Origin of the sequence: Alteromonas sp. MmMcT2-2 (assembly GCF_022348305.1) — a bacterium.
Classification (GTDB): Bacteria; Pseudomonadota; Gammaproteobacteria; order Enterobacterales; family Alteromonadaceae; genus Alteromonas; species Alteromonas macleodii.
This window is the reverse complement of sequence record NZ_JAKRFA010000026.1, coordinates 1-56,323: the sequence shown is the minus strand read 5'-3', so window position 1 is coordinate 56,323 and position 56,323 is coordinate 1. Positions and strand designations below refer to the sequence as shown.

Annotated in this window: 50 protein-coding genes and 1 pseudogene; 30 read left to right on the top strand and 21 right to left on the bottom strand. The window is 44.6% G+C overall.

What is annotated here, in order from left to right:
- The first annotated feature begins 1,338 nt into the window (after positions 1–1,338).
- Both MHM99_RS14755 and glgC read left to right on the top strand, forming a co-directional pair.
- On the top strand, positions 1,339–1,836 hold the full coding sequence (locus MHM99_RS14755; RefSeq protein WP_197044392.1) for an Hsp20/alpha crystallin family protein: 498 nt from the start codon (positions 1,339–1,341) through the stop codon (positions 1,834–1,836).
- Positions 1,837–1,876: 40 nt separating this feature from the next.
- On the top strand, positions 1,877–3,250 hold the full coding sequence (glgC, locus tag MHM99_RS14750; RefSeq protein WP_239220001.1) for a glucose-1-phosphate adenylyltransferase: 1,374 nt from the start codon (positions 1,877–1,879) through the stop codon (positions 3,248–3,250).
- An 86-nt stretch (positions 3,251–3,336) separates the two neighbouring features.
- Here the strand turns inward: glgC and MHM99_RS14745 are convergent, their stop codons facing one another.
- Positions 3,337–3,990 carry a GNAT family N-acetyltransferase gene (locus MHM99_RS14745; protein WP_044556927.1) on the bottom strand — a complete coding sequence of 218 codons (654 nt, stop codon included), beginning with the start codon at positions 3,988–3,990 and terminating at the stop codon, positions 3,337–3,339.
- 221 nt (positions 3,991–4,211) lie between these two features.
- Positions 4,212–4,577, bottom strand: coding sequence for a DUF3192 domain-containing protein (locus MHM99_RS14740; RefSeq protein WP_014997556.1), 366 nt, complete (start codon positions 4,575–4,577; stop codon positions 4,212–4,214).
- A gap of 301 nt (positions 4,578–4,878) precedes the next feature.
- Here MHM99_RS14740 and MHM99_RS14735 point away from each other — a divergent pair, with 301 nt between their 5' ends.
- The gene (locus tag MHM99_RS14735) at positions 4,879–5,190 is read left to right on the top strand and encodes a hypothetical protein (RefSeq protein WP_049585976.1); all 312 of its coding nucleotides are present in this window, start codon (positions 4,879–4,881) and stop codon (positions 5,188–5,190) included.
- Positions 5,191–5,250: 60 nt separating this feature from the next.
- On the opposite strand, the gene syd is transcribed toward MHM99_RS14735, so the two are convergent.
- Entirely contained in the window at positions 5,251–5,793 is a 543-nt protein-coding gene (gene syd / locus MHM99_RS14730) for a SecY-interacting protein (protein ID WP_239220000.1), read from the bottom strand.
- Positions 5,794–5,939: 146 nt separating this feature from the next.
- Between syd and queF the strand changes: the two genes are divergently transcribed.
- The 7 genes from queF to MHM99_RS14695 all read left to right on the top strand — a co-directional run bounded on the left by queF (position 5,940) and on the right by MHM99_RS14695 (position 13,885).
- Entirely contained in the window at positions 5,940–6,800 is an 861-nt protein-coding gene (queF, locus tag MHM99_RS14725; RefSeq protein WP_049585974.1) for an NADPH-dependent 7-cyano-7-deazaguanine reductase QueF, read from the top strand.
- Positions 6,801–6,873: 73 nt separating this feature from the next.
- Entirely contained in the window at positions 6,874–8,430 is a 1,557-nt protein-coding gene (locus tag MHM99_RS14720) for a GGDEF domain-containing protein (RefSeq protein ID WP_168462598.1), read from the top strand.
- A 10-nt stretch (positions 8,431–8,440) separates the two neighbouring features.
- Positions 8,441–9,805 carry a nucleotide 5'-monophosphate nucleosidase PpnN gene (ppnN, locus tag MHM99_RS14715; RefSeq protein ID WP_049585972.1) on the top strand — a complete coding sequence of 455 codons (1,365 nt, stop codon included), beginning with the start codon at positions 8,441–8,443 and terminating at the stop codon, positions 9,803–9,805.
- A 199-nt stretch (positions 9,806–10,004) separates the two neighbouring features.
- A complete protein-coding gene (locus tag MHM99_RS14710; RefSeq protein ID WP_014948536.1) occupies positions 10,005–10,379 on the top strand; it encodes a DUF3192 domain-containing protein in 375 nt (124 codons plus the stop codon).
- Positions 10,380–10,390: 11 nt separating this feature from the next.
- Positions 10,391–12,001: a histidine kinase gene (locus MHM99_RS14705; RefSeq protein ID WP_239219999.1), complete on the top strand. Its 1,611-nt coding sequence runs from the start codon at positions 10,391–10,393 to the stop codon at positions 11,999–12,001.
- 230 nt (positions 12,002–12,231) lie between these two features.
- Complete coding sequence (locus tag MHM99_RS14700) at positions 12,232–13,239, top strand: isocitrate dehydrogenase (RefSeq protein ID WP_014948534.1); 1,008 nt, start codon at positions 12,232–12,234, stop codon at positions 13,237–13,239.
- A gap of 331 nt (positions 13,240–13,570) precedes the next feature.
- Positions 13,571–13,885: a ComEA family DNA-binding protein gene (locus tag MHM99_RS14695; RefSeq protein ID WP_049585970.1), complete on the top strand. Its 315-nt coding sequence runs from the start codon at positions 13,571–13,573 to the stop codon at positions 13,883–13,885.
- Between the two features lie 145 nt (positions 13,886–14,030).
- On the opposite strand, the gene galU is transcribed toward MHM99_RS14695, so the two are convergent.
- The 4 genes from galU to wecA form a co-directional block, all read right to left on the bottom strand.
- Positions 14,031–14,924: a UTP--glucose-1-phosphate uridylyltransferase GalU gene (galU, locus tag MHM99_RS14690; RefSeq protein WP_014975843.1), complete on the bottom strand. Its 894-nt coding sequence runs from the start codon at positions 14,922–14,924 to the stop codon at positions 14,031–14,033.
- 261 nt (positions 14,925–15,185) lie between these two features.
- Entirely contained in the window at positions 15,186–16,082 is an 897-nt protein-coding gene (locus MHM99_RS14685; protein WP_239219998.1) for a glycosyltransferase family 2 protein, read from the bottom strand.
- Positions 16,079–16,966: a glycosyltransferase gene (locus MHM99_RS14680; protein ID WP_239219997.1), complete on the bottom strand. Its 888-nt coding sequence runs from the start codon at positions 16,964–16,966 to the stop codon at positions 16,079–16,081. The genes MHM99_RS14685 and MHM99_RS14680 overlap by 4 nt, the downstream gene beginning before the upstream one ends.
- Positions 16,967–17,080: 114 nt before the next feature.
- Positions 17,081–18,142 carry a UDP-N-acetylglucosamine--undecaprenyl-phosphate N-acetylglucosaminephosphotransferase gene (wecA, locus tag MHM99_RS14675; protein ID WP_014948529.1) on the bottom strand — a complete coding sequence of 354 codons (1,062 nt, stop codon included), beginning with the start codon at positions 18,140–18,142 and terminating at the stop codon, positions 17,081–17,083.
- Between the two features lie 562 nt (positions 18,143–18,704).
- Here wecA and MHM99_RS14670 point away from each other — a divergent pair.
- The 8 genes from MHM99_RS14670 to galE all read left to right on the top strand — a co-directional run bounded on the left by MHM99_RS14670 (position 18,705) and on the right by galE (position 26,684).
- On the top strand, positions 18,705–19,103 hold the full coding sequence (locus tag MHM99_RS14670) for a hypothetical protein (RefSeq protein ID WP_014948528.1): 399 nt from the start codon (positions 18,705–18,707) through the stop codon (positions 19,101–19,103).
- 4 nt (positions 19,104–19,107) lie between these two features.
- The gene (locus MHM99_RS14665) at positions 19,108–20,940 is read left to right on the top strand and encodes a polysaccharide biosynthesis/export family protein (protein ID WP_014948527.1); all 1,833 of its coding nucleotides are present in this window, start codon (positions 19,108–19,110) and stop codon (positions 20,938–20,940) included.
- Positions 20,941–20,942: 2 nt separating this feature from the next.
- On the top strand, positions 20,943–21,722 hold the full coding sequence (locus MHM99_RS14660) for an ABC transporter permease (RefSeq protein WP_014978534.1): 780 nt from the start codon (positions 20,943–20,945) through the stop codon (positions 21,720–21,722).
- Entirely contained in the window at positions 21,719–22,393 is a 675-nt protein-coding gene (locus tag MHM99_RS14655; protein WP_239219996.1) for an ABC transporter ATP-binding protein, read from the top strand. Before MHM99_RS14660 ends, MHM99_RS14655 begins: the two co-directional genes overlap by 4 nt.
- Positions 22,394–22,405: 12 nt before the next feature.
- Positions 22,406–23,524, top strand: coding sequence for a capsule biosynthesis protein (locus MHM99_RS14650; protein WP_239219995.1), 1,119 nt, complete (start codon positions 22,406–22,408; stop codon positions 23,522–23,524).
- 217 nt (positions 23,525–23,741) lie between these two features.
- Positions 23,742–25,262, top strand: coding sequence for a peptide MFS transporter (locus tag MHM99_RS14645; RefSeq protein ID WP_239219986.1), 1,521 nt, complete (start codon positions 23,742–23,744; stop codon positions 25,260–25,262).
- Positions 25,263–25,362: 100 nt separating this feature from the next.
- A complete protein-coding gene (locus MHM99_RS14640) occupies positions 25,363–25,665 on the top strand; it encodes a DUF6170 family protein (protein ID WP_014975838.1) in 303 nt (100 codons plus the stop codon).
- A complete protein-coding gene (galE, locus tag MHM99_RS14635) occupies positions 25,662–26,684 on the top strand; it encodes a UDP-glucose 4-epimerase GalE (protein WP_239219984.1) in 1,023 nt (340 codons plus the stop codon). Before MHM99_RS14640 ends, galE begins: the two co-directional genes overlap by 4 nt.
- 185 nt (positions 26,685–26,869) lie before the next feature.
- On the opposite strand, the gene MHM99_RS14630 is transcribed toward galE, so the two are convergent.
- The 10 genes from MHM99_RS14630 to ccmA form a co-directional block, all read right to left on the bottom strand.
- Positions 26,870–27,814 carry a phospholipid-binding lipoprotein MlaA gene (locus tag MHM99_RS14630; protein WP_014975836.1) on the bottom strand — a complete coding sequence of 315 codons (945 nt, stop codon included), beginning with the start codon at positions 27,812–27,814 and terminating at the stop codon, positions 26,870–26,872.
- 2 nt (positions 27,815–27,816) lie between these two features.
- The gene (gene ccmI / locus MHM99_RS14625) at positions 27,817–29,148 is read right to left on the bottom strand and encodes a c-type cytochrome biogenesis protein CcmI (protein WP_239219982.1); all 1,332 of its coding nucleotides are present in this window, start codon (positions 29,146–29,148) and stop codon (positions 27,817–27,819) included.
- A complete protein-coding gene (locus MHM99_RS14620) occupies positions 29,145–29,642 on the bottom strand; it encodes a cytochrome c-type biogenesis protein (protein WP_239219980.1) in 498 nt (165 codons plus the stop codon). The genes ccmI and MHM99_RS14620 overlap by 4 nt, the downstream gene beginning before the upstream one ends.
- Positions 29,639–30,340 (bottom strand): redoxin family protein, encoded by a 702-nt coding sequence (locus MHM99_RS14615; RefSeq protein WP_239219978.1) that lies wholly within the window; start codon positions 30,338–30,340, stop codon positions 29,639–29,641. Before MHM99_RS14615 ends, MHM99_RS14620 begins: the two co-directional genes overlap by 4 nt.
- Positions 30,340–32,397, bottom strand: a complete 2,058-nt coding sequence (locus MHM99_RS14610) for a heme lyase CcmF/NrfE family subunit (protein WP_239219976.1) — start codon at positions 32,395–32,397, stop codon at positions 30,340–30,342. Before MHM99_RS14610 ends, MHM99_RS14615 begins: the two co-directional genes overlap by 1 nt.
- Positions 32,398–32,400: 3 nt before the next feature.
- A complete protein-coding gene (ccmE, locus tag MHM99_RS14605; protein ID WP_075176084.1) occupies positions 32,401–32,895 on the bottom strand; it encodes a cytochrome c maturation protein CcmE in 495 nt (164 codons plus the stop codon).
- Positions 32,896–32,970: 75 nt separating this feature from the next.
- Entirely contained in the window at positions 32,971–33,180 is a 210-nt protein-coding gene (gene ccmD, locus MHM99_RS14600; RefSeq protein ID WP_014975830.1) for a heme exporter protein CcmD, read from the bottom strand.
- 1 nt (position 33,181) lies between these two features.
- Positions 33,182–33,973 (bottom strand): heme ABC transporter permease, encoded by a 792-nt coding sequence (locus MHM99_RS14595; RefSeq protein ID WP_049585960.1) that lies wholly within the window; start codon positions 33,971–33,973, stop codon positions 33,182–33,184.
- Entirely contained in the window at positions 33,973–34,638 is a 666-nt protein-coding gene (ccmB, locus tag MHM99_RS14590; RefSeq protein ID WP_049585959.1) for a heme exporter protein CcmB, read from the bottom strand. Before ccmB ends, MHM99_RS14595 begins: the two co-directional genes overlap by 1 nt.
- The gene (gene ccmA, locus MHM99_RS14585; RefSeq protein WP_049585958.1) at positions 34,638–35,261 is read right to left on the bottom strand and encodes a cytochrome c biogenesis heme-transporting ATPase CcmA; all 624 of its coding nucleotides are present in this window, start codon (positions 35,259–35,261) and stop codon (positions 34,638–34,640) included. The genes ccmB and ccmA overlap by 1 nt, the downstream gene beginning before the upstream one ends.
- Before the next feature lie 280 nt (positions 35,262–35,541).
- Between ccmA and MHM99_RS14580 the strand changes: the two genes are divergently transcribed.
- A complete protein-coding gene (locus tag MHM99_RS14580; RefSeq protein ID WP_239219974.1) occupies positions 35,542–38,139 on the top strand; it encodes a flagellar hook-length control protein FliK in 2,598 nt (865 codons plus the stop codon).
- Between the two features lie 11 nt (positions 38,140–38,150).
- The gene (locus MHM99_RS14575) at positions 38,151–38,468 is read left to right on the top strand and encodes an EscU/YscU/HrcU family type III secretion system export apparatus switch protein (RefSeq protein WP_239219973.1); all 318 of its coding nucleotides are present in this window, start codon (positions 38,151–38,153) and stop codon (positions 38,466–38,468) included.
- Between the two features lie 151 nt (positions 38,469–38,619).
- Here MHM99_RS14575 and MHM99_RS14570 read toward each other — a convergent pair whose 3' ends face one another.
- The 4 genes from MHM99_RS14570 to MHM99_RS14555 all read right to left on the bottom strand — a co-directional run bounded on the left by MHM99_RS14570 (position 38,620) and on the right by MHM99_RS14555 (position 42,644).
- The gene (locus tag MHM99_RS14570; RefSeq protein ID WP_014997519.1) at positions 38,620–39,816 is read right to left on the bottom strand and encodes an ABC transporter permease; all 1,197 of its coding nucleotides are present in this window, start codon (positions 39,814–39,816) and stop codon (positions 38,620–38,622) included.
- Positions 39,800–40,621, bottom strand: coding sequence for an ATP-binding cassette domain-containing protein (locus MHM99_RS14565; RefSeq protein ID WP_239219971.1), 822 nt, complete (start codon positions 40,619–40,621; stop codon positions 39,800–39,802). Before MHM99_RS14565 ends, MHM99_RS14570 begins: the two co-directional genes overlap by 17 nt.
- Positions 40,622–40,937: 316 nt before the next feature.
- Positions 40,938–41,984, bottom strand: a complete 1,047-nt coding sequence (recA, locus tag MHM99_RS14560; protein ID WP_039223325.1) for a recombinase RecA — start codon at positions 41,982–41,984, stop codon at positions 40,938–40,940.
- A gap of 120 nt (positions 41,985–42,104) precedes the next feature.
- Complete coding sequence (locus MHM99_RS14555; protein WP_039224731.1) at positions 42,105–42,644, bottom strand: CinA family protein; 540 nt, start codon at positions 42,642–42,644, stop codon at positions 42,105–42,107.
- A gap of 143 nt (positions 42,645–42,787) precedes the next feature.
- On the opposite strand from MHM99_RS14555, the gene mutS reads away from it, so the two are divergent.
- The 10 genes and pseudogenes from mutS to MHM99_RS14505 all read left to right on the top strand — a co-directional run.
- Positions 42,788–45,409 (top strand): DNA mismatch repair protein MutS, encoded by a 2,622-nt coding sequence (gene mutS, locus MHM99_RS14550; RefSeq protein WP_239220002.1) that lies wholly within the window; start codon positions 42,788–42,790, stop codon positions 45,407–45,409.
- A 156-nt stretch (positions 45,410–45,565) separates the two neighbouring features.
- A complete protein-coding gene (locus MHM99_RS14545) occupies positions 45,566–47,197 on the top strand; it encodes a CTP synthase (RefSeq protein ID WP_239219969.1) in 1,632 nt (543 codons plus the stop codon).
- A gap of 59 nt (positions 47,198–47,256) precedes the next feature.
- Entirely contained in the window at positions 47,257–48,549 is a 1,293-nt protein-coding gene (eno, locus tag MHM99_RS14540; protein WP_168532556.1) for a phosphopyruvate hydratase, read from the top strand.
- Positions 48,550–48,694: 145 nt separating this feature from the next.
- Positions 48,695–49,429, top strand: coding sequence for a hypothetical protein (locus MHM99_RS14535; RefSeq protein ID WP_168532558.1), 735 nt, complete (start codon positions 48,695–48,697; stop codon positions 49,427–49,429).
- A gap of 451 nt (positions 49,430–49,880) precedes the next feature.
- Positions 49,881–51,440, top strand: a complete 1,560-nt coding sequence (gene leuA, locus MHM99_RS14530) for a 2-isopropylmalate synthase (protein ID WP_075176065.1) — start codon at positions 49,881–49,883, stop codon at positions 51,438–51,440.
- On the top strand, positions 51,441–52,538 hold the full coding sequence (gene leuB, locus MHM99_RS14525; RefSeq protein WP_014997513.1) for a 3-isopropylmalate dehydrogenase: 1,098 nt from the start codon (positions 51,441–51,443) through the stop codon (positions 52,536–52,538).
- A gap of 9 nt (positions 52,539–52,547) precedes the next feature.
- Positions 52,548–53,948, top strand: a complete 1,401-nt coding sequence (gene leuC / locus MHM99_RS14520) for a 3-isopropylmalate dehydratase large subunit (RefSeq protein ID WP_239219967.1) — start codon at positions 52,548–52,550, stop codon at positions 53,946–53,948.
- 3 nt (positions 53,949–53,951) lie between these two features.
- Positions 53,952–54,557: a 3-isopropylmalate dehydratase small subunit gene (gene leuD, locus MHM99_RS14515; RefSeq protein ID WP_014948483.1), complete on the top strand. Its 606-nt coding sequence runs from the start codon at positions 53,952–53,954 to the stop codon at positions 54,555–54,557.
- Positions 54,558–54,903: 346 nt separating this feature from the next.
- Positions 54,904–56,100 carry an HD-GYP domain-containing protein gene (locus MHM99_RS14510; protein ID WP_239219965.1) on the top strand — a complete coding sequence of 399 codons (1,197 nt, stop codon included), beginning with the start codon at positions 54,904–54,906 and terminating at the stop codon, positions 56,098–56,100.
- Positions 56,101–56,200: 100 nt separating this feature from the next.
- A pseudogene (locus tag MHM99_RS14505) lies at positions 56,201–56,323 on the top strand (IS3 family transposase); the annotation flags it as partial.

Here is a 56,323-nt window from a genome sequence, read left to right as displayed (position 1 = left end):
AGCTTCAAGCTCTTTCTTATTCATGTTCATCTGCCTATCCTTAACTCTCTATAGAGTAAATTGAGATAGGCAGTTACACAAAATTAGTTACAGTCTCTAATAACAACGCAAAAAAAAGGGGAACCTAGCGGCTCCCCTTTTTCCTGGAATTTTGAGTATCCTTCTCCGCGATCCTTTGCGACTAAAATCTTCCCGATTAAAATCCGTATACGCCCCTTTCCATCTACTCTCGCGCCTTCCTGTGCGAGCTACACTTCCATGCGTAGGTCCCTTTCCTTTTTTCCTAAATTACTGCACATCCTACATGCAGTGTTCCTCATCCTGAGGCTGTCCTTGTCAGGCTCCGCTGACGATCCCTTCCTTCGTTCCATTTTTCGCTGCACATCCTGCTACAGCTTTGCTAATCCTTTAGCATGTCCTTCTTTCATCCTTGGTTTGCTCGTCCATGCAAACTAGAAATTCCTTGATGGCTCTCCTGCCGTTGGCTCCTTGCCTCTAGCTCCTTGCTAGCTTTAGTCCCTTTATCCCTGCAACGTCCTGTTTGTGATGTCCTATCACGTTTCTCGTCCTTGAATTCCTTTATTCCCTATCAAATCCGTTTTCAACGTCCGTTTAATGCAGCATCCTATCTGCTTTCCCTTCCCTTTACTCACTGCCTTGTGAGAGTCTCATCCTTAAGTTGTCCTAACTTATTCCGTTGATGATTCCTTACTCAATCCGTGACTCGTCGTGTTTCCTTGTGACATGTTCATAGTATCCCTTCCAATTATTACCGCCATATTGAATTACAGGGATTTAAGAAAGTTTTTTGTACGACTTTCGACTACTTTTAAAAATATGCAATAGAATCAAAGACTTTATACTTTAGTATAATTTTTTCTTTCAGAATTTAGGTAAGATCACTCACAGCGTTTGTAGGAAATGTCTTACAAGCGAATGAGGCAAAAATGCATTTTTGTAAATATGCTAGGAAACGAGAGGACAACCAAGAAAGCGTTAACAAAGTTTACCTACATCTTGAGTTACTTTGAAAGCTAAGCTTGTGACTACAAGTTTAATGGACGGTACTTTTCCTCAATGGCATAGCAATGCAGACGACATATTAGTTATAAGCATATAAGAGCGAATATCTAATCGTGCTCCGTTTACGCTTGTCTAAAGCGCGGTGAAAATTTGCAATACCTTTTCCACTATCGATTAAAAAATAAACTATTCTTATATTGACTGGGATCAATATCATTAGCGATTAAATCTTGTTAACTATTAGCAGCTGATAAGTCAAAGCTTAGGTAGTTCGGCTCACCATAATCTACTTATTATTGCGATAGGAGACTTATTATGAGTAATTTACCCATAACTAATCGTTCCAGTGACAGTAAATCAAACAGCTTCTTGTCTAGCTTCTTTGGACAAAAGGCCCTTGATAACTTCTTTCAAGATTTTTCTAGTCATTTTCCCTTTTCAAAAGAGTTCTCCGGTCTTATAGACACCAAACTAGATTTCGTTACGCCCAAGGTCGATATTGTTGAGCGTAAAAAAAGCTATGAATTGACTGCGGAATTACCGGGGTTAGAGAGTAAGGACATAAAACTATCGCTGTCAGACGACATTCTCACTATAAGCGGGGAGAAGAAGTATGAAAGCGATGAAGATAAAGAAGACAACATACACGTGATGGAACGTAGTTACGGCAGTTTTCAGCGTAGTTTCAGGTTACCTGTGAGCGTAGAGCAAGATGCTATTAACGCAAATTTTAAGAAAGGAGTACTCAAGATACTTCTTCCTAAATCGGCTAAAGCACAGGAATTACAGCGTAAGATTGAGATAACAGACTAGATACAAATAGCGCCAGGGACGGCTGAATTCGGAGCCTGATATGAATGCTGAAACAGATATTTACCAGATAATGAAAGATACCTTAGTTTTAGTCTTGGCCGGTGGCCAGGGCTCAAGGTTGAAAGAATTAACCAAAATGCGCGCTAAGCCTGTACTAGAGTTTGGGAGCCACTGTCGTATTATAGATTTTCCATTATCGAACTGTGTTAATTCAGGTCTAAAGCAAATTGCCGTGCTGACTCAGTATAAGTCACAGTGTTTAATTCGCCATTTGATGCAGCATTGGAGCCCGTTGAACAACAGCTTTGGCGGTCGATTGGATATTTTAGCGGCATCACAACAACGGTCTGAAAGCTGGTATCAGGGAACGGCAGACGCGTGCTATCAGAACATGGGTTATATTAAGTCGGTGGCTCCGAAATACGTTTTGATTCTTTCAGGAGATCATGTCTATAACATGGACTACCGTAAACTCTTAACTACCCATGTGAAGAGTAATGCTGAAATGACAGTGTCATGCATCGAAGTGCCTACTGAGTTAGCCGCGAATCAGTTGGGGGTGTTAAAGGTTGATTGCAATAGTCAAATTACCGCATTTGATGAGAAGCCCCGCGTTCCCCATGCACTGGTCGATGCTCCTGACTATTGTTTGGCTTCCATGGGTAATTATGTAGTTAACGCTGATGTATTGTTCAAATTACTCACCGAAGATGCTGGCTCGCTTAACTCTGAGCATGATTTCGGCAAAGACGTCATCCCTTCAATTATTGCTCAGCATCGAGTTTTCGCTCATCGCTTTCGTAGCCCCAATGGTGCGCAAATTCCCTATTGGCGAGATGTGGGCACCTTGGACAGCTATTGGCAAGCTAATATGGACTTGCTGAATAACTCAAGTTTATTAAACCTATCCGATCCCACGTGGCCTATTTGGGGAAGCTCTTTTTCACGGGCGCCCACCGAAATTACTAATGGTAGCCACTCGACCTGTTGTGAACTTAAACAAGTATTAGTGGGTTCAGGCTGTAAGTTAAACAGTTGCTCTGTGAGTCAGTCAGTTTTGTCATCAAATGTTAGTATTGGCACAGGGTCAATAATAGATAAAAGCGTGTTGCTACCCGAGGTAAATGTAGGCAGTGAAGCCAGGTTAGCTAATGTAATTGTTGATAAAGGGGTAAACATCCCGCCTAACTTCGTAATTGCTGATACCGCTATAGCAAAACAACAAGGCTTCACAGTTACCCGAGAAGGTGTCATTTTAGTCACTCAAAAAGTTATCGATCGAATCAACGGCTCGTTAGCGGATATCGATAATATACAAAGATTTATGAAATCGAGTTATACCGGCCCTTTACCGGCGAGAATTGTAACTCCGAAAAGTCACGAGTTCCGCGATTACGTACTGTCCGAAAGGTAAACAGTGTTTTGTTTAATGCGTTCAATTCTGAACGCATTAAATTAGAACCCATTTTAGAACCTCAGTATAGGTGTCCTGGCAATATACTAGTTTTGTTTTTTCCTAAACATTATATCGCCGTCTATATGTGACAAATGAAGTTGACTAACGATTTGATAATTGTCGTCGTTAAAGAAGTGACGATGGGAAGGCACGGTGACAAAAACCGCGATGCCTTCGCTTTTGGCGTCTTCTTCTACAACGCTGTCAATTGCACCTAATAAAATATGTCCAAGACCATGGTGCTGATAATCAGGATGTACTGCGATAAAGCTCAACATATGGAAATTGTCGGCGGGTACTAAGGCGCGTACTTTTTCTTCTTTTTCTAACATTTGCTTAGTACCAAATAATCCGGCCGTCAAAAGCATTCGCAATCTCCAATGCCAGTAACGTCCTGAACCAAATGCCGCATCGGGTGCGGTTAAACACGCCACAGCGATAAGCCTGTCGTCATCAAACAGACCTATCATGGGTTGTTCTGCAACCCAGAATGCGTTGAGTTCTTCGCGAATCGCGGAACGAAGGCGGCTTTCATAGCCTTCTTTCTCTGCTTGAAAAATGTCGATGAAAAGGGGGTCGTCTACGTATGCATTGTAAAGAATGGAGGCAGCAACTTTCAGGTCATCAACAGATAAGTAGATAGCTTTAACCGTATCTTGCAAGGGGGCTATTGCGTTATTAATCGCATCGGTATTCATCAGGGGCTCCTTGTACGCAAAGTTGTTAGTTGCAAATGCCCATTCAAATAAGATGGGCAAGGTGGATAAAAATGCGGCCGCATTTAACATTGCGCCAACCACCTCACAAGCTGTTCAAACTTTAGCCTACTCGAAAACCCCTCACATGTTAACTTTTTATTAACATTTAAAAGTAAAGATAAATTCTGCTTTTATATTTAGTCACTAAAATTGAAGCGTGTTTAGTGCATCAAGCTATAGGCGCTGTCACCCCAACCTACCAAATTGCCGTTTCTGAAAACTAATGGGGTGCACTCGTCTTTTGTAGTTATACCGTCGCCCATTGTTTTTTGAGTACGGTAGTAAAGTACGCGATAAGTGCCGTCTTGCTTTTCGAACAATTCGTTAAAGTCAGCAACACCCATTTTTCTCAGCACAGTTTCGTAGCTTGTCCCTGTCTCAAGATTCGCAATGTGTTTGCGATTATTAAACTCTCTATCTTCCCAATCGGCACCATAGTGACTATCTGACCCTCCACCTACAGATACCACACAGCCTGAAAGTAAAACTGAAGATGCTAAAGCTAAAGAAAGAAGAACCGTTTTCATGTGTATTCCTTAAATTATGTGTGTTGTTTTTATTTGATACTACGTCTACTTTGTGAACCGACACTGAATAGACATAAATACGCGAGAAAAGTAACCATTGTATGCACAAGTGATAACGTAATTTAGGACTGAATAAACAAGAATAAGGCCAAAATATAAGATACTGATATTTATATAAATTATAGTTTCACCAGTATTGAACTCTTAAAAAAAAGTAGTGAGATAAGTAACTTATTAGTGAAATTGACTATACACACAAGCTACACTGCTAACTTTGACGACATTGAATCATTTTCGAATTATGAGTAATTCTAATTTACAGCAGCTCCATATTTTATGCCTTCAAATGCATAAAGAAGGTAAAACACCGTCGGTGGGGATTTTACGTGCTAGGGCTCCTTTTAAAGTATCGGTAACCGAAGCCATTGAGGCAATTAAGCGATTTAACGCGCATAAACCTAAATTAGATGTGCCAAGCGAAAAAGAAGACTCGCAACAAAATTCAACTAATAGCGCGGGGCAAGTTAGTAGTCTGCAAGCACGAGTAGAGACGTTAGAAAAAGAAGTGGCAGAACTAAAACGTGTGCTAAATGAGGTAATTAGCGCAAAGTAGTAATGACTTTTGCCGGCAGGCTACTTTATACCTGCCAGACAATGTAATTAAATAAACAGCTTACATAGTGGGCGTAAGTTGCTCCAAAAATGCCGCAAGAGACGGAGCAAGAATTTGAGAAGGCTCTTTACCTACCTGCTCGAGTGCAACTTCACCGCTTTCATTGACAACCGTTAAGATAAAATCTTCTTCATCAGTCAACCCAAAGAACAACGTTGGCGCTTGCCCCAGCCCCTGCTTCATTAGCAAATGGCCAATCAAGTTCTGTTGTAGTCGCTCAAAGTCTTCGCTATTGAAAACTTGTAGAAGCTCGCAGCGACCTTGAGGGGCGGCAGCCCTTAAATTATCGCTGTAGTAACGAGTGAAGTATTCACAGTATTCTGGATTTAGCTTTAGCGATAGCGCCTCTTCAACGTTATTGAAAGACTGCGGGGGCGACTGCAGTGTTGGTGTCCATCTAACAAACTCCCCATCTTGCGCCGTCTTTTCATAGCACGGCGAGGGCCACTCGCTATCATATACGATCTTTAACCCTTCTCCCTTGGTGTGTTCGACATAAGATGATACAAATTTATCTAATTGTGCGGAAATTGTTAGAGCCATTATGACGTTACCTGCGTATTTTTGGGGTACACTATACAACTAAACAGTTAAGTCAATACTGGGGTTGTTTCGACTATACTGCACGACATTAGTTCGCCACTGCGGTTCTCTTATTCAAACCCCACGTAGATGGATAAAAGGTTCACATGTCGACTGACAATTCACCTCAAAAAATTACTATCACTGCACCTGATGACCTCTCTTTGGGTAAACAGGTTGACTACGAATTTGAATATAACCCCGGCTTGTTGCAAGGCGTCCCGCGCAGTTTAAGCCGCGACACATTGGATCTCGCTAACTCTAGTCTACCTTTCGACGGTATAGATACCTGGACTGGATACGAACTTTCTTGGCTTAATTTAAAAGGTAAGCCCAATGTTGCTATTTTAGAATGCCATGTCCCTATCACCTCAGAAAACTTAATTGAATCAAAATCATTTAAGCTCTATTTAAATAGCTTCAATCAGACAAAGTTTGCCTCGGCAGAGGACGTACGACAGGTGCTACAGGCTGATTTATCAGCATGTGCAGGCGAGACTGTTGAGGTAAAGCTAATTCTTCCCGAGCAGTTTACCTCTTTGCAATTTAAAGAATTTGAAGGGACATTGTTAGATAGTCTTGATGTAGAAATCGAACAATACTCCCCCAACACCCAGTTTTTAGCTCTGGCTAAGAGTGGTGCAGAAGTAAAAGAGACGCTTATTTCCCACTTACTTAAATCTAATTGTTTAATCACAAGTCAGCCAGATTGGGCTAGTATTCAAATTAGGTATGAAGGAAAAGCTATTGAACATGAAGGGCTTTTGAAATATCTGATTAGCTTTAGGCAACACAATGAGTTCCATGAGCAGTGTGTTGAGCGCATCTACAACGACATAATGCAACATTGTCAGCCAGATAAGTTAACGGTGTGCGCTCGTTATACACGAAGAGGCGGTTTAGACATCAACCCCTTCCGTTCGAATTATGAAGCGCCTTATGCCAATCATCGTCAAGCACGTCAGTAATATTACGGTGAAGTACACCCCTAAAGCTAACACAGCCGCGGCGGTAACAGTGAATTAGAACTAAGACGAGATTATGGAAGCAAAACAACTACAAACTTTAAAACAAAATAATGCGCTTCTTTGCCAGTTTATTGTGAAGCTCTCAGCATTTTACGAGGGCTTCTCCGATAAAATAGATACTGAACTCAAGGTATTGCGTGGCCATCTATCTGGCACACCAAATTTCAGCCTAGCGGCGGTCAGTATTGAAAAGCTTAATAAATCTCTACAGCACCAAGAAATAACTCTGAGAAAATACAGCGTTGATACTGTATCTTCGCTAGAAGATGCGATGAAACAGCTGCAGAAAATTGTTTTTCAAGACAGTGAGTTGAAAGGGCTGACAACACAAGAGTTGATTAAATTGAATCAGCCTGTGGGCGATATATTTAGTATTTATAAACTATACGCAAAAGCCATTGCCCTTCACCGCATTGCACTTAACAAGAAAATGGTAGGCCTCGAACCAACCGGGTCGGTTGAGGCGCCATCGAACAAGCAAGAAAATTCGACCACTCGCTCGCTTAAAGATGACAATCCTCACTACCGCTCTATATTAGTTGAACTTAATCATTTGATTACTTCATACGCGCAGAAAAAACCGAATGATCCTCAGCTCAATGACATAAAGCAACGTCTCGATGACGGCATGGATGAAGACCAGTTACTGAAAAGCTGCGTTGTAATTTTGCGGATGATTGTGCAAGACGCCATGTCAGAGGCTAGCCTGACAGGGAAAGTCATTCAGAGCCTACACCGTTCGCTAGGTGAAGTAAGCAACGATGTAAACAATACCATTCAGGGGAGTCAAGCCCAATTCGAGCAACGCCAAGCGGGCAATGAACAGCTTAAGCGTGAGATTAGCCACATAGAAGAAGCTGTATCAGAAAGCAGCTCCTTAGAAGCCCTTAAAGAGCAGACCCAGTTTCGGGTTGAAAAGCTTGTAAGCACCTTAAGCGAGCAGCAAAGCAACGATCAGCAAGGCCAAGAAGCGCTAATGGCATTGCTGTCTTCAATGCAGTCGCGCATAGATACGCTTCAGCAACAAACCAGCGTTTATAAAAAGAAACTCGCCGAGCAAGCAATGCAGAGTCGAACCGATCCGCTAACACGCCTTCCTAATAGACAAGCATATAACGAAAAATTAGACGCAGCGTATGCTCACTTTAAATCTAGTGGGGATACTCTGGCAGTTGCCGTTGTTGATATTGATCATTTTAAATCGATCAACGATAGGTTTGGTCACGCTGCAGGAGACAAAACTCTGCAAGTGGTGAGCAAGTTTCTGAAACAAAGCCTGTCAGAAAATGATTTTGTTGCCAGATGGGGGGGAGAAGAGTTCGTTATGCTGCTGCCTAACACGCAGATGGCAGATATTGATAAAAAGCTTAATGAAGTTAGAACAAAGCTCGCTGCTATGCCGTTCAAATTTAAGCAAGAAAAAGTAAAAATTACCGCTTCTTTCGGCGCAACCTGTTTCGGTGAAAATGATACTACAGAAACGGTTTTCGAGCGCGCCGATGAATACCTTTATAAAGCGAAACGTAACGGCCGCAATCTCGTAGTCACTGATTTAAGCACTGACTTATAGGAAGTAAAGTATGAAGAAAGTGCAGCTTAACCCTGTTGGCTGGATGAGCCAACTGTCGCAAGTAGAAGTTTCTCGCCTTCAAGATGCCACTAATAGCGAGCTTTTCGCTATGTTCAGAAACTGCTGCCTTGCTGTATTGAACAGCGGCGTTGATGAAGACAATTTCGAAGCGCTATTCGCCCCCTATGAGAATTTTGAAATTAAGCTCATACGTCGTGAACGAGGCGTAAAAATTGAGCTCGTCAATCCGCCCGAGGTAGCGTTCGTAGATGAGCAACTCGTACGTGGTGTACACGAACATCTTTTCGCTGTACTGCGCGACTTGCTTTACATGGGTAATAAGTATGCATTTCTTCACCAAACCGCTCCAGCGGAAGGTAACGACATTACCGATATGGTTTTTGACATGCTACGCCATGCCAAAGCACTTGAGGGTAACGACGGCGTAAACACTATTGTTTGCTGGGGTGGCCACTCTATAAATCAGGTTGAGTATAAATACACTAAAGAAGTAGGCTATCAACTTGGCTTACGTGATATGAATATTTGTACCGGATGCGGCCCTGGGGCAATGAAAGGCCCAATGAAAGGCGCTACCATTGGTCATGCTAAGCAGCGCCATAAAACCGGGCGTTACATTGGTATATCAGAGCCGAGTATCATTGCTGCTGAGCCACCGAATGCCATAGTAAACGAGCTCATTATCATGCCGGATATCGAAAAACGCCTAGAAGCGTTCGTTAGATTGGGCCATGGTATCGTCGTGTTCCCAGGAGGTGTTGGTACAGCAGAAGAACTGCTTTACCTGCTTGGCATCTTGATGAATGAACGAAATGCACAGCAGCCCTTCCCTTTTATATTGACTGGCCCTGCTGGTAGCGAAGAGTATTTCGAGGCTATTGACGCCTTTGTCGGTGCAACGCTTGGTTCACAAGCGCAATCAAAATATCAAATTATTGTGAACGACCCGGAAGAAGTTGCCCGCACTATGAAGAAGCAGCTTGAAAAAGTGAAGCAGTTTAGAGGTGCCATGGGTGACGCTTTTAGCTTCAACTGGTCGTTAAAGATAGAGCAAGATTTTCAACAACCCTTCATTCCAACTCATGAAAGCATGGCTGCACTTCAGCTTCATTTGGATCAAAGCAAAAGTGACCTTGCCGCTAATTTGCGAAAAGCGTTTTCGGGTATTGTCGCAGGAAACGTTAAAGCAGAGGGTATTGCCCAAATTAAAAAACATGGTCCGTTTGAACTTACTGGTGACAGTGCACTGATGGAAAAAGTCGATACGCTGCTAGAATCCTTTGTAAAACAGCACCGAATGAAGCTCCCGGGGACGGCATATGAACCGTGTTACGTTGTGAAGAATGAAAAATAAGGTAATGAATAACCGATAACCGTGATAAGACGCATTTGCTTACGTTTACTACTTATGCTTGGCAGACGTTTTGCGTTACACTACTAAAGAGTATTGTTTTACGCATTAAAGCATCAAGCTTTCTCTCAACGTGATGGAAATGCGTCCCACTCGTGATTAACACTAACATTAAAGTAAAGAAAAACGAGAAGTAACGGTCATGAATACCAAGGTTATTCGTCTAATTTTAGCTGGCATCGCCCTTTATGCGGTGTTTGTTTTTATGGTTATCGCGTTCTATCCCGATAAGCCAGAAAATATGGATTGGAAAGACCGTGAAGAATATAACCGTGTGCAAATTACCAAGTTGAAGTTGGGCAGTACAAGAGAAGAGGTTTTGGCTTTGTTAGGCTCACCTGACATTACAGAAGCTAAGCGACAAGGAGCAACGGCGATACAGGTTATGTTTTTCAGGACACAACATGTGCGCGCTGACGGCTTAACCACGCAAGATGAATGTACACCGTTACTTTTTGAAAACGACAAACTTATTGCATGGGGTGAAGGGGCTTACTCCAGTTACCAAAAAAGTTAGAAGGATGGGGAGTGAGCGACATCATTTCCACGCTTAAACGCCTGGTTCAGTTAGGTAACACTGAACTTTCTGTCGAGCAGCGTATAAACCATTGGTTGAAAATCGCTAAACGGATCCTGACCTTAGTAAACGCCAATCCAGCGCTTGCTGCAGCAACGTTACACATCGATAATGACCTTCCCAAAGATACTCAACATCTTTTATTATTGGCGCTGTTTGGCAAGCTTTGCCGATTAAACGACCACTATTTACAACATGTGCTTGCGTCTTTACTCGCATCCCTCTGGCTTTCAAGTAAAGGAACACCAAGCGACCAAACGGCCAATATCATTCGCTTTTTGCGTAAACACAATCTCTCGATTTGGCTGGATATCATTAAACTTCAAAAAGCATTTCGGTCAGACAAGCCCATTAACTACGTTGCAGACATTCGGCTTAATATGGTTCAAAGGCTTTGTCTCCTAGCAAATGTTTTCGCTACTAAAACAAAAAAAGCAGATTATCGTGAGGTTTTCACTCAGATCGTTTTACGCCTTCCAGCACATCATCGTCACCTTATTGCACCACTTATCAACCTATTTAATGGTGTGCTACCTGGCGCAAAGGTTTACGCAAACGGCGTACCGGGCGCGCTAGTCGACATTCAGCAAAATCACGGCTACGTATTTATGCTTAGTCAAGACGATGAAGATGGAAAGTGGCTGCCTCTATCGTCAATACGCTCTCCCATTTCACTATCAATGCCGTTTGAGCACTTTGTTGCTCTTTACACTGATACCGCCACTGCGAGAGTAAATCATGGCGGCACACCATTTTTACCTTCTACATTCGCAATTCAGCATCCCCCTAAAGCTCTTATAACTATTATCGATGAGCTGCAAAAGCGCGATGTAGATATTGAACAACTTTGCGAAAAAATTGAAAGCGTGCCCACGTTTAATCACTTTTTGATGCACACTGCGAGTCAGGACAACCGTCTTCAGCTTCCGGTTAAAAGCATTAAACAGGCGGTTTTGACCTACGGCATTGAACGTGTGGGTGACATGCTTATTCAATTTGCTCTGTTAGAACGGCTAACGCAAAACCAATTTCCACTGATGGGCATGTGCAAGCAATTAACTTTATTGGCTTGTTCATTTGCAAGCTATTTCGCACAACTCGCCGATTCGAAGTTTTCGCCGCAATCTGCCGCATTGACTATGACCTTTGTTTGTACTCCCTTGTTCACGCTACCAGGGTTTAAAGTGTCACGAGCATTACCCGTCGACCTCAGCAAAGCTGTGTCCATTAATAGCGCGTTCAAAGTCAAATCTGACACGCCTTGGCTAGCAATCGCTTCTGAACTTGCTGAAAGTTGGCATCAAAGCTCAACGTGGCGTGCTGTTATACACCAATGCAGTAAAGTAAGCACGGACGTTCCTAAATCACTTCAAAAAGAACAAGCAATTCTGGTGTTGAGCTTCGCTCTCGCCAAAGCGTGCTTATTTAATCAGGATATTTATTCATTACTTCAGGATATCAATATCAAAACACTTTTAAATATCCTAGGTATTCGACGAGATGATGTGGTAAACGCACTAAACGCCAATGGGTCGCTTTTGTTCTGTCCGCTTGCGCAGTAACGCCATTTACTCCTAAACATCGTACTCAGCTATTTAATTAATCTTTACGAATGGCTATAACTTGCGCCAGGTATCGTATAAAATACGGCAACTTTTGCAGTGCTTAACCCTTTTTCCCTACATTTTCCATTATAATAAGTAAGCAGGCAGAAATTGGCTCATAAACGCCAAGCTACAAATTGAATAAACCTAACGATTTTGACAACAGAATTACCAGAGGATCCCTCCACATGACTCAGCAACGTATTACAGTCATTCGCGGTGACGGCATTGGCCCGGACATTATCGATGCAACCACAAAAATTTTAGATAAGGTTGGCTGTGACTTTGCCTATGACTATGCCGATGCTGGCCTAGTCGCACTGGAAGAACATGGCGAGCTTCTACCTCAAGAAACTTTAGACCTAATCGCAAAAAACAAAGTTGCGCTTAAAGGTCCTTTAACGACCCCCGTTGGTGAAGGTTTTACTTCAATCAACGTTAGTCTTCGCAAGCAGTTCAAACTGTACGCAAACCTTCGTCCTGTGATGTCATTCAAAGGCACAAAAGCACGTTACGAAGACATCGATATCATTACCGTTCGTGAAAACACGCAAGGTATGTACTCTGGTCTTGGCCAAGTTGTATCAGAAGACGGTAACGAAGCTGAAGCAATGAGTAAGATCACTCGTGACGGCGCTGAAAAAATCGTTGTTTTTGCTTATGAATTAGCGCGCCGTGAAGGTCGTAAGAAAGTAACAGCTGTTCACAAAGCTAACATCCTTAAGTCAACATCAGGTCTTTTCCTTAAAGTAGCCCGTGAAGTTGGTGAGCGTTACCCTGACATCGAGTCAGCTGAAATGATCGTTGATAACTGCTGTATGCAGCTTGTGATGAACCCGCATCAGTTTGACGTTATCGTTACGACTAACCTTTTCGGTGACATTCTATCTGACCTATGTGCTGGTCTTGTTGGTGGTCTTGGTATGGCACCAGGTGCAAACATCGGTGAAGATTGTGCAATCTTCGAAGCCGTTCACGGTTCTGCACCAGACATTGCTGGTAAGAACTTAGCTAACCCGACGTCAGTAATCTTGGCAGCAGCGCAAATGCTTGAGTACCTAAACATGGGCGATAAAGCAGAGAAAATTCGCGCAGCACTAAAAGACGTTATCGAGTCTGGCGATCGCACAACACGTGACCTTGGTGGTGAAGCAGGTACAACCGAGTTCACTCAGGCGCTTCTTGACCGCCTATAAGCGTTTGAGCTTACACCTTTCAATTATTTCAAAACGGGCTTAATAGCCCGTTTTTTTTATGCCTCTATTAATCACTCCCCTGTTTTAAACTGTACTAAAACTGGACTACCGCTTTTCTCGTTCACCTTTATTATTTCCTTTGTACACGTTGAAGTGTGCTGAGCTTTGTAACTTGGTCACAACAGAAGACAGGAAATTTTTGAAGAGGCCTGCTCCGCTTGCATCTAGGTTACAAAAGTCAGCGCGCTTTGGTACATGACTTAAACCCATTTACTTAAATATTGCGCCGATAACGCTTTATGGCGCGCTTAGCAACATACAAGGAAAGATGATGAAAAAATTAATCTCAGGTTTACTCGTACTATCTGCACTAGCCATTCAAACGCCAGCGGTTCACGCTCAACCAGCGGATAGCGAAAATTCGCAAGCTAATGAAGGTACAAGCCAACAACAACGTATCGATTTAAACTCGGCGACCGTAGAGCAATTAATTACCCTACCCGGCGTTGGACAATCTAAAGCGAAAGCTATTATTAAATATCGTGAAGAAGTAGGCCCGTTTCTTGAGGTCGCACAATTAACTCAAGTGAAAGGTATCGGTGAAAAGATGCTTAATAAAATTGAAGGCTATGTACAGGTAAGATAGAAGGACTAAAGCGAAAAGGCGGTACGCTGGCTCCACACACAAAAAATGCGCCGCAAGGGCGCATTTTTAATCGTTTAAAGCTATTTAATTGCCTTAGGCCTGCTGTTCTTTCATCTACACTAAAGATCAACAAGCCCTAGTAAGACTATTTAACAACAGAAGCTAAGTATTCTTTAAATTCGTCGCCTAACGATGGGTGACGTAACGCATATTCAACGTTAGCTTTCATGTAACCCAACTTACTACCGCAATCGTGACTCTTACCTTTCATGTAGTAAGCATCAACTTGTTCAAGTTTCATCAATGCATCAATAGCATCAGTAAGCTGAACTTCACCACCTGCGCCTGGAGGCGTGAACTCTAACAGATCCCAGATTTTTTCTGACAGAACGTATCGGCCTACAACGGCAAGGTCAGAAGGTGCTTCGTCGCGAGGCGGCTTCTCAACCATTTTGTGAATCTTCGCTGACTCACCTGGCGCAATTGCCGCGCCGTCTAGGTCTGCGATACCAAATTTAGAGATATCTTCGTCTGGTACCTGCTCAACCATGACCTGACTTACTCGACTGGTGTTAAATTTGGCAACCATGTCTGCAAGGTTATCCTTCTTAGGATTACTTGCTGCATCATCAATAATGACGTCAGGTAGTACTACCGCAAACGGCGCATCGCCAATCAGAGGTCGAGCACAAAGTACTGCGTGACCAAGTCCATTAGCAACGCCTTGGCGAATATGCATGATAGTTACATCTTTTGGACAGATTGACTGAACTTCTTCTAACAGTTGGCGTTTTACACGCTTTTCTAGCGTGGCTTCTAGCTCAAAAGAGGTATCAAAGTGGTTTTCAATGCTGTTTTTACTCGCGTGCGTTACTAGGATAATTTCTTTTAGTCCTGCAGCAACACATTCGCTTACCACGTATTGGATCAATGGCTTATCAACCACTGGCAACATCTCTTTTGGAATAGCTTTCGTTGCTGGGAGCATTCTCGTCCCAAGGCCCGCTACAGGGATTACCGCTTTTTTAACCTGACTCATAGTTAATATCCTTTTTTAAAATCCTAAATACACGCCTAAGTCGACTTTCAGCCGTTTGTTATTCCTTAAGCTGAGATATATTCACTGTTGTTCGCAAGACTAATGCAATCGATGTTCCAATTACCTTTTTAGAGCGTCTGTGTATTGAAAAAGGGCAAAACAGCTCAAAACCACCGATAAAAGCACAAAATTAGGGATAAATAATATCTAATGCACCATAATAGTGAAAGCGTTTATGATTTGTCCTTCCTTTCCTACACATCAAGTGTCGCTTTTTTTCACACTACTTTTTGGAATTAGTGCATGCTCTATGGGGCCGGTTTTGCGTTTTAATCCATCTTTGAGTCCTGCCCACATGAAAGCGCCTCGCATTTTGCCTTGCTCAAAGCAATATCTGTTTACAAGATACCTCAGAGGTATTGCACAAACATGACGAAGTTTCCAATAAAGAGGTACGTAATGGCGGCGCGCTAAAATGAGTACGTTACGAAACTGATAGTAGAGCCTTATCGGTGCGCCCTGCTTGAATGTCACACCGCAAACTTTCACTCTATCATCGCCTTGTCGATGAGGCATACATGCACTGAGCGACTGATAGATAACCATGCCCTTGGCTCGAGCACGCCAGCACCATTCGTGATCAACGCCATCGATAAAGAGCTCATTTTCTTTTTCACCCACGCGTTCAAAAGTACGTTTGGAAATTAACATGCCTGAGGCAATGATTTGCTTTACTGTTTTTAACTTTTCGGAAACCTGCTTCCCTTTTTGCAGAACACCCTGATCGACACACTCTGAAAATTGGCAATAGATCGAAGGGCCTATGGCTGCAATTGGGGAACGTTGCTCAAGGTCTTGGAATTGCCTGACTAACTCAACGGCAATATCGGGAGAGAACAAGCTATCTTGATCAAGCAAAAAGGCGTAGTCGCTTCCCTCATTAAAGAGCACTTTCAAGCCGACATTCTGAGCGTGGGCGATACCAATATTTGAGGGGTAATGAAGATAAGTAACATCAGTTGTTAAAAGAGCCTGCTGAGGACTTGGAGAATTATCAACTAAGATGACGTTCCAGTCAGGGGCACAAAACGCATCGATGAGACTACGCACGTGCTCAACATCAGGATTAAATAGTATAACAACAACGCCGACGCTCAATGTTTACTAAACCTTTCCAGTAAATGTCTATCAAGTTTATAGGCAAGTTTAACCACTTTTCCAGGCATTAACCTCAATGCTAAAACACCACAAGCGTAAAAAAAGTTATAGGGTGAAAGTTGCTTTAATTTACCTATGGCATATAAACGTGCTCTGAACTCGTTGAGCGACTTACTTAAGCCTCGACGTTTATAAAAGTTATTAACTCGTCTGAACTTCAAAAGTCGATCTTTTAAGTTCCTAAAGATATACCCCTTAGACGCTAAGGTTATCCAGAAAAAATAGTCTTGTGTGTTTAACAAGTCACTGTCGTAACGATGCCCATCATTAAATACATTGTAACGAATAACTACTGTTGGATGGTTTAGCGAGCATCGTCTCGGCAAGATACGAACGATCTGCCTGTGCGAAGCGGGCATTACTCGCGCGCCAACTTTAACACCACTTTCGTTAACTTCTGTTAGCGCTGATCCTAATACAGAAATATTGCTGTGCTTTTTAAGGTAGGTGATTTGACGTAAAAGGCGGTTTTCTTCAGAAATATCATCCGCATCCATTCTTATGAAAAACGATGGGTTAAACTGCATACCGAAGTCAGCAACTGAGTTCATGCTACTTGCTAGCCCCACATTGTGACTATTCGACGCTATTATTACCCTGTCGTCTTTACTTGCTACATCCTCTAGTACGCGAGTTATTTTTTGAGGTACAGGTCCGTCGGCGACAATAACGAAAAGAAAATCTGTGTAAGACTGCTCAGTCATGCTTTCAATGGCTTCGCGAAGCCACTTCGCATTGTCAGCTTGGTAAACCGCCATAGCAATTATCGATTCGACATGCTGTTTTTTATTGTTATTTTGAAGAATAGAGAATTGATTTATCAAGAAATTTTACCAACGTAAAAAAGTAACAGAGAAAATAAAAGCGCCTTAACTGTGCGCTTTTATTTGTTGGCATGTTACAGAGATTTTACTAAGCCTGCCACGATTTTACTCAAACTATGCGGTTAATCGCTTCACAAAGCGCAGTACACTCCAAATATGTTGGATAACAAGACTGTACACAACGAGTAGCCCAATAAAGCCCCAGAACATGACGGCTTCAGCTACCTGATAGACTTCTCCTAATATACCGATTAAGCAATAACATGCTCCGAGCAAAAGGATAGCAACAAGTGACTTTCTACTGCTAAGCCCTGCACGCATAAAGATATTGTGAAGGTGCTGACGGTCAGGTTTGAGCATTGATTGCCCCTTCCGCGCACGGCGATACATGATCGCGGCCATGTCCATTAATGGAAGGCCGACTAACCACACCGCAGTAATGGGCCTAAATGCGGCAGCTTCACCTTGAGTGTGATCAACAAGCAACCATACGATAGTGAGCCCAACGAACATACTGCCCGCATCACCCATAAATATCTTATTGCCTTTAAACCCTTTCCAACTCAAATTAAAAGCAAGAAACGGAACAATAGCTGCAACGATGATAAGCGGCTCCATGATGGAGGCTCCGTTACCAGTAAAGATCAAAAAGCCCGCAACTGTTAATAGAATAACAAGGCTCATACCGCCGGCTAATCCATCAATACCGTCTATCATGTTAAACGCATTGATGACACCGACCACACAAATGATCGTAAAGAAATACCCACCTAGGTCGAGAAATACCTCACCTGTTCCGAAGATATTACCCAAAGATGTAATATAGTTTTGCGCGCTCCATGCCATGATCGCTGCAACACCAAATTGGCACATAAGGCGGCCTTTGGCACTCAGGTCAAAACGGTCATCCAACATACCAAGCAAGACAACAAATGCTGATGCGGTGAAAAACAGAGGATTGTTTTTCATCCACACATCTGTCGCGACGCTGGCAACAAGGACGGCCATAAAAATAGCCACACCACCTGTTAGAGGTACAATTCCGGCGTGACGTTTTCGCGCTGATGGTTGGTCAACTAAGCCAAATTGATGCGCTAAAGGCGTCATGACCACCAAAAGGATAAGGGCGACGAAAAATGCAGTAAAAAGCGGGACAAACTGCAAATAAGCTAGCATAAAACACACAACCTCGCGTTACCGACAAAAACACAGCTATTTGTAGTAGTTTCTGTCAATACACATGCAAATTTTGATAAAAAACTAAATGTTGCTTCCATTTATTTACAACTTCCATTTCTTCCAGCGCGATGAGGGCATCTTGTTATGAGTATGCGGATAGAAAACTTCGATATAATATAAAACATTTGTCTAAGTAACCACCCTTCATGCATAAATAACGTATCAAAACGTGTCAAAAACTCATTTGTTGCGAGAATTACCTTAATCACCGCTAAAAAGAGAACCTGTTGTGCGTCTTCTCGCCGCCTCTCTCGAACTATCTCAGCTTCTGTTGTAACGATTGAATAACTTCTTTATTCCTTTAACCTGTTAACTTACTCGTCTATTTCCAGTCTTTGCAATGCCAAAAACATATCGAGTTACACTATTGATATGAACTTGTCTTCTATATTGCGGTCTTGGTGAAGACTCAGACAATTCAGCAACTGCGATAGCGAACATGCTTTTTTTAAAACTTATGTTATCCTAGCGCGAAATTGCTATATGGATATGAAAGCTAATGTTCAAACAATTATCTCGTCTAATTTTACCTATCGTAGTTACGGTAGGCGTAGCTGGGTGTTCTAACACTCCTACCGCCACTAAGGCTGACATTCCTTTGGTGCATTCTTCTCTTGCTTATTCCCTTGCACCGGACAAAGAGCTTGCAATAAATATTCCAAAAGCCAACATTTATCATGATACGCAGGAATCATTTTCAATACGCTTCAATGGCCATCAATACGAGTCCTTGAAGCACTATATATCCGCCACAGGCAATAAATGTATCCGATTTTCTTTACAAGACGGTGAAACAGCGTCTTCTGATATTCAGCGTAAAATGACGACATGTCAGCGAAACGGTCAATGGCGAGTTATTACTCCCTTAGTAGCTTCGGCAACAGTGCAAGGTGAATAGATAAATGCAGTCAACCAGCATCAAAAAAACTTTAAAGCGCCTGACGCTAGCGGCTTGTGCAACGTCACTTCTTTTCGCTTATGTGGGCACTGCAAGCGCGCAAAGCGTGGAACAATTGCAGCAGTTAAGAGAAAGAGCTCAGCAGAGCCAGAGTAGCGGCATTGCTAATCAGTCCGTATCGCCATTGAGTATTTCAACCCAGCGAACGCTTCCAGGCGCTAGCAGTTCTGCGAATACCATGGGACAGTTTTCAACCCAGCCTCGTAATGGCGTAAACTTACCTGGCGAGCCAACTATTGATACTGTTTTTCCTGCGCAAGCGCCTATGGAAAACCCACCTTTTGCAGCCAACTTATTTATTGGTGGATTTGAGTCAGAACGCAGCACAGGTCTTAATGATAACTATCTCGTTGCACCGGGCGATAAAATTTCAATATGGCTGTGGGGGGCGGTTAACTTTTCTGACGTAGTAACCGTTGATAATCAAGGCAATATTTTTATTCCTAACATTGGTCCTATCCGTGTTGCAAATACACCTGCTGGCAGTGTAAATCAAACCGTTACTGCAAAAATCAGACAGGTTTATACAAACGATGTAAATGTTTACGTTAACCTTCTTACATCAACGCCCGTGTCAATTTTCGTTTCTGGCCCGGTGCTAAGACCTGGTCAATATGCAGGCCTCGCCTCAGATAGCGTGCTGTATTACCTAAAACGCGCTGGTGGTATTGATTTTCAGCGCGGAAGTTTTAGGCAGATAGACGTAGTGCGCAATGGTAAAGTAGTCGCTACTGCCGATTTATATGCATTTTTCAGAAATGGTAAGTTGCCTCAGATGTCGTTTAAAGATGGCGATACCATATTAGTGCACCCAATTGGCAACACTATTGTCGTTGAAACAGGCGCTCGAAATAGCTTCACCTTTGAGTTTCTTAACGAAGAATTGAACGGCGGCGTGGTGAATTACTTTGCGCGACCAGGTGAGTTTTCCTCCCATGCTTCGGTATCTGGTATTCGAAATAACAAACAGTTTGCTCGCTACTTGAGTTTGGATGAATTTGCTTCACTTGAACTAAGTGCAGGTGACACGGTTGAATACCTTGCTGACCACGAGCCCCAAATCTATCGCATTAATGTGGCTGGCGCATTTGCTGGCGCATCTCAGATTATGGTTGATAAAGGCACACGCCTTATCGATGTACTAGATCACATCGAAGCAGATACAGCCCTTTCTGATACCCAGAATATTTATCTGTTAAGAGAAAGCGTTGCTGTAAAGCAAAAAGAAATCATCGAAGAAGGTCTTCAGCGTCTTGAGCGGAGCATGTATACCGCTCCCATTAGCTCGACGGGTGAAGGAGCCATCCGTGCCCAAGAAGCTCAGCTTGTCGCTGACTTTATCGCACGTGCTCGCCAGATTGAGCCTCAAGGCAGAGTCGTAGTTTCTGAAAATGGTGATATCGCAAATATTCTGCTAGAACCGAATGACACTATTGTCATCCCAGAGGTAACTGACTTAGTGCACGTAGGTGGTGAAGTGTTACTTCCTCAGTCAGTAGTCTTTAACCCAGAAGCCACGACTGAAGATTATGTTGCTTGGGCCGGCGGATTCACTGAACGTGCTGAAGACGAACGAATCCTTATTGTTCGTAAAAATGGTAATGTTACCTTTACTAGCATCAACAGCTCATTCCTAGCTAGCAACGATAGTAAGTTAGAACCAGGTGATCAGATCATCGTCTTGCCTGCTATCGATACCAAGCTATTGCAAGCGGTTAAAGACATTACTCAGATTGTTTATCAGATTGCTATTGCAGCCAACGTAGCTACTAACTAAACATGGTAACGTTTAAAGACCAGCTCTACGCATGGAGAGGCGTGATATTCGCGCTTTTCCTGCGCGAGCTTCAAAGTAAATTTAACGATAAATTTGGCTTAGGCTGGGCATTTTTAGAGCCTTTTGCCTTTATCTTCGCGCTGTCATACCTTCGTGGACTGATCAGCGGCGATGATATCCACTCTATTCCTCTTTTTCTGTTTATGATGATCGGTATGGTCGGGCTGCAGTCTTTGACTACATGCCTCCAGTCAGTATCAACTTCTGTGCGCAGAAATAAGCCGCTCTATGCGTTCAGACAGGTTCAACCTATTTCAGCGATACTCACAGCGGGCTTCCTCGAGTTTTCAGTAAAGGTAGTGGTTGTCGCATTACTATGTCTTGCGCTTTACCTGATGGGCGAGACCTTTACGGTAAATGACCCGTTGCTGCTGATATCTCTGTTTCTTCTTTTGTGGGTATTTTCAATATCCATAGGGATGATTTTTGCTATCGCTGCCGCATTCGTGCCGGAAGTGGATAAGATAAAATCAATGCTTACCCGCCCATTAATGTTTATTTCATGCGTTTTTTTCAGTCTTCAAGATCTGCCTGAAGAGTATTGGCCTTACTTAACGTGGAATCCTCTTGTTCATTTCAATGAACTCGCCCGTTACGCTTGTTTCGAATCCTATGGAACAAAGGGCGTATCCCTTGGCTTTCTAATTGAGATTACCATTATTTTTCTCTTCCTAAGCCTTTCGATGTATCACATCACATGGAAGAAGGTGTTGTCTCGATGATAAGAATTGAGAATTTAACAAAGAGTTACCCCAGTAAAATGGGCCCTCAATATATTTTCAAAAATTTGAATTTTGATTTTCCTACGGAAAATAACGTCGCAATTTTAGGTAAAAATGGCGCCGGTAAGTCGACTCTTTTCCGGATGCTAGCCAAAAGCGAATACCCAGACAAAGGCCGAGTTTTAACGAATAAATCCATGTCGTGGCCGGTTGCCCTTCAAACAGGTGTACACCCGCAAATGACAGGGCGTGAAAATACGCGTTTTGTGGGCCGAATTAACAACGTCAAATCGCTTCCAGAATACGAAGAGCGAGTGCAAGAGTTTGCAGAGTTAGGTAAACGCTTCGACCTTCCCGTGCGCACATACTCCTCAGGTATGCGCGCCAAACTCGTATTTGCGTGCTGCATGAATATTAATTTTGATATTTACCTTATCGATGAAGCGACATCTGTAGGCGATCCGCTTTTTAGAAAAAAAGCGCGTTTATCGCTAAAAGAAAAAAGTGAACAAGCGGGCGTTATCATGGTTAGCCATGAACTAGACCAAATCCGCGAGTTCTGTACGTCTGCCGTTATCATAGATGAAGGCAAACTTACTTATTATCACGATCTCGAAGAAGGCATCGACGTTTATACGCAGGATGCAAACAATAAGAAATCACTTAAATAGGTTCAAATCACAGTGGAAAAATCTCTTACACAGCTCAATGCCCTTCTCAGCAAACACAAAATGCTGTTGCTTGTACTTCCATGGGTGCTTTACGCCCTATACCTTGTTTTATGGGCTGCACCACAATATGAAAGTAAAAGCCAACTTATTATTAAATCAAGTGACGGCGGCAGCAGCTTCGACCCCTCATCTCTCTTGATGGCAGCTGGTGTTTCTGGTGCATCCGGCGGTACGGAAAGTCAGCTTGTAGAAGCGTATATTCAGTCTGCAGATATGATTAAGTATCTCGATGAAACTATTGGCCTTCGAGATCATTACATGTCAGACAAAGCCGATTTGTTTAGCGGCCTGTCATCTTCACACAAGCAAGAGGACTTTTATCAGTTTTATCTTAACCATATTGAAGTTAGCGTGGACTCGGCATCTTCTGTCATCACTTTGCGAACCCGCGCTTTCGACGCTGAATATGCCCAAATAATAAACCAAGCTATTGTTGATAAAGCGGAAGAGTTTATTAATAACATCAATAACAACTTGGCTAAATCCAAGCTTACGTTTGCCAAGGGTGAACACGAGATTGTTGAACAAAAGCTGCAACAAGCAAAAACTGAAATTTTAGGCTTCCAATCTAAATACAACGTGCTCGACCCTACTGCTGAAGGTGCAGCGTTTCAGCAGATCGCTTTTTCATTAGAAGCGACCCTTGCCCAGAAAAAAGCTGAGCTAAGCACGATGTCTACTATGATGTCTAATGTCGCACCTGAAGTGATTAACATTAAGCGTGAAATAGCTGCACTACAAAAAGAAGTAGAAAAGCAAAAAGAGCGTATCAGTACCGCTGAAGGAGAAAGTGAAGCCCTGTCAGTCAGTGAATTAATGGCGCAATACAGTAACCTTCAGGTGCAGCTTCAATTGGCTATTCAAGCGTACTCTTCATCGCTTATTACACTAGAAAACGCGCGCGTAGAGGCATACCAAAAACTGCAACACTTGGTAACCGTAGAATCACCTACCCTTCCGGATGATAATGCTTACCCCACGGTTATCTATAACCTTGTTCTTTTTGGTGTGTCATTGCTGCTTATTTATGGAATAGTACGAATTGTAGTAGCTACTATCCGCGAGCTTTAGTGCCTCCATCTGTTTAGCAAGCCAACAGTTTAATCGACTAAGTCGCTCAAGACTTAGTCGGTTGACACCGCTTTAATGAAGTTTATCGTCCAAATCTTGTGTCTTTAAGCAAGCTCTAGTATAAGAAGCTATCCGCCTTACGGACTACTATCAAAGAGCCTATCCTATAAGTGCTCTACAATAACAACCATAAGCAATATGGAATTAAAATATAATTATGAAACCATCTAACGATACTAGCTTTTTCGGCCATCCAGGGGGCCTAAGAACGCTATTCTTTACAGAAATGTGGGAGCGCATGAGTTACTACGGTATGCGCGCGCTACTTGTTCTTTTCATGACCGCGAGCTTACAAACGCAGGGCTTGGGCTTTACTGTTGCAACCGCTGGCGCAATCTACGGCCTATACACAGGTGCGGTATATTTCCTAGGTTTACCGGGCGGGTGGTTAGCGGACCGCTTAATCGGTGGTAAAAACGCCGTATGGTATGGCGGTATTATCATCTTCGCAGGCCACGTGGTACTCGCCATAGACTTGCAAAACCTTTTCTTCGTGGGCCTTATCCTTGTTGCTTCGGGCACAGGCTTACTTAAACCCAATATTTCTGCGATGGTTGGTCAACAATATGGCGAGGATGATGGCCGTCGTGACAGTGGCTATGCGCTGTATTACATGGGTATTAACATTGGCTCTCTTATCGCCTACCTAGTGACTGGTTATTTACAGGAAAATTGGGGCTGGCACTATGCATTTGGTGCAGCTGCCGTCGGTATGGCAATCGGCCTAATTCAATATTACTTCAGCAACCGTTCGTTATCGGCGGATTCTGTTGCTCCTGCAAACCCTTATAAAGGTGCGGCCAAACAGCGCGCATGGATGGGCGTATGGGCAGTGATTGCACTTTCTGTTGTGGTAATTGTGCTTGCACACATGGGCACTATAGTTATTGAGCCAGTTGCCCTTGCTCAGCAAGTTGCCGTTGCTTTTACGGTCATCTTCTTCCTTTATTTCGGCTTTATTTATTTTAAAGGCCAACTAAGCGACAACGAAAAGAAGCGTATGTGGGCGCTGTTCTTAGTATGTGTTGCGTCAGCGTGTTTCTGGTCTGGTTTCGAACAGGCTGGCTCTTCGCTCAACCTATTCGCTCAGAACTATACCGACCGCGTACTTGAAAGCGGCTCGCTACTTACCTCTTGGTTCGGGATGGACGCTATCCCAACAGTATGGTTCCAGCTTTCGAACTCGCTATTTATAATCATCCTGTCGCCTTTCTTCGCTGCCCTTTGGATTAACCTTGCGAAACGAATGATCGACCCGTCGTACACGATTAAGTGTGCCGTAGGTATCGTTATTATGGCGTCGGGCTTCTTGGTAATGTTTATGGCGTCGCAGTACGCTGCACAAGGCCTTAAAGTTGCGCCTATGTGGTTGGTTACTACCTACTTCTTACACACTGTTGGTGAGCTGTGCCTAAGCCCAGTTGCACTAAGTGCAGTAAGTAAGCTATCACCTAAGCGTTTCGCAGGGCAAATGATGGGGGTATTCGTACTGACTTACTCTATTGGTAACATTATTGCTGGCTTACTTTCAGGTAACTTCGACCCAGAAAACGTAGAGCAAATGCCAGACCTGTACCTTCAAATTGCCCTATTTAGCATCGCCATTGCCATCGTGATTGGTTTAATGAGCTTTAAATCTCGTTTCTGGGAAAGAGCAGGTATTGAACAAAAAGCGTAATTTATTGTTAGCATGTTTTAAGTGCTGACCAATTACCCTACAATAACCGCCGCAACGTAACGTTCCGGCGGTTTTTTATTAAGGGCATTTACATAAACCTATGAAGTTTTATTTTTCTACCAGAGACATTCCTGCCTTAAAAGGTCTTCCACTGACAGAGCGCGTTAAGTTGCTTGATCAAGCCGCAAAGCGGCTATCTGTCCCTGAGAAGACTTTACTGAATGTGCTAAAGTTACTCGTCATTGTCCCCGTATTCGCATTTATTCTTCAAACCGCGTCAAATTGGACCTCGTTACTGTGGGCTTTTGTGGTATTTTTAATTTATCCATTGGTTGTAAAACCTATTCAATATTCCATCTGCGCTAAATACATTGCGCAACCGTCTAGCAAGGAGAATGCATGAAGACCATCTTAGTCACTGGTGGTGCAGGCTATATAGGTAGTCACACAGTTTTACAGTTACTTGAACAAAACTACGGTGTTGTAGTGCTGGATAACCTTGCAAACGCAAGTGCTGAATCACTTCGTCGCGTAGAAGCGTTAACAGGCAAGTCGGTTACTTTTGTTCAAGGTGACATTCGCGATACCGCCGTGTTAGATGACATATTCAGCGAGCATAACATTTATGCCGTTATTCACTTTGCCGGTTTAAAAGCCGTCGGCGAGTCTGTGCAAAAGCCACTTTCATACTATGAAAACAACGTGTACGGCACGCTAACGCTATGTAAAGCTATGCAGAAGCACAATGTAAAGAATATTGTGTTTAGCTCATCTGCAACGGTTTACGGCGATCCAGCATCGCTACCGCTACGTGAAGATATGGCCACTGGCAACCCGACAAACCCTTATGGTATGTCGAAGCTTATGGTTGAGCACATGCTTAGCGATCTTTACGTATCGGACAACGAGTGGAACATTGTATTGCTTCGCTACTTCAATCCCGTTGGCGCACACGAATCTGGCCAGATCGGTGAAGATCCGAACGGTATTCCGAACAACTTAATGCCCTATATCTCTCAGGTTGCTACCGGTAAGCTAGAGCAGCTAAGCGTGTTCGGTGACGACTACGATACCGTTGATGGCACCGGCGTTCGCGACTATATCCATGTTGTTGACCTTGCCAATGGTCACTTGAAAGCACTTGATCGTTTAAACCTTAACATGGGCTTAGACAAATACAATCTGGGTACAGGTCAGGGCTATTCAGTCATCGAAATGATCAAAGCTTTCGAAAAAGGCTCGGGTAGAACCGTATCCTATAAGATTGCACCGCGTAGAAGCGGCGATGTGGCAGCCTGTTATGCCGACCCAACAAAAGCTGCTACAGAGCTTAACTGGCATGCAGAAAAAGGCTTGGAAGACATGTGTGCCGACACATGGAACTGGCAGTCACAAAACCCGATGGGCTATCCAAAGGATTAGCTTTTCGTTTGAACGCTGCCAATAGGCTTGTTCACATACCTAGAACTAAAAAGCCATGCTGTTGAGCATGGCTTTTTTTGTGCGGGCATTTATAGCTAGAGTGACGTTGAAGTTGAGGTTAGATAACAATAACTAAACCCTGCCCCCGAACTTTATCCAACATCGTTTTAAGTATTACTCTTTCTCTATTTGCCGTCTTTCGACTTGGCGTCTTTTTCTTTTAGCTTAGCTTTCTCACTGTCATCAACTGATGTATCTTCTGAATCTGTCGACTCATCAACACCTTCTTCCGACGTTTCTTCATAGCTATCAAAGTCATTGCCTTCCAACATTGCTTCAAAATCAGCAAAGTCATCTAGCTGCTCATCATCAATGGCTTTATCGCCGCTTTTACCGTCGGTAACGCGAAACTCCAAGTTTTCAAAGTAAGCATTTTTCACAAAAGCATAGTCATCAACAGACTGCTCAAGCTGCGCTTCTTGATCAAGTAATTGAGCTCGTGTTTCAAGTACCGAAATGCCAATACGCGCTAAGTTTACAGACCCTTCGAGTAACGACATTGGAAACGCAAAACCGTCAACATAATCACCGGTGAAGCTTCGCGGATCGCTTGGGCCTAAAAAGGGCAGCATTAAGAAAGGCCCAGTATCTAATCCCCACACAGCCAGAGTTTCACCAAACTGCTCGCGTTTACGCTCAATGCCAATTTTTGACGCAACGTCAAAAGTGCCAACTAACCCTACCGTGGTGTTAATTAAAAAACGAGCCAAGCTATCTAATCCATCATCAACCTTGCCTTGAAACATATTATTCAAAAAGTTCGCAGGCTCTTGTAGGTTGTCCGTGATGTTCACCAAACCAGTTCGCGCAGGCTGAGGCATCACAGTCACGTAGGTAACGGTTATTGGGCGTAAGATGTAGGCATCCAACACATCCCAGTTAAAGTCCCAGATTTCACGGTTAACCGGCTCGAACGGGTCACGGGGGTCTGAAGTATCCACTACTGGTGCGTTCGACCCAGTGTCTTGAGAATACGCTTTAGCTTGATCTTGCGTATGGTTACTTGCACAGCCACCTAAAAGACTTGCGGCAATAATCAACCCGGTTGCGAGTGATTTAGACAGTTCCATACTTATAATTCCTTATCAATAATAACGCTTAGTGAAGATATTTCGTTGGCAGTAACGCTTGCACTCACACTGCCTTGCCATTCGCCTTTTGAAACTGCCACATTACCATCTTTGGATAGTCTTGCGGTAACCATCACATCAGAAAGTGTGGCCAGCGTGAATTGTGGCATCATTGCGTTCTCTGTGGTTAGAGTAACGGATACGGGGAAGTCATCTATCGGCAGTTTAACCACAGCAGCAGGCATTTTGTTGTCAGAGTTCGCATCTTGAGCGAACACTATCAAGAAACCATCTTTAGGCGCTTTCATGTAAGCGTCGTCAGATAAATTCACCGTAATATTAAAGCCGGTTTGTGCTTCGCTGCTATCACTTTGAGCTTCGCTACTAGTATTTTTCGCTTCGCTACTGGCATTTTGCGCTGTTGGTGTATCAGTAATTTCAGCAGCTGTATTTTGTAGCGCTGCCATTTCACTGGTATTCCCTTGTAGCTCTTTTATACGCGCAACTAAACGCTGCGCCATGTCGCTATCTGCTGGTAACTTACCTTCAACTTGCTTATAAAAACGCTGAGTATTTTCAAGATCGCCAAGCTGAGCAGAGACCACCGCCATCATCAGCGCAAGATTATCATTCGCTGGATTGTCGTTTAGCAAGCCTAATAAGATAGATTGTGCACGTTCTAAGTTGTTTACATCCCCTGTGGTCATTAAGGCTTGAGCAAGCGTAATGCGATTAGCAGAGTTAGATGGCGCCAAACTCACCGCTTTATCAATAGCTTCAATGGCCTGTACTTCTTGGCCAATACTCAGCATCAATCTGCCAAAATACATCCATCCTGTGTCGTCTTCGGGCTCTTCTCTCAAACGCTGGCGTATAGCAAGAGCAAGGCTAGCAATGCCTTGTTGAGTCAGGTTATTCGCATTACCGCTAGCAAGCTGTTTACTCAACTCGGGCAGCGCTTCAATAGCTTGGGCTGCCTGGGCAACACGACCCATTTGGTTTACCTGCGCATATACAATTACTCCGCAGGCTATCGCAAGCACGGCGCCAATCGCGAGCGGAAGTTTTGCATTACCCGTTTTATGAGATTGAAATGCGCTTTCATCTACCAGCGCTAGTTTTAGTTCGTCAACGGCTTGGCGCTTATCGTGCTCGCTAATGAGCCCTTCTTGCACTTCACGGTCGAGCTCTGCAAGGCGCTGCTTAACAATTTGCGTATTGCTTAAACTGTCTTGCTTTGCGTGATTTTTGTTACGCAGCCATGGGAAAGCGACAATTAGTAGAACAAGCGTAATTAAGCCTGAAACAATAATATAAAACTCAGACCAACTCATTCTTTCTCTCGCTCCAACATTTCATCTGCTTTAGCTAACTTAGCGGCCATATCTTCTGGTGGTGTTACCGATTTGCGGCGAATCACCACAATTAGGGCAATAAAAATAAACAAAACAGGGCCAGCCCAAAGCCACAAGGTCGCAGCTGTAACTGGCGGTTGATAATGCACAAAATCGCCATAGCGCGACTTCATAAAATCAATCACCTCCTGCTCTGTTTTGCCTTGTTTTAACAACGCGTAAACTTTTCGGCGCATGTCATGGGCAATCATGGCGTCGCTATCAGCAATATTCTGGTTTTGACACATAGGACATCGTAATTCTGCGGTAAGCTTTAAAAAGCTTTCGCGCTGAGCTGGCGTGTCGAAAGAAAACTTATCTTCAGCCGCACTTACTGAAAAAGCGCTAAACACAAACATCAGTGCGAAAACGTTAAGCGCAATGGCTCTAGCGTTTGCGAATCTGTGGATAGAGGTCGTCAACAACATAATCATTCCCCTCCCTGTGCAGTTGCGGAGCTCTGATTATTCTTTTCATTAAGCGTGTTCGACAATGTAGGCTCTGAGGCCATCACTGCATCTACATCTACCTTTTTGTCATTACCTGTTTTGCCAGACGCTTCTGCCACCAGCTTGGTATATAACGGGCCAACTTTGGAGTTCCACACCCGCTCGTTAATATCGCCTATGTGGTGCATACGAATAACGCCTTCAGCGTCGATAACAAAGTGTTCTGGCGCTCCTGTGACTCCAAGGTCGAGCGACGTATCGCGATAGACATCAAAAATATTATACGCGTAAGGGTTACCGTAACGGCTGAGCATGTCGGTAACTTCTTGCTGAACACGGCTCAGTGTTTTTGTGCCAAAGTCTGGGTCTAAGTCCTGATCAAAATACAAACCCACAATGTGAACGTTTTGTTCGTTCTTTAGCTGAGTTAGGTACGGCATCTCAACAGCGCAGGTCACGCACCATACACCCCATACATTTAATATGGTTACCTTGCCCTTTAAATCTTCAGGCGTATAGGTCACCTCTGGCTTCATCAGGTCTGGCAGAGAGAATGCAGGTAACGTCTTATCCTGAACCTGAGAATCTAACTCTCTGGGGTCAGAAAAAAGCCCTTTAAACAGAAAAATGACCAGCAAAGAAAACAACACTAACGGAATAGCAACGAGTGGTGCTTTTTTCATTATGCGCCTCCTTTCACTGACGCATTTGATGGAGTGGATACTTGACCATGAGATTGCTCAGCGTCGCTTTCACCTTTCCCACCAAATACACGTTTTATCTTTTTTACTTTAGCCATACGGTAACGTTTGTCGCTAATAGAGAAGATACCGCCTATAGCCATAACCACTGCGCCCGCCCATAGCCAGATCACAAATGGCTTAATATAAATACGGATGGCCCATGCGCCATTGTCTAAAGGCTCGCCCATAGCGATAAATAAATCTCTTATAGGATTTGAGTGAATAGCGGCTTCAGTCATCGGCATACGCTGTACGATATACAAACGCTTTTCTGGCTCTAGATGCGCGATCAATTCACCGTCTTGATAAACATCGAATACGCCTTTGTCCGCCTCAAAGTTCGGACCTTGAACTTTGACGACATCTCTAAAGCTAAAGTCATAATCGCCAAGAGAAACGGTATCGCCGATGTCCATGCGAACATCCCGCTCCATTTCGTAGTTTGAAACAAGGGTAATACCGATAATGCAGATAGCAAAACCCACATGGCCCAGCACCATTCCCCAGTGACTTGGCGTAAGCTTGCGAAGTTTAACTAGCACCGATGCATTATCACTGTTACCTGATGGCATAGCCGATAAGCGCTGCATCACCTCTTGCACCGTAGTAACGAGGATCCAAAACACTAATATCATGCCTAAAACGCCCATATAGGTTGGTTCATCATAGGCAAAGTTAACTAGTACACCGGCACATAGCGCAATACCGCCAGCGATTAATAGCTGTTTTTGTAATTCACTGGCTTTTTGCTGTTTCCAGCGCGTAAGCGGGCCAAGACCGAGCATTAGTACGAATGGCACAATCAATAACGTGAACATTTGATTGAAGAACGGAGCGCCTACCGAAATACTGCCTAGACCTAACTCTTTATGTACAAGAGGCAGTAGTGTACCCAACAATACAACCAGTGTTGCTGCGCACAAAAATACATTGTTACCCATTAACAACACTTCACGGGAAAACGCTTGATAGCGGCCTGGGCTTTTAAGTGAAGCAGCACGCATAGCATAGAGCAGTAAACCAAAGCCACTAAGTACAATCAATATTCCTAGTATAAATAAGCCTCGGGTAGGATCGCTTGCAAACGAGTGCACCGAAACAATTACCCCTGAACGTACTAAGAAGGTGCCAAGTAAACTCAAACTAAATGCGGCAATAGCAAGCAGTACGGTCCACGACTTAAACGCCTTACGCTTTTCGGTAACGGCTAACGAGTGCATTAGCGCAGTACCAACCAGCCAAGGCATAAACGAGGCGTTCTCGACTGGATCCCAGAACCACCAGCCACCCCAGCCAAGTTCGTAATACGCCCACCAGCTACCTAGCGCAATACCCACGGTAAGAAAAGCCCAGGCAGAAATGACCCAAGGCCTTGACCAGCGTGCCCAGGTTGAGTCTAGCTGCCCTGAAATTAGTGCTGAAATTGCAAAAGCAAACGCGACAGAAAAGCCAACATAACCCATGTAAAGCATAGGCGGGTGAATGATCATGCCAAAATCTTGCAGCAGCGGATTAAGATCTCGCCCATCGACCGGGAAAAATGGCAGCATGCTGTTAAACGGGTTTGAGGTAAGCAGCATGAATAAGTAAAAACCGATGCCCACCATTCCCAATACCGACAGCACCCGTGCGACCATAGCAAGAGGAATACCCTTGCTGAATATCGCCACTGCTACTGTCCATATGGAAAGCATCAACACCCACAGCAGAAATGAGCCTTCGTGGCCGCCCCACACAGCGGTAATTTTATAATAAATGGGAAGTCGACTATTTGAGTGCTGGGCAACATAGGCCACACTGAAATCGTCAGTCACAAAGGCGTAGGTTAAGCATACATAGGCAATAAGCGTGAAGGTAAATAAGCCAATTGCCAGTGGTTTGGCCGTTGCCATTAACGCTTCGTGCTGACGGTGAGCCCCCCAAAGCGGATAAACGGCCAATAATATAGAGAGCACTAGCGCAAGAGTGAGCGCAATATTTCCAATCTCTGGTACCATTATTTAATTGCCTCCGCTGCCGGTAGTCGACTCGTAGGATGGCATGTTTTCAGGTTTAACGTGCTTAATGCCCTTCATTTTTTCAGCTAGCTCAGGCGGCATGTATTCTTCATCGTGCTTAGCCAGCACTTCCTGCGCTTTAATGCTGCTTGCACCAGTGAGTACTCCTGTTGCCACAATGCCCTGACCTTCGCGGAACAAATCAGGCAGGATACCGGTATAAGTCACGGTAACCGTTGGGCCAGTATCGATAAGGTCAAAGCTCACCGCTAAGCTTTCTTGATCCCTTTTCACACTGCCAGGTACCACCATACCGCCTATACGAAGACGCTGGCCAACCTGCGGTTTCTGGCCGTTTTTACCTTCAATGATTTCGCTTGGCGTATAGAAAAGGTCAATACTGTCGTTTAGGGCGTAAAGCATCAATCCAATTGCACTTACTATTAAAAAACCGATAATTCCCACTACGGCTAGTCGCTGCTTTCGTCTCGGGTTCATGCAACTCTCACTTCGAAAAAACTAATAAACGATAAAAACGCAAATGAATGCTAAGTTCACTTTTCACATTAACACTTAGGTGTTGTCTTGCTGTTGCTGTCGCGCTTTTTTAATACGTGCTTTGCGTTCTTTTTCCACCACTACCTGCTTTAACAGGTCGCGATGTTTACTAAAACTCTGAATAGCGATAATGCCCATTGCTAAGAACGTAACGCCAAACGAAAGCCATACATAAAATGCATAGCCTCCCATATTTAAAAAATCGGCAAAGGATTCAAACTGCATCTTAACTGCCCTCTTTTAAACTAGCAGTAGCCGCATCACCAGGTTGTTGATTTAATGCTTTATTCATTGCTAGCGCTTGTACCCAAGGTCGGTGCATTTCTCTAAGCACAATCTCATTACGTAATCGTACCGTGGTCACAGCCCCAATAAAAAAAGCGAAGCCCAGCAGGTTAATTAACAACGGCCACAGCATTTCAGGGGCAATTGAAGGGTTGTCGAATTTACTAATGGTCGCGCCTTGATGTAACGTGTTCCACCATTCTACGGAGTAGTGAATAATAGGAATATTTACTACGCCCACCAGCGCCATCACGCCTGCGGCTTTACCCGCCTGTTGCTTATCTTCAAAAGCACCGTAGAGCGCAATCACGCCCATGTACAAGAAAAGCAGAATAAGTTCTGATGTTAGGCGTGCGTCCCATACCCACCAAGCGCCCCACATTGGTTTACCCCAAGCGGCGCCGGTGAACAGAGCAATAAACGTCATTACTGCGCCGATAGGCGCCATAGCAATCATGCTCATATAAGCGGTGCGCCACTGCCAAACCATACCCACCAAGGCCGCAATCGCCATGGCCACATAGGTGCCCATAGACAAAATGGCGCTAGGTACGTGGATATAGATGATTCTAAATGAATCGCCCTGCTGATAATCTTGAGGCGCAAAGGCCAGCCCCCACACGGTGCCTACGCTTAAACACGCTAGAGCGCCAGCCCAAAACCAAGGCTGTAAAGTTAAACAAAGCTGATAGGCTCGCTCTGTTTTTGCGTAGGGATGTAACCACTTCCACATTAGTTTTGACTCACTTTTAAAGAATATGCGATGGCAAACGGTGCCAATGCCGCAGCCAATAAAAGCATGGCGGCAATAATAGCAAGTTGCGCATAATAAGGTAATTGCAGTGCGGCAGAATCCACAGCCGACGTGGCAAATATCAGTAACGGAATAAAGACAGGGATAAGTAGCAATGCCAACAACACCCCACCTTTTTGCAATCCAACGGTAAGCCCTACTGCAATGGCACCAATTAAAGAAAGTAATGGCGTTCCCAGCAACAATGTTAAAACGAGCGCGATATACATATCGACCGTTAAATTTAAAAACATCGCTAGCAGTGGAGATAGCAATAATAAAGGCACGAAGCTAACCAGCCAATGGGCAGCCACTTTTACCGCACTCACCGCTGGTAATGGCATACCAGATAACATGTACTGCTCTAGCGACCCGTCTTGAAAATCATCGCGAAACAGCCTTTCCATCGCCAAGAGCGATGACAAAATTGCCGCAATCCATATTACCCCTGGTCCAATGCGTTGAAGGGTGTCGGGAGACGGACTAACGCCTAAGGGAAATAAGGTCACCACCATAAGCAAAAACATCAGAGGTTGCACTAATTCTGCTTTTTGCTTGAATGCAACCTGCATGTCGCGCTTAAAAATTCCTTGGTAAAGTGACATTAAAAACGGTACTCCAAATCGAATACACGGTGTTCCCCTGCAGTTTCTGATAGGTGTTGATGCGAAGTAGTAATGATGAGACCGCCGCGACCAACGTGCTCTTTCATACTTTTTTCAAGCATGTGAACCCCTTTTACATCAAGCGCTGTAAACGGTTCGTCCAGTATCCACACCTTTGCTGGCTTTAGCCACAGTCTCGATAGCGCGACGCGACGTTGTTGACCGGCCGATAAATACCTTACGGGCACATCTTCAAGTCCAACTAATCCCACTTTCTCTAATACATCAAAAAGCGTGTTAACAGGCACCGATACATTATGCTGAGCTAGCCAGAACGATAGATTGTCTAGGGCAGAGAGGCTGCCGTTAGTTCCGCTTTTATGGCCAAGATAAAAAAGGTCTCGGTAGTAACCTGTCTTGTCCTCTGAAATGTCCATGCCGTTGTACAATACTGCACCTGAATCAGGTGAACTCAGTCCTGTTAATATGCGCAGCAAGCTGGTTTTCCCTGCACCGTTAGGACCGCGTAAATACAGCAACTCACCGGGTTCGACAACCAGTGAAAGCCCTTCAAAAAGGGTTCTGTCTCGTTTGCTGCAGGTTAATTCGCGCGCCTCTAACACTACCTGGCTACTCCAACCTTAAAAAGAGGTTCTAAAAAATGGCGCTAGTCTACCACATGAACGCTTTTTCGCAGTCGCGAATTCCAATTAAATATGATTTACTTCAATGACAAAGGTATTTTTCCTGAGAGCCATCCGTCGTGAGTAAGTGTTATCCCTCCGCCTAAAGGATGAATTCTTTTGCTTCATCTTATCAACTGGTCAATAACGAAACTGCCAAACAGAGCTTTGCTATACTCAAATAAGTAAGGAAAAGCGCGACATTGCCGATATCTCAATTATGACAACACCACTATCATCTCTATTGGCAGCCGCTCTAAATCAAACAACTGGCCTGACGTCGCCTGTCTCGGCCGCTTTATCGTCTACAGATGCCGCTACTCAAGGCTCGAGTCGAGGAGCAACGCCTGTGATTGCCAACGCTGCGCTTTCGCAGGCTACCGTTTTAGACAATGCGGCGAAAGTGATAGTTGAACGCTTGCCTGAACGAGTGCTATCGATAACGATGACATCGAGTAATGCATCGTCAAATTTAGCGCCGTCGGTCGCCCAAGTATTGCACGTTGTCTTACCCGCAGAAGTTAGCGCTAAATTCTCCAAACACGCTATTCATAATGCGCAAATTGCTCTTCTGCCCCGAACTTCAGACCAGGTCTCAAACCCAGAAACGAAAAGTGTTCAAAATGCTCCGCAGAGTCAGTTAAGCGCTCAGTCTGCAATACTCCTTTCTACAAGTTTGTCTCAACAAGGCGCGTCATTGTCTGCGCCTGATAAAGCTGAATTACTGAAAGCCGTGGCACAAGCGCTTGCTGCAAATAACGCCGCCGTTACGCTTAAGGGTCAGCTTTCTATTTCTACAAAGAGCGAAAACTTTGGGCAACTCATTCTCACCACGGCTAAAAACGAGGGTGTTCCCCTTACAGACATAAACACTGAAAAGCTGGATAGCACGGCGAAAGCAGCGCTTCAAAAGCTGGTCGGCCAGCAGGTCGTAATAGGGCTAAGCCGAGCTAGCAACGGTGGAATCGCGCTGCAAATCTCTCAAGGTTTTTCCAATGGAAGCGCTGCCCCAAGAGCCAACCACAACAATTTCGCCACTATCACCCATAAAGATGTAAGTACCAACTTACAGCAACAGCTAATTTCCAGCGCTCTTAAGCAAGGCGGCGTTGCTGTTGAGCATAACTTGAGTAACCCGCCACAACTTAACGCGCTGTTACAAAGTTCAGGTGCAGACACCAGCGCGTTAAAAGTGCTTTCTGCGTTAACCTTAACGGGTAGCAAACTCTCAATTCGCACTACGCAACAAAGCGCGTTATTACAAATAAGTTTACCGCAGAGCAAGGCCCCTTCCCTTTCGGCTCCAACTTTGAATCTGGAGCAGGTAAATAAACTTGACCTTACACAATTACCAAAAGTGACGGCGAAAGGGCTCGATGCCGTCACGGGAAATAGCTCGCTCGAAGCCTCTTCATCCATTACAAACCTAAAAGCAGCGGCTCCCACATCGCTTAAAGGAACGGATGTACACAACGCAATTAGTACACTTTCTCGGGTATTATTGAGCCAAACAGGCAGTACGAGCCAAGCATTAAGCCAACTCGTTGCTATTGTTGAGAATGGAAAGTCACCGCCAGGCAGCGGCGCTCCTCAAGCACATGGAGCCCAGCATTTCGATAAAATTTTGCAGCACCTAAAAGGCCTTGATGCACTCAACGCGAAGCCTTCGCAAGTCAAAATATCTAATGGAGAGTTTATCGGACCGCCTAAGCCTTCCAGCGAACAACTGCTAGCAACAGCAAAAGCTATATTGACGGAAGGGAAAGAAACCGCTTCAGCAGAGAATAATGGCATGCAAGGAAAAGACGGTGGGAGTAAATCTTCTCTTGTATCACTTGCCTCTATCGCACAAGCGTTAAGCTCACAGGCAAAAGGCTTATCAAATAGCTTACTGAGCAACATCGCTGCTCAACTTGCGGCTACACAAGGTAAAGGCGCAGAGATACCACCAGTGGTTTCAGATAGTCACGTCACTATAGCGGGTTCAAAATCAAACGAGAGCGTAGCTGGCGAGAACGTAGGCGCTGTCGGCGATGTAAAAAACGGCGCGAAAAAACTAGCGCTCGATATGCACGAGCAAGGATTTTCGCAACGCTTGCAGCAGCTTATATCCTCACAGGTGCTGGTTACCACACCAATAAACTTAACCTCGCCCGTAAACACTTCCAGCTTTGTTCAAGGATTGGTTGCTTTGGTTCAATTAGCACTAGCGGGGCGTGCCATGCAGCGTCAGCCTGGCTTAAAAACGCAAATAGATGCGCCTGACTCTATCGTTTCAAAAACGTTAGCGAATATGGGGGTAACGACTCAACCAAGTCGCGTTAGCCAAGACATGAACCAGTTAGACGGCAGACAACAGCTGCTTTCTCAACTTAAAACACTGCTAAGTAGCCACCAGCAAAACAAAATTGCTAATGTAGATAGCCGTATTCAAGGGCAAGATAGTTTCTATTATATATTGCCATCACTTTCACAACATCAAAGTCCACCAGAACTCTTGATAAAACGAGAGCTGGGTGGCCAAGACAATAAGCACGCACAAGCAGGCCAACGTTCTCTTTGGAATATCACGATGAAGCTGGACATTGGTGACAGCGGACAAGTGTTGGCAAAATCTAAAATTGATAAAAGCACTATTACTTTAGATTTGTACGCTTCAAGCGATGAGGTACTTAAACGTATCGGAGACACCCTACCCTATTTACATAAACGTCTTACTTCGCTCGGCCTGGTTGTTGAAAACACCAGCTACCAGCGAGGCCACATTCCGGACACATTAAATTCGCGTCCTCATCAAATCTTTGAAACTAGGGTTTAGGTAAAGCGTTTATGACTGATTCGCAAAAGACAAAACGCGCCATCGGCCTAAAATATGACGGCGGCGATAAGAAAAACGCGCCGAAAGTGGTTGTCAAAGGCTATGGAGATTTGGCGGAAGCCATCATAGCCATGGCTGAAGAAACCGGGATATTAATTCACGAAGACCCATACTTAAGCGAAGTCCTTGCTACCCTTGATGTGGGGCAAGATATCCCTGAATCGCTGTATTATGTAATTGCCGAGTTGCTGGCCTATTCTTATGTCCTTCAAGGAAAAATCCCTCCTGGTTGGGAGGGAATTATCAAGCGTATCGACTTTGAAGTGTAGTAAACACAAAACTAAAGCGTATTGAACCTGCACTTCGAGTGTTAAATTGTCCACCTAATAAAAACCTTGCTGCCATAAAGAATAAGCCCGCTTTTAGCAGGCTTATTACAAAGATGCTAAACATCCACATGGTGCCAGGTAAGCTGTTTTGTTATCTAAACAGAACCTTTTCTTTATTAAACCAATGGATACAGAAGAAAATCAGTCCGGTTGCAATCACTGCAGTAGACGTAAATATGCCAAAGAGTGCAAAGTAGTCCATGGTACCTTTGAACAGCTCTTTCATCGCTAGGGCAACGTTAGTCAGCGGTACCCAAACCCAGCCGCCTTTAAGCTCTACACCAGGCATCATGGCGATAATTACAGGGAAAATAACCACCATAATTAACGACCCCATGTAGCTTTGCGCCTCTTTAAACGAGCGAGCATAAATTGAAAGTGATAGTAGAATAGCGGCGAAAACTGCCACCACTGGCACCAACATTAGAAAGATCAGCAGGAAGTCCACAAGACCAATCATCGACATGATCTTAACCACAAACTCAACGGCCATGCCTTGCGATAACACCAGTCCCCATATAGCCATGGAAGAAACGGTAATAAGCGCAGTAATTATCCCCGCAGTAGCAATAGTAAAGAATTTACCCAGTACCAGCTTATGACGGTCCATGGGCGATATAAGTAGTGTTTCTAATGTACCCCGCTCTTTCTCACCGGCACCTAAGTCAGCCGCTGGGGCCATAGCGCCTTGAAGGCACAAGATGAAGATGAAATATGGCAGCATACCGCCTAAGCGTTCACCCCACACTTCGCGATCGTCGGCGACATTTTGCTTTTCTATCTTGATTGGCTTTAGCAAGGCCTCTTGCTGAGTTTCATCTAGATTAAGCTGCGCAAAAGCGGTTTGTTGGAATGCATCGGTATATTCATCAATGATGTCGGATACGCGCCCCATCACCTTATTTAGACCAGCATCGTTGAGATAAAGCTCAATTTTATGCTGACCTGAACGCAAAACATCGCTATCAAAGGTTTCAGGAATAACCAAAACAAAATCTAATGTTTCGTTTTTAATGAGTTTAGCGTAGTCAGTCTCATCGCCAATCGCAACCGATTCGAATTTATCTGATGCGTCGTTAAAAGACTGAACAATTGCTGGCGCGTAAGCTTCACCCACTATCGCGTATTTCAGTACTTTATTTTCCGCTTTATCCGCCGCTGAACTCATGAAAAAGAACGCGACACCGAAAATAGCTGGGAATAATAAAAGCGGTAGACCAATCATGAATATGATGGTTTTCTTATCCCGTAATAGTTCTTTGAATTCCTTTTTAAAGATTAACCACATTACCCATCTCCTCAGAATCCATTGATAGTGTTTTTAGGAAGCTCTTATGCATTTGCCCGCCAGCCCCATCATTACCAGACAAAGCGCTAAAGGCGGCTAGCGAATCGTTAAATACCGTTTCACCTTGGTTAATCACGGTCACCTTGTCGCAAAGGGTTTGCACCTCATCAAGGTGGTGAGTAGAGAAAATAACCGGGGTACCTTTATCTTTAAGGCGCTGAATAAATTCCATCACGGTACTCGTTGCCATAATATCAAGGCCGGTAGTAGGTTCATCCAGTACCACTAGTTCAGGCTCGTGTATAACAGCACGGGCAATAGAGACTTTTTGTTTCATCCCTGATGAGAAATTCTCGGCACGTCTATCAAGGAAGGTTTGCATATCGAGTAAATCAGCTAACTCTTCAATACGCGCGTTAATCACATTTTTTGGAATACCGTGCAACGCACCGAAGTAGCTAATATTCTCTCGGCCACTCAAACGACCATAAAGGCCCGTTGAGCTAGATAAAAAGCCAATTTTTTTACGGGCAATATTAGGGTTAGAAAGCACATCCTCACCACCAATGATAACTTTTCCGCTATCAGGCTTTAGTGCTGTTGAAAGCATGCGAAGTGTGGTTGTTTTGCCAGCTCCATTTGGCCCTAACAGCCCAAGTACCTGTCCTTTTTCGCAAGTAAACGACACATCCCTTACCGACTGGAAATAGCGCCCTTTTAATCGCGGGTCCTTTTTTTCCTGTTCGCTAAGCTTTTTTGGGTTCTCCACCTCAAAACGCTTAGCAAGGCCTGATATTTCAATCATTTCCCTTCCCTCTTCTCACGTGTGAACAGTAGCACCGTTCATTATTGTTGTAGGCTTGCTTTGCTGTAGCCGCAAATTATGCCGTTCTATTTGTTTAAAATTGTTTTAGCGTACTAACCAGCTTTGGCAGTAATGGCTATTGCATCCTAGTAGTCTGTACTTACAAATATTTATTACAGCATTCCTTGTTTTTATTTGTTGTACAAGTTTCAGCCTTGCATTAAGTGTTAGTAAATATTTCTTAATATACCCTTTGATGAAGCCATAAAAAAACCCACCAAGCGGTGGGTTCTTACTATGCGGTTAAGCGCTAATTTTACTCAGGAAGCACATCGTCTTCTTGCTGAGGTATCGCTTCCTCCGCTTTCATTGTTTTAGAAAGCAGTAGCTCTTGGCGGATCTTGGTTTCAATCTCGTTTGCGATCTCAGGGTTCTCTTTCAAGAACTTCATTACGTTCGCTTTACCTTGACCAATGCGGTCGCCTTTGTAGCTATACCAAGCACCCGCTTTATCAACTAGCTTTTGCTTAACACCAAGGTCGATAAGCTCAGCTTCTTTGCTGATACCTTCGCCGTAGCGGATCATAAATTCAGCTTGCTTAAACGGAGGTGCAACTTTGTTCTTCACTACCTTAACGCGTGTTTCGTTACCAACTACCTCGTCGCCTTCTTTCACTGCACCAATACGGCGAATGTCTAGACGAACAGAAGAGTAGAACTTAAGCGCGTTACCACCGGTTGTAGTTTCTGGGTTACCAAACATTACACCAATCTTCATACGAATTTGGTTAATGAAGATACACAGTGTATTTGAACGCTTGATGTTTGCAGTAAGCTTACGCAACGCTTGCGACATTAGACGCGCCTGCAGACCAACGTGAGAATCACCCATGTCACCTTCTATTTCAGCTTTAGGTGTAAGCGCCGCTACCGAGTCAACAATAACAACATCTACCGCACCTGAACGTACAAGCATGTCGCAAATTTCTAGCGCTTGCTCACCAGTATCAGGCTGAGATACCAATAGTTCGTCGATGTTTACGCCTAGTTTTTCAGCATATACCGGGTCTAGTGCGTGTTCAGCATCAACGAAAGCACAGGTTTTACCCTTGCGCTGCGCTTCAGCAATAACTTGAAGTGTTAGCGTGGTTTTACCTGATGATTCTGGCCCGTAGATTTCAACAACACGTCCACATGGCAAACCGCCTATACCTAGAGCGATATCAATGGTAAGAGAGCCAGTAGAAATCGCTTCAATATCCATGGCTTGGTTATCGCCTAAGCGCATGATTGCGCCTTTACCAAATTGCTTTTCAATTTGGCCAACTGCGGCGGTTAAAGCTTTTGATTTGTTATCGTCCACGTATGTATCCTCTAGGATTTGCGGTTAAATTCTGTATTGGTGTTTTCCATATCTTGTATGAAATTACCAAATAATGATCACATTCTATACTGTACAAGCATACAGTTTCAACCAGTGTTTTTAATTTTCACTCAACATTTTAACTAAGTGAGTAATCGCAAAGCTAATAGCGTGTTGACGTACTTCGTCGCGATTGCCGCTAAACACCTGTTTAACTTGCGCTTCGTGTTCTCCACATAAAAAGCCGAACCATACCGTGCCCACTGGTTTTTCTTTGCTACCACCGCCAGGACCGGCAATGCCACTAACCGTTACAACAAGTTGCGCTCCGCTATTACGGCGCACGCCGTCTGCCATTTCAATTACCGTTTGCTTCGACACCGCGCCGTACTCTTTTAGCGTCTGCTCTGTTACGCCCAGTATGCTTTGCTTTGCGTCGTTTGAGTACGTCACCCAGGATTGGTTAAACCAATCAGAACTGCCAGCCACACTGGTAAAAGCAAAAGCGACTCCTCCGCCTGTACACGACTCAGCGCTTGATACAGTCCAACCTTTTTCCCTTAGTGCGTCGCCTAACACCTGAACTTGCGCAGATAATGCGCTATCAAGCGTTAAAGGGGTGGCGTTTGCTGTCGAATCAGTTGAAAATGTTGTGCTCATTTGGATATACCTAATTACACCTGTTGTGCTTTATCAGATCTTCGCTTGATCTTAGTGGGCGTGAGTTTATCATTTATTCCCCTCAACAGGCATTAAACCCAGCAACAAATTCGCAGAGGCATTTTTTGGAATCACATACTCCTATGATGCGCCAATACCTGACTATTAAGGCGCAGCATCCGAATATTTTACTGTTTTATCGCATGGGCGACTTTTATGAGTTGTTTTACGACGATGCCAAAAAAGCTGCTGAATTACTGGATATCTCATTAACAGCCAGAGGAAAATCTGGTGGTGAACCTATTCCTATGGCTGGTGTGCCTTATCATGTGGTAGAAAGCTATCTGTCACGCTTAGTGAAAATGGGCGAGTCAGTAGCCATTTGTGAACAGGTAGGCGACCCAGCCACCAGTAAAGGCCCTGTTGAACGCGCAGTACAACGCATTGTTACGCCCGGTACAGTCACCGACGAAGCGCTGTTAGAAGAACGTCGCGACAATATTCTGGCCGCCGTTTGTGGTCACAGTATGCACTATGGGCTGGCAACCCTAGATGTTACAAGTGGTCGTTTTGTTGTGTTTGAATGTGACAGCGATGAAAGCCTACTTGCTGAAATTCAGCGCATTAACCCAGCTGAACTGCTCTATCCTGAAGGATTTGAAAGCTTAGCATTGGTTGAAAACCGCAAAGGACTTAGACGCCGTCCTGAATGGGAATTCGACATTGATACCGCCACAGAGCAATTAAACGCACAGTTTGAAACCAAAACATTAGATGGCTTTGGAATAAAAGGCGTCACAAAAGGCTTAGGCGCAGCGGGCTGCGTTTTACAATATGTAAAAGATACCCAGCGCACTGCTCTGCCTCACATTCGCCGCATTCAGACCGAACAGCAAGACAGCCGCGTTCAGCTTGATGCTGCCACCCGCAGAAACCTAGAACTTACCCATAATTTGTCGGGCGGACAGGAAAATACGCTGTTTAGCGTGATGGATACCACCACTACGGCCATGGGTAGTCGTATGCTACAGCGGGTTATTCACTCGCCTTTAACCGACCAGCATGAGCTGCACAGCCGTTTAGATGCTGTTGAAACGTTTATTAATGATGACCCTGAAGATATTCGCACCGCGTTAAAGCACATTGGTGATATAGAACGTATTATGGCGCGCTTAGCCCTTCGTTCAGCCAGGCCACGGGACTTTGCTCGCCTAAAAAATGCGTTTAATGCGCTGCCTGATTTACAAGATGCCCTAGCGCGATTCGACACAGGCCAAATCAGAAGTATCAGCGAAACCATTGGCACTTACCCTGAGCTTCAAGCTCTGTTAAATGATGCCATTATCGATAACCCGCCAGTGGTAATACGGGATGGCGGCGTGATTGCCGAGGGCTACAACGCCGAACTTGATGAATTGCGCAAGCTATCACAAGGAGCTACCGACTACTTAGACGCTATGGAACAGCGTGAACGCGAGCGCACCGGCATTTCTACGCTAAAAGTGGGCTATAACAAAGTTCACGGGTTCTTTATTGAAATTAGCCGGGCGAACAGTGCATTGGCGCCCGCTGAATATATTCGAAGACAAACCCTTAAAAACACTGAACGTTATATAACGCCAGAACTTAAAGAGCACGAAGATAAAGTGCTAAGCAGTCAGGGCGCTGCGCTTGCTCTTGAAAAGCAGCTTTATGAAGCCTTGTTTGACAACTTTGCGCCGCACTTAAACAACTTAATTGAAACCGCCGCGGCGCTAGCCAAATTAGACGTGCTGTGCTGTCTTGCCGAACGCGCAGTCTCCCTTGATTGGTATCGACCTCATTTGAGTCAAGAATGTGCGCTTACTTATGATGCCGGTCGCCACCCTGTGGTTGAGAACGTGATGAAAGACCCCTTCATTGCCAACCCGCTTCAGCTAGATACCGAGCGCCGCATGCTGATTATTACTGGCCCGAACATGGGCGGTAAATCAACTTACATGCGCCAAACAGCGCTGATTGCGTTACTAGCCTGTATTGGTAGCTTTGTACCTGCTGAAAACGCCCACATAGGAAAACTTGACCGTATATTTACCCGTATTGGTGCATCAGATGACTTAGCCTCAGGTCGCTCTACCTTTATGGTTGAGATGACAGAAACGGCGAACATTCTCAACAATGCCACAGAAAACTCACTGGTATTAATGGATGAAATTGGTCGTGGTACCAGTACCTATGACGGATTGTCACTGGCGTGGGCATGCGCAAGTTATTTAGCAAAGCAGCTGAATGCTTATACGCTTTTTGCCACGCATTACTTTGAACTAACTGAACTTCCAGAAACCCAAAGTGGCGTAGTGAATGTGCACTTAGACGCGATGGAGTTTGAAGATACCATACGCTTCATGCATACCGTATCAGAAGGCGCGGCGAGCAAAAGCTTTGGTTTACAAGTTGCCCAACTTGCAGGCGTACCTAAGGCGGTAATAAAAGCGGCGCAACAGAAGCTTGCGGTGTTGGAATCATCACACCTTATGACCAGCACGGAAGATGAACCAGAGAACGCCAACGACGAGGCTTTTGTAGCGAAGAGCTCGGTAAAAGGTGCAAATAAAACAAGCGCATCAGGTAAAGCTACATCAAATACCAAAGGCCAAGCTGAAATGCTGTTCCCTGATAAGCCGCACCCGGTAGTAGAAGCCCTTGAAAACTTGTCACCCGATGAGCTATCACCGCGCCAAGCGCTAGACCTTATCTACACACTTAAGCGCCTGAGCCAGTCTTAAAGCAAGCTTAAGCGCGTATAAATTGCGCATCATGTGGGCAAATTGATTGTCTGCCCACATGAATTTGCGTATACTATCGCCCCGTCCAAAGTGTAGCTGGTTTTGTTCTAAACTCAGCCTATATTTACCATACAACCCAAACGTTCTAGGTTTCGCATGACAAATTATATTTTCGTCACCGGTGGTGTAGTTTCATCGCTAGGTAAAGGTATTGCTGCAGCATCGTTGGCCGCAATTCTGGAAGCTCGCGGTCTCACCGTAACCATGTTAAAACTCGACCCTTACATCAATGTCGACCCAGGCACTATGAGCCCTATCCAGCATGGTGAAGTATTTGTTACCGATGACGGCGCTGAGACCGACCTTGATCTTGGTCACTATGAGCGTTTTATTCGCACCCGCATGACCAAGCGCAACAACTTCACTACCGGCCGTGTATATGAAGAAGTATTAAAGCGCGAGCGTCGCGGTGATTACCTTGGTGCAACAATTCAGGTTATCCCTCATATCACCAATGAAATTAAGCGCCGCGTAATTGAAGGTGCTGAAGGTCATGATGTAGCTATTGTTGAAGTGGGCGGAACCGTAGGTGACATCGAGTCACAACCTTTCTTGGAAGCAATTCGTCAGCTAGGTACCGAAGTAGGTCGTGAACGCGCTATGTTCATGCACTTAACGCTAGTACCTTATATGCCAGCATCAGGTGAAGTAAAAACTAAGCCTACGCAGCACTCGGTAAAAGAGCTTCGCTCTATTGGTATTCAGCCAGATATTCTCGTTTGTCGTTCAGTAGGTGCATTGCCGGCCAGTGAGCGCTCGAAAATCGCCCTATTCACAAACGTTGCTGACAAAGCCGTTATTTCTTTGAAAGACGTAGACAGCATTTACCGCATCCCTGCTGCACTTAAAGCACAAGGCATGGATCAGCTAGTTGTAGACCGCTTCGGTCTTGAGTGTGAAGAAGCCGACTTATCTGAGTGGGAACAAGTACTTTACGCAGAGTCAAACCCTACTGCAGAAGTTAACATTGGCATGGTAGGCAAGTATGTTGAATTACCTGACGCTTATAAGTCTGTTAACGAAGCGCTTAAGCATGCTGGCCTTAAAAACCGTCTAACTGTGAACATCCACCACATTGACTCACAAGACGTGGAAAGCAAAGGTACCCAAATTCTAGAACAACTTGATGCTATCTTAGTACCTGGTGGCTTTGGTGAGCGCGGTATAGAAGGCAAAATTGCTGCTGCGCGTTATGCTCGTGAAAACAAAGTCCCTTACCTTGGCATTTGCTTAGGTATGCAGGTAGCACTTATCGAGTACGCGCGCAATGTTGCAGGTATGGAAAATGCGAACAGCACAGAGTTCGACCCTGAAACGCCTTATCCTGTTGTGGGCCTAATCACTGAGTGGTTAGACGCAGCTGGTACAACTGAAACTCGCACTGAAAACTCAGATCTTGGTGGTACTATGCGCTTAGGTAGTCAGCTATGTCACCTTATTGAAGGTACAAAAGTTCATGAGATGTATGGTAATGCCGAAATTTATGAGCGTCACCGTCACCGATATGAAGTGAACAATAACCTGCGCGACCAAATTGAAGCTGCGGGATTGAAAGTAAGTGGTTTGTCCACTGACAAGCGACTTGTAGAAGTGGTGGAAATCCCTGATCATCCTTGGTTCATTGCGGGCCAATTCCACCCTGAGTTCACATCAACTCCTCGGGATGGACACCCATTATTCACTGGTTTCGTTGCTGCGGCAGGAAAATACCAGAAAGAAAATCACTAATTTCTAATAAAAGGGGTGCTCTCTCCCGTTGCACCCCATTCAATTGTTGAGGAAAAAACATGGCGAAAATTAGTCGCATTATTGGACGCGAAATCTTAGATTCACGCGGAAACCCTACCGTAGAAGCAGATGTATACTTAGAATCAGGCGTAATGGGCCGTGCTGCAGCACCGTCTGGTGCCTCTACTGGTAGCCGCGAAGCACTAGAGCTACGCGACGGCGACAAGTCTCGTTACCTAGGTAAAGGTGTAACAAAGGCAGTTGCAGCAGTTAACGATACCATCGCGCCAGCGCTTATCGGCAAAGACGCACTAGCGCAAGCTGATATCGACTGCATCATGATTGACCTTGATGGCACAGAAAACAAAGAAACCCTTGGTGCGAACGCAATTCTTGCAGTTTCTCTTGCTGTAGCTAAAGCGGCTGCAGCGGAAAAAGGCGTAGCGCTTTACGAGCACATTGCAGACCTAAACGGTACATCTGGCCAATACTCTATGCCAGTACCTATGATGAACATCATCAACGGTGGTGAGCACGCTGACAACAACGTAGACATTCAAGAGTTCATGGTACAGCCTGTTGGCGCGAAGAGCTTTAAAGAAGCACTACGTATGGGTGCTGAAATCTTCCACGCACTTAAGAAAGTACTTTCTGCTAAAGGCCTTAACACGGCAGTTGGCGACGAAGGTGGTTTTGCACCTAACCTTAGCTCAAACGCTGAAGCGCTTGCAGTAATCGTAGAAGCCGTTGAAAACGCTGGCTATAAAATGGATGAAGACATCACCCTTGCACTAGACTGCGCGGCGTCTGAATTCTATAAAGAAGGCAAATACGTACTATCTGGTGAAGACAAGAGCTTCGATTCAGAAGCGTTTGGCGATTACCTTGCTGACCTTTCTTCACAATACCCAATTGTATCTATTGAAGACGGCCTGGACGAAAGCGACTGGGACGGCTGGGCAAGCCTAACTAAGAAGATTGGCGACAAAGTACAGCTAGTTGGTGACGACTTGTTTGTAACTAACACTAAAATTCTTAAGCGCGGTATTGATAACGGTATTGGTAACTCAATCCTTATCAAGTTCAACCAAATCGGTTCACTAACTGAAACCCTTAACGCTATTAAAATGGCAAAAGATGCGGGCTTTACAGCAGTTATCTCTCACCGTTCTGGTGAAACTGAAGACGCCACTATTGCCGACCTAGCAGTAGGTACAGCGGCGGGCCAAATCAAGACGGGTTCACTATGCCGTTCTGACCGCGTTGCTAAGTACAACCAATTACTTCGTATCGAAGAAGCACTAGGTGACGCTGCAACTTACAAAGGCCGCAGCGAAATTAAAGGTCAATAATTTAAGCTTGAGACAATGATGAAAAGCCGCTTTACATAGCGGCTTTTTTATGTCTATTTTTCGCCTTGTTTAATGAAACCATGTAGCAACAAGCGCCTAATCTTGCTAGGGTTAAAAGACTTTAGACAGGTATTTGATAATCCCGATGGCTTCAAGCGACAAACTTTCCCACTCTATACCCAACTCCCAAGTTGGCTTTTTCAGTGAAGCTGGTGAACTCGGCGGAAGCCACCCTCAATTCAATGAAATATGTACCGCTCTGTATGAAAGAGAAATCGTCTCTCTAGCTCATAGCGAGATAAAAAACCTATCGCTGATTAAGCGTCGAATGGGCGGGCTTCCTTATCACGTGAAAGCTATTGCTCGATATATGATTAGTAATGGCATCGCAAACAATCCATCCCCGCTAAAAACAGATACCCATAATGGAAGTTGGTATGCCAAGCAATCTGCAAAGTGCCCCGGCATTAATCATTTAGACGATGTAGAAAAGCGAGAAGCGTGGTATAGAAAAAACGCTAGGTATGGTCTTGTTGTACCTGTTTTAATTTTAAATATGGAAGGCTCTCACATTGAGCTTGATTCCATTGACATGGTAAACCAAGACAATACCCAGCTCCATCTGAACAAAAATGGATGGTTTGCTAATACAGGGGAGTGCATTTCTTCAACCCCACTACGCGATGAAATGGAAGCGGCCACGGCACTTTCAGTTCAAAACAAAATACTGCTGCGGCCTTCAAAGGCGATAATGACCGCTGCATGCTGTGGCCACGCATGGAGCTTTAAATCCAAGCGTTCACCACGTGCCTTATCCCTTCGCGAAATGCGCTTATCTACTCAAATCAACTGGAAGAACTTTACGCTGCTTAATAGGTAACAAAGCCTCGGAAAGAATAAAAACCCAGTATGCCCGCATAAAAAACCACAATATCTTTTGCATCTCTACAGCCAAATTTAGTACAAACATCCTAACCTACATCATCTATAGTAAATTCCCCCCCTCATAAATGGTTGTAGCTACTGGTTTCGTTGCTCTCAGACCGAGATCGTTAGGACACATATCCTAAATAATTAAAAGGAAGTATTTATACACGAAAAATATACTCATTATTGTAAACAATGGTTGACCTCTTCATGCCACATGGGTACATTGTCGCTATCAACTTGGTCAGCAAAGAAACAACAACAAATGCGTATTCGTTTCCTTCTTCTATCTCTACTCCTTATGGCAGCCAGACTGCACGGGTAGATTGCGACCAGCGATTTAATTTCACAAAAACCCGTGCCAAGCACGGGTTTTTTTTTAACTATTCAACTGAGAGAGCGTCATGACAAATCAAGTGAAGATCTTTGATACCACATTGCGAGACGGCGAGCAGGCCTTACCTGCAAGTCTAAGTGCCAAAGAGAAACTGCAGATCGCCCTGGCGCTCGAACGGTTAGGCGTTGACATCATTGAGGCAGGCTTTCCTGTCTCTTCACCCGGTGATTTTCGCTCTGTACAAATGATTGCCAAAGAAGTTAAGAACTCTATCGTTTGTGGCCTATCTCGCGCATTGCCGGGTGATATTGATGCATGCGGACAAGCATTAAGCGTTGCTGAGCAATTCAGAATTCACACCTTCATCGCAACGTCAGAGATTCACGTAGGTGCGAAGCTTCGCAAATCACAAGATGAAATTGTAGATATGGCCGTAGCCGCGGTGAAACATGCACGTAAGTATACTGACGATGTAGAGTTTTCCTGTGAAGATGCGGGGCGTACCCATATTGATTACCTATGCCGAATGGTTGAATCAGCGATTAGCGCTGGCGCGACCACGGTAAATATTCCGGACACCGTAGGCTACACAACACCTACAGAGTTTGGCGGTATTATTCAGCAATTGTTTAATCGCGTTCCAAATATCGATAAAGCAACCATTTCTGTACATTGTCACAACGACTTGGGCTTAGCGGTAGCAAATTCATTAGCAGCTGTTGAGCAAGGTGCCAGACAGGTTGAATGTACGATAAACGGTATTGGCGAGCGTGCTGGTAATGCTTCACTTGAAGAAATTGCTATGATCTTGCAAACCCGTAAGAACATGTTGGGCTTTGAAACTAACATTAATTCTACCGAAATATCGCGCACATCTAAGCTAGTCAGCCAGCTTTGTAACATGCCAGTTCAATCAAACAAGGCCATAGTTGGCGCGAATGCGTTTAGCCATTCATCTGGTATTCACCAAGACGGTGTCTTAAAAGCGCAAAATACCTATGAAATTATGACTCCAGAAAGTGTGGGTATTAATAAGAACAACCTAAACTTAACGTCACGTTCTGGCCGTCATGTGATTAAGCATCGCTTAACCGAACTTGGCTATAAAACCGAAGACTATGACTTAGAAGCGGTGTATGACGCATTCTTAAAGTTAGCGGATAAAAAAGGCCAAGTATACGATTACGACCTTGAAGCCTTGTTGTTCTTCGATAAGCAAAAGCACGACCAAGCACACTTCCAGTTGCTTTATCTTCAAGCGAATTCAGGGCGTGAAATTATTCCAAGCGCCACCGTTAAAATGAAAGTGGGCACTGAAGAAATTACCCAGTCTAGCATTGGAAACGGCCCGGTAGATGCGGCTTATAAGGCCATCATGTCTATACTAGGTCACGAAGATCTAGAAGTTGTCGACTTTAAACTAGATTCAAAAGGTGAAGGTGCCGACGCTTTGGCGCAAGTGAGCGTTATCGCTACATATAAAGGCCGTCGTTTCCATGGAATCGGCTTGGCTACAGATATTGTGGAAGCCGGCGTTAAAGCCCTTATCTTTGTGTTAAACAACACATATTTAGCCGATCAAATTGATCAGCAAAAAAATCAACAAGAACGCGTTGCAGGAGTATAAATGAGCCAGTATTCAATTGCCGTATTAGCCGGAGACGGTATCGGCCCAGAAGTTATGCAGGAAGCCAATAAGGTTTTAGATGCTGTTGAAAAGAAGTTTAACGTCACCCTCAACCGTACTGCATATCCTGTAGGTGGCTACGCCATTGATACTGAAGGCGAGGCGCTACCCTCAAAAACGCTTTTGGGCTGTGAGCAAGCCGATGCGATCTTGTTTGGCAGTATTGGCGGCCCTAAATGGGACACCTTGCCGTTAGAGCAACGTCCTGAGCGTGCCGCACTACTTACCCTTCGCAGTCATTTTGACCTGTTCAGCAACTTGCGCCCAGCTCGCATTTATCCGGGCCTTGAAAGTCTGTCTCCCCTTCGTGAAGACATTGCTAAATCAGGCGTAGACGTTTTAGTTGTGCGTGAGCTAACCAGCGGTATTTACTTTGGTCAGCCTAAGGGCCGAGAAGGTGAAGGCGAAGAAGAGTTCGCGTATGACACCATGCGCTATAGCAAACGTGAAATTCGCCGTATTGCTATTGCAGCGTTTGAAGCAGCACAGAAGCGTCGCGGCAAAGTGACGTCGGTGGACAAAGCCAACGTACTAGTAACCAGCCGCTTATGGCGTGAAATTGCTGAAGAAGTCGCAAAAGACTATCCAGATGTAGAGCTAGACCATATCTACATCGACAACGCCACTATGCAAATAATGAAGAACCCAGCGCAGTTCGATGTAATGCTGTGTTCAAACCTTTTTGGCGATATCGTTTCTGATGAATGCGCTATGATGACGGGCTCTATGGGCTTGTTGCCATCGGCAAGCATGAACGAGGAAGGCTTCGGCCTTTATGAGCCAGCAGGCGGTTCGGCTCCAGATATTGCAGGCCAAGGCATTGCTAACCCTATCGCACAAATTTTATCGGCCGCCATGATGCTGCGTTTCAGCATGAACTTGAATGATGCTGCCGACGCAATTGAAAAGGCCGTAGTGGCAACGCTAGAAGCAGGTGTACTTACAGGCGAGTTACTTCCTTCTGACAAACGCAGCCAAGCGGCAAGCACGTCGCAAGTAGGCGATGAAATCGTTAAACAATTAATGGCGCAGGAGTAAAACAACCTCATGGCCAAGACCTTATATGACAAAGTGTGGCAAGCCCACATTATTGACCAAATCGGTGAAGACAGCTTAATTTATATCGACCGTCACTTAATTCATGAAGTAACGTCACCTCAGGCATTCGCTGGCCTTAATGAAAAAGGCCGTAAAGTACGACGCCCTGATCGCACGGTTGGTACTATGGATCACAGCATTTCAACCCGTTCACTGGCAATTGATGCCTGTGGTCCGGCGAATGCGCTTCAGCTACAAACCTTGGCAAAAAACTGTGAAGAACACGGCATTCAGCTATTTCCAGTGGGTCACCAAAAGCAAGGTATTGTGCACGTTATGGGCCCTGAATTAGGTCTAATTCAGCCTGGTATGACGGTGGTGTGTGGTGACTCACACACTGCAACCCACGGTGCATTTGGTGCGCTAGCGTTTGGTATTGGTACCTCTCAGGTAGAGCATGTATTGGCCACACAAACGTTAAAACAAAGCCGAGCGAAAAGCATGCTTATCAACGTAAATGGCAAGCTTCCTGTCGGTATTACCGCAAAAGACATTATTCTTGCCATCATCGGCAAAATTGGCCACGCTGGCGCTACTGGCCATGTTATCGAATACGCAGGTGAAGCTATCCGCGGTTTGAGCATGGAAGAGCGCATGACGGTGTGTAACATGAGTATTGAAGCTGGCGCGAAAGCTGGCCTTGTTGCACCAGACGAGAAAACCTTCGCCTACCTTGAAGGCCGTGAATACGCACCCAAAGGCCAGGACTGGGAAGACGCTGTCTCTTATTGGAAAACCCTTTATACCGAAGAGGGCGCAACCTTTGACACTGTGGTTGAACTTGAAGCGGCAGATATCGCTCCTCAGGTTACGTGGGGCACCAACCCAGGCCAGGTTATTGGCGTAAACACACCGGTACCTGCTCCTGAAGATTTCAGCGACCCGATTGAAAAAGAAAGCGCGGTAAAAGCACTAGAGTATATGGGATTAAAACCCGGTGAAAAGCTTGCTGACGTTGCAGTAAACCACGTATTTATCGGCTCATGTACCAACGGTCGTATTGAAGATATGCGCGCAGCGGCACAAATCGCCAAGCGCGGTAAAGTCGCCGATTCAGTGACTGCGATTGTCGTTCCAGGGTCAGGTAACGTTAAACGCCAAGCTGAAGCAGAAGGCTTAGATAAAATCTTTATCGATGCTGGCTTTGAGTGGCGGTTGCCAGGTTGCTCTATGTGCCTTGGTATGAATGACGACAAGCTAGTGGCAGGCGATAGATGTGCCTCTACCAGTAACCGTAACTTTGAAGGCCGTCAAGGCCGTGGTGCGCGCACTCACTTAGTAAGCCCAGCAATGGCTGCCGCTGCTGCAATTACCGGTCGCTTTGCTGACGTTAGAGATTATCAGGAGTAAGTTATGTCTGAACAAGGTTTTACACAACACACAGGCATTGCTGCGCCGCTTGATCAGGCCAATGTCGATACCGACCAAATTATTCCAAAGCAGTTTCTAACTGGCGTAACGCGTGCTGGCTACGGCAAACATTTGTTTCACGACTGGCGTTATTTGGATTTAGAAGAGAAAGAGCCAAACCCAGCGTTCGCGCTGAATAAGCCTGAGCACAAAGGTGCGAGTTTGTTGCTAGCTCGCGAAAACTTTGGTTGTGGATCAAGCCGAGAACACGCGCCGTGGGCACTTGCCGACTTTGGATTTAAAACGGTTATTGCCACCAGCTTTGCTGATATTTTTTACGGCAACTGCATTAATAATCAGCTAGTGCCTGTGGCATTATCAAGCGAGCAAATGGACGCTTTGTTTGCTGCAGTGAAGGCAGACCCAGCAACTAAGATCACCGTTGATCTTCCAGCGCAAACAGTAAGTTTTAACGATACAAGCTTCAGCTTCGATATTGCTGAGCATCACAAAAACAACCTTATTAAAGGCTTAGATGCTATCGGTCAAACGCTTGAACTCACTAGTGCTATAGAAGCCTTCGAAGATAAACAGCCCGCGTGGTTGTGAAAGCGTGGGGCTTTAGCGCTTAACAACGCCCTAGCATGACACATGGGTGCTGTCGCGAGATGGCACCCTGTTCATTTCTCTCATCTATGCCTTCACCTTAACTTCGTATCAAGACGCCTAGTACCAAACCGCATGGAGAATATCAGTTCACCTGATTTGAACTATAAGCAACTTCTCGGCACATTTACACGTCACAGGTTTTCTCACGAATTCGTTAATCCTACATTCGCCGACTCTAGCTATAATAAAGACTAGTAAACTCCTCACTTTTTTCACTGAAATATCGTACTATTCGTTTCTATTGTAATTGAAGGCTATGGCAACGTTGTGCCTCACAGGAGAGATAATGCTAGAACAGGTACCCATTGATGATTTGCAGCCAGGAATGTACGTCAATCAAGTACTTGAACAAACAGGTTCACTTAAAATGCGCTCTAAAGGCATTGTGAAAACCCAAGCCATTATTGATAGTCTAAAATCGAAAGGTATTTTAAGCGTCGAAGTAGATCTTGCGAAATCTAAGCTGCCCGAGCCAGCTGTGCCACCCGAGCCAGCTAAAGAAAAAGAGCCTGTAGTGACTAAACCGGTTGTTAGGTCAGTGGGTCGTGATTCAATTAACGAAGCCAACGAGCTTTACAGCAGCGCAATTGCCATTCAAAGCGGCTTTTTAAAGTCACTTAAAAATGGGACGGTAAAAGATTTGTCTCCCTTGGAGTCGCTGTCGCAAAGCCTGATCGAAAGTATATTTGATAATAAAGATGCGCTGAGCTGCCTGACTATGATCAAGGATACCGACCAGTACCTTCTTGAGCACAGTATTAATTGCAGTGTACTAAGCGGCATTTTCTGTGAGTTTCTTGGCTATGACAGAGATACCACAGAGCAAGTGAGTTTAGGTGCCCTATTAATGGATATCGGCATGTCTTTGCTGCCAGATGAAATTCGCAATAACACAGGGGAATTTTCCAGTGATGATTGGGAAGTGATGAAAACCCACGTTGAAATTGGTGCAAACCTAGTTGAACAGTGTGGCGATATTTCTGACCTATCGCTACGCATCATTGAAGAGCACCACGAGCGCGTTGATGGAAGCGGCTACCCGAGAGGATTGGTTGGTGACGAAATCTCAGAGTTCGCGCGTATTGCTGCCATTGTGGATGCTTACGATGCCTTGACATCTAACCGTACTCACAAAAACAGTATCACGCCTACTCAAGCGCTAAAGCGACTAACTGCGACAGAGAACTTAGACCAAGAATTGGTAAAACAATTTATCCAGTGTATTGGCGTGCACCCTGTTGGCTCCTTGGTGAGGTTAAAGAGCGGTAAATTAGGTATTGTTAGCAAAATCAACCCAAAAGACCCCGTAAGCCCTCACGTTATGACCTTTTACAGCGTGACGTCGCAGCATTTCAATGAAGTGAAACGCGTTGATTTAAGTCAGTACGACGATGAGATTGTGTCAGGAGTTCGCCCCGAAGAGTTTAGTTTGAACTTACCAAAATTCTTTAAAGACGTTTTCATCAATCAGATGCCGCTGTAGAACACAAAGTATAACCAGCGAAAAGGCCCTTTTTTCAAAGGGCCTTTTTAGTATTTCTTTGTCCCGTCCTAAAATACGTTGACATAAAGAGGACTTCTTTATGACAACTTCAAGTAATCAAAGACCTAAGCGCACACAGCGTGATTACACCTTAGCTTTTAAATTGGGTGTGGTTGAGCGTGTAGAAAAAGGCGAATTCACTTATAAACAGGCACAAGCTCAC

Bases quoted from the DNA above. Each gene is read 5' to 3' on its own strand.
- ccmB (WP_049585959.1), bottom strand. From the start codon at position 34,638: ATGTCACTTTACCAAGGAATTTTTAAGCGCGACATGCAGGTTGCATTC.
- leuB (WP_014997513.1), top strand. From the start codon at position 51,441: ATGAGCCAGTATTCAATTGCCGTATTAGCCGGAGACGGTATCGGCCCA.
- MHM99_RS14630 (WP_014975836.1), bottom strand. From the start codon at position 27,814: ATGGAACTGTCTAAATCACTCGCAACCGGGTTGATTATTGCCGCAAGT.
- leuC (WP_239219967.1), top strand. From the start codon at position 52,548: ATGGCCAAGACCTTATATGACAAAGTGTGGCAAGCCCACATTATTGAC.
- MHM99_RS14610 (WP_239219976.1), bottom strand. From the start codon at position 32,397: ATGGTACCAGAGATTGGAAATATTGCGCTCACTCTTGCGCTAGTGCTC.
- MHM99_RS14695 (WP_049585970.1), top strand. From the start codon at position 13,571: ATGAAAAAATTAATCTCAGGTTTACTCGTACTATCTGCACTAGCCATT.
- MHM99_RS14575 (WP_239219973.1), top strand. From the start codon at position 38,151: ATGACTGATTCGCAAAAGACAAAACGCGCCATCGGCCTAAAATATGAC.
- MHM99_RS14640 (WP_014975838.1), top strand. From the start codon at position 25,363: ATGAAGTTTTATTTTTCTACCAGAGACATTCCTGCCTTAAAAGGTCTT.
- wecA (WP_014948529.1), bottom strand. From the start codon at position 18,142: ATGCTAGCTTATTTGCAGTTTGTCCCGCTTTTTACTGCATTTTTCGTC.
- MHM99_RS14595 (WP_049585960.1), bottom strand. From the start codon at position 33,973: ATGTGGAAGTGGTTACATCCCTACGCAAAAACAGAGCGAGCCTATCAG.
- ccmI (WP_239219982.1), bottom strand. From the start codon at position 29,148: ATGAGTTGGTCTGAGTTTTATATTATTGTTTCAGGCTTAATTACGCTT.
- ppnN (WP_049585972.1), top strand. From the start codon at position 8,441: ATGAAGAAAGTGCAGCTTAACCCTGTTGGCTGGATGAGCCAACTGTCG.
- queF (WP_049585974.1), top strand. From the start codon at position 5,940: ATGTCGACTGACAATTCACCTCAAAAAATTACTATCACTGCACCTGAT.
- MHM99_RS14745 (WP_044556927.1), bottom strand. From the start codon at position 3,990: ATGAATACCGATGCGATTAATAACGCAATAGCCCCCTTGCAAGATACG.
- MHM99_RS14555 (WP_039224731.1), bottom strand. From the start codon at position 42,644: ATGAGCACAACATTTTCAACTGATTCGACAGCAAACGCCACCCCTTTA.
- MHM99_RS14535 (WP_168532558.1), top strand. From the start codon at position 48,695: ATGGCTTCAAGCGACAAACTTTCCCACTCTATACCCAACTCCCAAGTT.
- MHM99_RS14510 (WP_239219965.1), top strand. From the start codon at position 54,904: ATGCTAGAACAGGTACCCATTGATGATTTGCAGCCAGGAATGTACGTC.
- MHM99_RS14710 (WP_014948536.1), top strand. From the start codon at position 10,005: ATGAATACCAAGGTTATTCGTCTAATTTTAGCTGGCATCGCCCTTTAT.
- galU (WP_014975843.1), bottom strand. From the start codon at position 14,924: ATGAGTCAGGTTAAAAAAGCGGTAATCCCTGTAGCGGGCCTTGGGACG.
- MHM99_RS14670 (WP_014948528.1), top strand. From the start codon at position 18,705: ATGTTCAAACAATTATCTCGTCTAATTTTACCTATCGTAGTTACGGTA.
- MHM99_RS14565 (WP_239219971.1), bottom strand. From the start codon at position 40,621: ATGATTGAAATATCAGGCCTTGCTAAGCGTTTTGAGGTGGAGAACCCA.
- MHM99_RS14615 (WP_239219978.1), bottom strand. From the start codon at position 30,340: ATGAAAAAAGCACCACTCGTTGCTATTCCGTTAGTGTTGTTTTCTTTG.
- MHM99_RS14665 (WP_014948527.1), top strand. From the start codon at position 19,108: ATGCAGTCAACCAGCATCAAAAAAACTTTAAAGCGCCTGACGCTAGCG.
- MHM99_RS14720 (WP_168462598.1), top strand. From the start codon at position 6,874: ATGGAAGCAAAACAACTACAAACTTTAAAACAAAATAATGCGCTTCTT.
- ccmD (WP_014975830.1), bottom strand. From the start codon at position 33,180: ATGCAGTTTGAATCCTTTGCCGATTTTTTAAATATGGGAGGCTATGCA.
- MHM99_RS14655 (WP_239219996.1), top strand. From the start codon at position 21,719: ATGATAAGAATTGAGAATTTAACAAAGAGTTACCCCAGTAAAATGGGC.
- MHM99_RS14660 (WP_014978534.1), top strand. From the start codon at position 20,943: ATGGTAACGTTTAAAGACCAGCTCTACGCATGGAGAGGCGTGATATTC.
- glgC (WP_239220001.1), top strand. From the start codon at position 1,877: ATGAATGCTGAAACAGATATTTACCAGATAATGAAAGATACCTTAGTT.
- MHM99_RS14570 (WP_014997519.1), bottom strand. From the start codon at position 39,816: ATGTGGTTAATCTTTAAAAAGGAATTCAAAGAACTATTACGGGATAAG.
- MHM99_RS14740 (WP_014997556.1), bottom strand. From the start codon at position 4,577: ATGAAAACGGTTCTTCTTTCTTTAGCTTTAGCATCTTCAGTTTTACTT.
- MHM99_RS14735 (WP_049585976.1), top strand. From the start codon at position 4,879: ATGAGTAATTCTAATTTACAGCAGCTCCATATTTTATGCCTTCAAATG.
- MHM99_RS14700 (WP_014948534.1), top strand. From the start codon at position 12,232: ATGACTCAGCAACGTATTACAGTCATTCGCGGTGACGGCATTGGCCCG.
- MHM99_RS14620 (WP_239219980.1), bottom strand. From the start codon at position 29,642: ATGATTATGTTGTTGACGACCTCTATCCACAGATTCGCAAACGCTAGA.
- MHM99_RS14545 (WP_239219969.1), top strand. From the start codon at position 45,566: ATGACAAATTATATTTTCGTCACCGGTGGTGTAGTTTCATCGCTAGGT.
- MHM99_RS14580 (WP_239219974.1), top strand. From the start codon at position 35,542: ATGACAACACCACTATCATCTCTATTGGCAGCCGCTCTAAATCAAACA.
- mutS (WP_239220002.1), top strand. From the start codon at position 42,788: ATGATGCGCCAATACCTGACTATTAAGGCGCAGCATCCGAATATTTTA.
- syd (WP_239220000.1), bottom strand. From the start codon at position 5,793: ATGGCTCTAACAATTTCCGCACAATTAGATAAATTTGTATCATCTTAT.
- ccmE (WP_075176084.1), bottom strand. From the start codon at position 32,895: ATGAACCCGAGACGAAAGCAGCGACTAGCCGTAGTGGGAATTATCGGT.
- MHM99_RS14645 (WP_239219986.1), top strand. From the start codon at position 23,742: ATGAAACCATCTAACGATACTAGCTTTTTCGGCCATCCAGGGGGCCTA.
- leuA (WP_075176065.1), top strand. From the start codon at position 49,881: ATGACAAATCAAGTGAAGATCTTTGATACCACATTGCGAGACGGCGAG.
- MHM99_RS14755 (WP_197044392.1), top strand. From the start codon at position 1,339: ATGAGTAATTTACCCATAACTAATCGTTCCAGTGACAGTAAATCAAAC.
- leuD (WP_014948483.1), top strand. From the start codon at position 53,952: ATGTCTGAACAAGGTTTTACACAACACACAGGCATTGCTGCGCCGCTT.
- eno (WP_168532556.1), top strand. From the start codon at position 47,257: ATGGCGAAAATTAGTCGCATTATTGGACGCGAAATCTTAGATTCACGC.
- galE (WP_239219984.1), top strand. From the start codon at position 25,662: ATGAAGACCATCTTAGTCACTGGTGGTGCAGGCTATATAGGTAGTCAC.